55 protein-coding genes and 1 pseudogene (2 of these 56 running past the window's edge) are annotated in these 56060 nt (G+C 67.8%); 32 read left to right on the top strand and 24 right to left on the bottom strand.

Annotated elements, in window-relative coordinates:
• The 5 genes in view from I0K15_RS05895 to I0K15_RS05875 are tightly spaced (at most 57 nt apart) and all read right to left on the bottom strand, a layout consistent with a single transcriptional unit that may run on beyond the window.
• Positions 1-745 carry the 5' portion of a CaiB/BaiF CoA transferase family protein gene (locus tag I0K15_RS05895; protein ID WP_230374305.1) on the bottom strand. 308 nt of this gene lie to the left of the window's left edge, so only the first 745 of its 1053 coding nucleotides appear in the window; the start codon lies at positions 743-745; the stop codon falls past the left edge of the window.
• Positions 746-783: 38 nt separating this feature from the next.
• Complete coding sequence (locus I0K15_RS05890) at positions 784-1953, bottom strand: acyl-CoA dehydrogenase family protein (protein ID WP_196104470.1); 1170 nt, start codon at positions 1951-1953, stop codon at positions 784-786.
• A 47-nt stretch (positions 1954-2000) separates the two neighbouring features.
• Complete coding sequence (locus tag I0K15_RS05885; RefSeq protein ID WP_277882912.1) at positions 2001-2177, bottom strand: PLD nuclease N-terminal domain-containing protein; 177 nt, start codon at positions 2175-2177, stop codon at positions 2001-2003.
• Between the two features lie 57 nt (positions 2178-2234).
• On the bottom strand, positions 2235-3290 hold the full coding sequence (locus tag I0K15_RS05880) for an ABC transporter ATP-binding protein (RefSeq protein WP_196104469.1): 1056 nt from the start codon (positions 3288-3290) through the stop codon (positions 2235-2237).
• A gap of 12 nt (positions 3291-3302) precedes the next feature.
• On the bottom strand, positions 3303-4094 hold the full coding sequence (locus tag I0K15_RS05875) for an IclR family transcriptional regulator (RefSeq protein ID WP_196104468.1): 792 nt from the start codon (positions 4092-4094) through the stop codon (positions 3303-3305).
• Positions 4095-4276: 182 nt separating this feature from the next.
• Between I0K15_RS05875 and I0K15_RS05870 the strand changes: the two genes are divergently transcribed.
• From I0K15_RS05870 to I0K15_RS05825, 10 genes are all read left to right on the top strand, one after another.
• Positions 4277-5527 carry an ABC transporter substrate-binding protein gene (locus I0K15_RS05870; RefSeq protein WP_196104467.1) on the top strand — a complete coding sequence of 417 codons (1251 nt, stop codon included), beginning with the start codon at positions 4277-4279 and terminating at the stop codon, positions 5525-5527.
• A 137-nt stretch (positions 5528-5664) separates the two neighbouring features.
• On the top strand, positions 5665-6606 hold the full coding sequence (locus I0K15_RS05865) for a carbohydrate ABC transporter permease (RefSeq protein ID WP_196104466.1): 942 nt from the start codon (positions 5665-5667) through the stop codon (positions 6604-6606).
• A gap of 154 nt (positions 6607-6760) precedes the next feature.
• Complete coding sequence (locus tag I0K15_RS05860) at positions 6761-7609, top strand: carbohydrate ABC transporter permease (RefSeq protein ID WP_196104465.1); 849 nt, start codon at positions 6761-6763, stop codon at positions 7607-7609.
• The gene (locus I0K15_RS05855) at positions 7606-9618 is read left to right on the top strand and encodes an alpha-galactosidase (protein ID WP_196104464.1); all 2013 of its coding nucleotides are present in this window, start codon (positions 7606-7608) and stop codon (positions 9616-9618) included. Before I0K15_RS05860 ends, I0K15_RS05855 begins: the two co-directional genes overlap by 4 nt.
• Positions 9615-11327 carry an IlvD/Edd family dehydratase gene (locus I0K15_RS05850; protein ID WP_196104463.1) on the top strand — a complete coding sequence of 571 codons (1713 nt, stop codon included), beginning with the start codon at positions 9615-9617 and terminating at the stop codon, positions 11325-11327. Before I0K15_RS05855 ends, I0K15_RS05850 begins: the two co-directional genes overlap by 4 nt.
• Entirely contained in the window at positions 11327-12094 is a 768-nt protein-coding gene (locus I0K15_RS05845) for an SDR family NAD(P)-dependent oxidoreductase (RefSeq protein WP_196104462.1), read from the top strand. Before I0K15_RS05850 ends, I0K15_RS05845 begins: the two co-directional genes overlap by 1 nt.
• Entirely contained in the window at positions 12094-12981 is an 888-nt protein-coding gene (locus tag I0K15_RS05840) for a 2-dehydro-3-deoxygalactonokinase (protein ID WP_196104461.1), read from the top strand. The genes I0K15_RS05845 and I0K15_RS05840 overlap by 1 nt, the downstream gene beginning before the upstream one ends.
• Positions 12978-13583, top strand: coding sequence for a 2-dehydro-3-deoxy-6-phosphogalactonate aldolase (locus I0K15_RS05835; RefSeq protein ID WP_196104460.1), 606 nt, complete (start codon positions 12978-12980; stop codon positions 13581-13583). The genes I0K15_RS05840 and I0K15_RS05835 overlap by 4 nt, the downstream gene beginning before the upstream one ends.
• The gene (locus I0K15_RS05830) at positions 13576-14412 is read left to right on the top strand and encodes an SMP-30/gluconolactonase/LRE family protein (protein ID WP_338420761.1); all 837 of its coding nucleotides are present in this window, start codon (positions 13576-13578) and stop codon (positions 14410-14412) included. The genes I0K15_RS05835 and I0K15_RS05830 overlap by 8 nt, the downstream gene beginning before the upstream one ends.
• On the top strand, positions 14409-16307 hold the full coding sequence (locus tag I0K15_RS05825) for a beta-galactosidase (protein WP_196104458.1): 1899 nt from the start codon (positions 14409-14411) through the stop codon (positions 16305-16307). Before I0K15_RS05830 ends, I0K15_RS05825 begins: the two co-directional genes overlap by 4 nt.
• A 405-nt stretch (positions 16308-16712) precedes the next feature.
• Here the strand turns inward: I0K15_RS05825 and I0K15_RS05820 are convergent, their stop codons facing one another.
• The 10 genes from I0K15_RS05820 to ttcA form a co-directional block, all read right to left on the bottom strand.
• On the bottom strand, positions 16713-18467 hold the full coding sequence (locus I0K15_RS05820; protein ID WP_196104457.1) for a monovalent cation:proton antiporter-2 (CPA2) family protein: 1755 nt from the start codon (positions 18465-18467) through the stop codon (positions 16713-16715).
• Positions 18468-18543: 76 nt separating this feature from the next.
• Positions 18544-18771, bottom strand: a complete 228-nt coding sequence (locus tag I0K15_RS05815) for a hypothetical protein (RefSeq protein WP_196104456.1) — start codon at positions 18769-18771, stop codon at positions 18544-18546.
• A 77-nt stretch (positions 18772-18848) separates the two neighbouring features.
• Positions 18849-19358 (bottom strand): SixA phosphatase family protein, encoded by a 510-nt coding sequence (locus I0K15_RS05810; protein ID WP_196104455.1) that lies wholly within the window; start codon positions 19356-19358, stop codon positions 18849-18851.
• 31 nt (positions 19359-19389) lie between these two features.
• Positions 19390-20019: a ferredoxin gene (locus I0K15_RS05805; RefSeq protein WP_196104454.1), complete on the bottom strand. Its 630-nt coding sequence runs from the start codon at positions 20017-20019 to the stop codon at positions 19390-19392.
• Complete coding sequence (gene argB / locus I0K15_RS05800; RefSeq protein WP_230374304.1) at positions 20016-20918, bottom strand: acetylglutamate kinase; 903 nt, start codon at positions 20916-20918, stop codon at positions 20016-20018. The genes I0K15_RS05805 and argB overlap by 4 nt, the downstream gene beginning before the upstream one ends.
• 45 nt (positions 20919-20963) lie before the next feature.
• Positions 20964-21620: a ribosome biogenesis GTP-binding protein YihA/YsxC gene (gene yihA, locus I0K15_RS05795; RefSeq protein ID WP_196104453.1), complete on the bottom strand. Its 657-nt coding sequence runs from the start codon at positions 21618-21620 to the stop codon at positions 20964-20966.
• Positions 21621-21720: 100 nt separating this feature from the next.
• Positions 21721-22455: an MOSC domain-containing protein gene (locus I0K15_RS05790; protein ID WP_196104452.1), complete on the bottom strand. Its 735-nt coding sequence runs from the start codon at positions 22453-22455 to the stop codon at positions 21721-21723.
• A complete protein-coding gene (gene yidC, locus I0K15_RS05785; protein ID WP_196104451.1) occupies positions 22452-24263 on the bottom strand; it encodes a membrane protein insertase YidC in 1812 nt (603 codons plus the stop codon). Before yidC ends, I0K15_RS05790 begins: the two co-directional genes overlap by 4 nt.
• Before the next feature lie 160 nt (positions 24264-24423).
• Positions 24424-26421 (bottom strand): putative bifunctional diguanylate cyclase/phosphodiesterase, encoded by a 1998-nt coding sequence (locus I0K15_RS05780; protein WP_196104450.1) that lies wholly within the window; start codon positions 26419-26421, stop codon positions 24424-24426.
• Positions 26422-26479: 58 nt separating this feature from the next.
• Positions 26480-27307: a tRNA 2-thiocytidine(32) synthetase TtcA gene (gene ttcA / locus I0K15_RS05775; protein WP_196104449.1), complete on the bottom strand. Its 828-nt coding sequence runs from the start codon at positions 27305-27307 to the stop codon at positions 26480-26482.
• A gap of 46 nt (positions 27308-27353) precedes the next feature.
• Between ttcA and I0K15_RS05770 the strand changes: the two genes are divergently transcribed.
• Positions 27354-27914 carry a DUF1353 domain-containing protein gene (locus I0K15_RS05770; protein WP_196104448.1) on the top strand — a complete coding sequence of 187 codons (561 nt, stop codon included), beginning with the start codon at positions 27354-27356 and terminating at the stop codon, positions 27912-27914.
• A gap of 7 nt (positions 27915-27921) precedes the next feature.
• On the opposite strand, the gene I0K15_RS05765 is transcribed toward I0K15_RS05770, so the two are convergent.
• Positions 27922-28680 carry a DUF1013 domain-containing protein gene (locus I0K15_RS05765; protein WP_196104447.1) on the bottom strand — a complete coding sequence of 253 codons (759 nt, stop codon included), beginning with the start codon at positions 28678-28680 and terminating at the stop codon, positions 27922-27924.
• A gap of 125 nt (positions 28681-28805) precedes the next feature.
• Between I0K15_RS05765 and I0K15_RS05760 the strand changes: the two genes are divergently transcribed.
• Positions 28806-29414, top strand: coding sequence for a ribonuclease T2 family protein (locus I0K15_RS05760; protein WP_196104446.1), 609 nt, complete (start codon positions 28806-28808; stop codon positions 29412-29414).
• A gap of 94 nt (positions 29415-29508) precedes the next feature.
• Here the strand turns inward: I0K15_RS05760 and I0K15_RS05755 are convergent, their stop codons facing one another.
• Entirely contained in the window at positions 29509-30684 is a 1176-nt protein-coding gene (locus I0K15_RS05755) for a type III PLP-dependent enzyme (RefSeq protein ID WP_196104445.1), read from the bottom strand.
• A 246-nt stretch (positions 30685-30930) separates the two neighbouring features.
• On the opposite strand from I0K15_RS05755, the gene I0K15_RS05750 reads away from it, so the two are divergent.
• From I0K15_RS05750 to I0K15_RS05660, 20 genes and pseudogenes are all read left to right on the top strand, one after another.
• Positions 30931-31908, top strand: coding sequence for a glycosyltransferase family 2 protein (locus I0K15_RS05750; protein WP_196104444.1), 978 nt, complete (start codon positions 30931-30933; stop codon positions 31906-31908).
• A gap of 124 nt (positions 31909-32032) precedes the next feature.
• Entirely contained in the window at positions 32033-33184 is a 1152-nt protein-coding gene (metK, locus tag I0K15_RS05745) for a methionine adenosyltransferase (RefSeq protein WP_196104443.1), read from the top strand.
• A gap of 84 nt (positions 33185-33268) precedes the next feature.
• The gene (locus I0K15_RS05740) at positions 33269-33808 is read left to right on the top strand and encodes a hypothetical protein (RefSeq protein WP_196104442.1); all 540 of its coding nucleotides are present in this window, start codon (positions 33269-33271) and stop codon (positions 33806-33808) included.
• 63 nt (positions 33809-33871) lie between these two features.
• Complete coding sequence (locus I0K15_RS05735; RefSeq protein ID WP_196104441.1) at positions 33872-34375, top strand: GNAT family N-acetyltransferase; 504 nt, start codon at positions 33872-33874, stop codon at positions 34373-34375.
• 11 nt (positions 34376-34386) lie between these two features.
• Positions 34387-34758 (top strand): annotated as a pseudogene (locus I0K15_RS21020) (N-acetyltransferase family protein); the annotation flags it as partial.
• 93 nt (positions 34759-34851) lie between these two features.
• A complete protein-coding gene (gene trmB, locus I0K15_RS21015) occupies positions 34852-35580 on the top strand; it encodes a tRNA (guanine(46)-N(7))-methyltransferase TrmB (RefSeq protein WP_230374387.1) in 729 nt (242 codons plus the stop codon).
• 106 nt (positions 35581-35686) lie between these two features.
• Entirely contained in the window at positions 35687-36829 is a 1143-nt protein-coding gene (locus tag I0K15_RS05725) for an amidohydrolase family protein (RefSeq protein WP_196104439.1), read from the top strand.
• A 101-nt stretch (positions 36830-36930) separates the two neighbouring features.
• Positions 36931-38265 (top strand): 3-phosphoshikimate 1-carboxyvinyltransferase, encoded by a 1335-nt coding sequence (aroA, locus tag I0K15_RS05720; RefSeq protein ID WP_196104438.1) that lies wholly within the window; start codon positions 36931-36933, stop codon positions 38263-38265.
• A gap of 231 nt (positions 38266-38496) precedes the next feature.
• Positions 38497-38901, top strand: a complete 405-nt coding sequence (locus I0K15_RS05715; RefSeq protein ID WP_196104437.1) for a GFA family protein — start codon at positions 38497-38499, stop codon at positions 38899-38901.
• A gap of 86 nt (positions 38902-38987) precedes the next feature.
• Positions 38988-39626 (top strand): (d)CMP kinase, encoded by a 639-nt coding sequence (gene cmk / locus I0K15_RS05710; protein WP_196104436.1) that lies wholly within the window; start codon positions 38988-38990, stop codon positions 39624-39626.
• A 202-nt stretch (positions 39627-39828) separates the two neighbouring features.
• Entirely contained in the window at positions 39829-41511 is a 1683-nt protein-coding gene (gene rpsA / locus I0K15_RS05705) for a 30S ribosomal protein S1 (protein WP_196104435.1), read from the top strand.
• Positions 41512-41778: 267 nt separating this feature from the next.
• The gene (ihfB, locus tag I0K15_RS05700) at positions 41779-42060 is read left to right on the top strand and encodes an integration host factor subunit beta (RefSeq protein ID WP_196104434.1); all 282 of its coding nucleotides are present in this window, start codon (positions 41779-41781) and stop codon (positions 42058-42060) included.
• A gap of 26 nt (positions 42061-42086) precedes the next feature.
• Positions 42087-42422, top strand: a complete 336-nt coding sequence (locus I0K15_RS05695) for a lipopolysaccharide assembly protein LapA domain-containing protein (RefSeq protein WP_196104433.1) — start codon at positions 42087-42089, stop codon at positions 42420-42422.
• Between the two features lie 7 nt (positions 42423-42429).
• Positions 42430-43101: a phosphoribosylanthranilate isomerase gene (locus tag I0K15_RS05690; protein ID WP_196104432.1), complete on the top strand. Its 672-nt coding sequence runs from the start codon at positions 42430-42432 to the stop codon at positions 43099-43101.
• Between the two features lie 490 nt (positions 43102-43591).
• Positions 43592-44812, top strand: coding sequence for a tryptophan synthase subunit beta (trpB, locus tag I0K15_RS05685; protein ID WP_196104431.1), 1221 nt, complete (start codon positions 43592-43594; stop codon positions 44810-44812).
• Positions 44813-44854: 42 nt separating this feature from the next.
• Positions 44855-45217 (top strand): hypothetical protein, encoded by a 363-nt coding sequence (locus tag I0K15_RS05680; protein WP_196104430.1) that lies wholly within the window; start codon positions 44855-44857, stop codon positions 45215-45217.
• A gap of 181 nt (positions 45218-45398) precedes the next feature.
• Positions 45399-45689, top strand: a complete 291-nt coding sequence (locus I0K15_RS05675; protein ID WP_196104429.1) for an RcnB family protein — start codon at positions 45399-45401, stop codon at positions 45687-45689.
• 141 nt (positions 45690-45830) lie between these two features.
• Positions 45831-45992 (top strand): hypothetical protein, encoded by a 162-nt coding sequence (locus tag I0K15_RS05670; RefSeq protein ID WP_196104428.1) that lies wholly within the window; start codon positions 45831-45833, stop codon positions 45990-45992.
• Between the two features lie 99 nt (positions 45993-46091).
• Entirely contained in the window at positions 46092-46889 is a 798-nt protein-coding gene (gene trpA / locus I0K15_RS05665) for a tryptophan synthase subunit alpha (RefSeq protein ID WP_196104427.1), read from the top strand.
• A complete protein-coding gene (locus I0K15_RS05660) occupies positions 46873-47562 on the top strand; it encodes a TVP38/TMEM64 family protein (RefSeq protein WP_196104426.1) in 690 nt (229 codons plus the stop codon). Before trpA ends, I0K15_RS05660 begins: the two co-directional genes overlap by 17 nt.
• A gap of 145 nt (positions 47563-47707) precedes the next feature.
• Here I0K15_RS05660 and lpdA read toward each other — a convergent pair whose 3' ends face one another.
• The 7 genes from lpdA to I0K15_RS21255 all read right to left on the bottom strand — a co-directional run.
• Complete coding sequence (gene lpdA / locus I0K15_RS05655; RefSeq protein ID WP_196104425.1) at positions 47708-49093, bottom strand: dihydrolipoyl dehydrogenase; 1386 nt, start codon at positions 49091-49093, stop codon at positions 47708-47710.
• 117 nt (positions 49094-49210) lie between these two features.
• Positions 49211-49759, bottom strand: coding sequence for a L,D-transpeptidase family protein (locus I0K15_RS05650; protein WP_196104424.1), 549 nt, complete (start codon positions 49757-49759; stop codon positions 49211-49213).
• Positions 49756-50145 carry an MAPEG family protein gene (locus I0K15_RS05645; RefSeq protein ID WP_196104423.1) on the bottom strand — a complete coding sequence of 130 codons (390 nt, stop codon included), beginning with the start codon at positions 50143-50145 and terminating at the stop codon, positions 49756-49758. Before I0K15_RS05645 ends, I0K15_RS05650 begins: the two co-directional genes overlap by 4 nt.
• A 435-nt stretch (positions 50146-50580) precedes the next feature.
• Complete coding sequence (gene odhB / locus I0K15_RS05640) at positions 50581-52119, bottom strand: 2-oxoglutarate dehydrogenase complex dihydrolipoyllysine-residue succinyltransferase (RefSeq protein ID WP_196104422.1); 1539 nt, start codon at positions 52117-52119, stop codon at positions 50581-50583.
• 13 nt (positions 52120-52132) lie between these two features.
• Complete coding sequence (locus I0K15_RS05635) at positions 52133-52519, bottom strand: hypothetical protein (RefSeq protein WP_196104421.1); 387 nt, start codon at positions 52517-52519, stop codon at positions 52133-52135.
• A gap of 5 nt (positions 52520-52524) precedes the next feature.
• On the bottom strand, positions 52525-55476 hold the full coding sequence (locus tag I0K15_RS05630) for a 2-oxoglutarate dehydrogenase E1 component (protein ID WP_196104420.1): 2952 nt from the start codon (positions 55474-55476) through the stop codon (positions 52525-52527).
• A 37-nt stretch (positions 55477-55513) separates the two neighbouring features.
• Positions 55514-56060, bottom strand: partial view of a DUF805 domain-containing protein gene (locus tag I0K15_RS21255; protein WP_196104419.1) — the 3' portion only. It continues 11 nt past the right edge of the window; only the last 547 of its 558 coding nucleotides appear in the window; the start codon falls outside the window, past its right edge; it ends in the stop codon at positions 55514-55516.

Genomic DNA, 56060 nt, shown 5'->3' with positions numbered 1-56060 from the left:
GATCCGTCCCGCCCAGCAGCCGCGGCTCCAGCGCCTGCCATTCCCGCTCGCTCTGCACCGCGAGCACGAGGTCCACGCCGTCCTGCGTCCGGAACACGCCGTAAGGCGCGATCGAGGGATGGGCGACACCGACCCGCTGCGGCTCCGCCCCCGCGCGGGTCTGCAGATACGGTACCGCCATCCACTCGGCGAGCGCCGAAAACAGCGAGACCTCCACATGCCCGCCCTCGCCGGTGATCCCGCGCCGCAACAGGGCCTTCAGCACCCCCGCATAGGCCTGCATCCCGCAGGCGATGTCGGCGACGGAGAACCCGACCCGCCCCGGCGCCTCCGCCGAGCCCGTTACGGCGCAGAGCCCGCTTTCCGCCTGCACCAGCAGGTCATAGGCCTTGGCTTGCTCATAGGAATGCCCACGCCCGTAGCCCGAGATCGAGCACGACACCCGCCCCGCCTTCTCCGCCCGCCATGCCGCGAGATCAAAGCCCAGCCGTTCCAACGCACCGGGCGCGAGGTTCTCTACCACCACGTCCGCCGCCTCCATCATCGCGCGGGCCAGCGCCGCATCCTCCGGCGCGCGCAGGTCCAGCGCGCACGACTCCTTCCCCGCATTCAGCCACGCGAAGTACGACGACACCGACCCCGCCGCCCGGTCGTAGCCGCGGGCGAAATCTCCCTCCGGCCGCTCGATCTTGATGACCCGCGCCCCGTCCTGTGCGAGCCGCGAGGTGCAATAGGGCGCCGCCACCGCCTGCTCGAAGGCGAGGACCGTTATGCCCTCCAGCGTCAGAATGAGCGGGGCAGGCCGAGCACATGCTCGGCCACATGGCTGAGGATCAGGTTGGTGGAGATCGGCGCGACCTGGTAGAGCCGCGTCTCCCGGAACTTGCGCTCCACGTCGTACTCCTCCGCGAAGCCATAGCCGCCATGGGTCTGCAGGCAGGTATCGCCCGCTTGCCAGGAAGCTTCGGACGCCACCAGCTTCGCCATGTTTGCCTCCGCCCCACAGGGCTGCCCGGCATCGTAGAGCCGCATGGCGTGATCCACCGACAGCGCCGCCGTCTCCACCGCGATATGCGCCCGCGCGATGGGAAACTGCACGCCCTGGTTCTGCCCGATGGGGCGGCGGAAGACCTCGCGCTCCTGCGCGTAACGCGTCGCCGTCTCCACAAACCAGCGCCCGTCGCCGACGCATTCGGAGGCGATCAGGAGCCGCTCCGCATTGAGCCCGTCGAGCAGGTAGCGAAAGCCCTTGCCCTCCTCCCCGATCAGGTTGGCGGCGGGCGCTGGCATGTCGTTGAAGAAGACTTCGGTGGTCGCGTGATTGAGCATCGTGCGGATCGGCCGGATGGTGAGGGACTTCCCCCGCACCTCCCGCATGTCGACGAGGAATATGGACATGCCCGCCGTCCGCTTCTCCCCTTCGGCGGGGTCGGAGGTGCGGGCGAGCAGCAGCATCAGGTCGGAGTGTTCCGCGCGGGAAGTCCAGACCTTCTGCCCGTTCACCACATACCGATCACCGTCGCGCCGCGCCCGCGTGCGGATCGAACTGGTATCCGTCCCGGCGGTGGGCTCCGTCACGCCAAAGGCCTGCAACCGCAGCTCGCCCGACGCGATCCGGGGTAGCCATTCCGCTTTCTGCGCCTCGGAGCCGTGCCGCAGCACCGTGCCCATCGTGTACATCTGCGCGTGCGCTGCCCCGGCATTGCCGCCCAGCCGGTGCACCTCCATCAGGATGCGCCCGGCGACCGACAGGGGCTGGCCAGCCCCGCCATATTCCTCCGGAATGAGGACGGAAAGCAGCCCCGCCTCCGTCATCGCGGTCACGAAGTCCGTGGGATAGGCGCGCTCCCGATCGGTGCGCTGCCAGTATTCGCCGGGGAAGTCCCGCATCACGCGGGCGACGACGTCGGCGATCTCGTCGGGGGCCAGGATGTCCGGGGTCAGAATCGACATGGGCGCGACCTTAGCCGCGCCCACGTCATGCTCTCAATCGCCCTAGATCAGGCGGTGGCGGATTTCGGTCCCGCGAAGAACCAGATCAGGAAGCCCACGATCGGGAAGATGATCACGAGCAGGGCCCAAAGGACCTTTGCACCGGTACCGGCGGGGGACTGAAAGATGTTGATCAGCGCCCAGATGATGAGCGCCAGATGAATGATGCCGAGGATAAATTCCACGATAAAACTCCATACGTTACCTATGGTTTAAAAACGCAGGAGTGTGGAAACGGTTCCTTAACGAATCCTCTGCTCGGTCTTCGCGTCGAAGAGCATGACCCGGCCCGGATCGAAGCGGACGCCCACCTTTCCGGCGGCGCCTTCCCGCAGTTCGCGGGCCTCCACGACCAGCCGCTCGCCCGTTTCCGCGTCGAGATAGACGTAGGAGACGCCGCCCAGATGCTCGACGATATCGACCTCCAGCGGGCCCTGCGGTTCGGTCTCCATATCCTGCGGGCGCACGCCCAGCGTGACCTTCGTGCCGGGCGCGGGCAGGTTGGCGACCGTCACCGGCACCAGCGTGCCGAGGGCAGGGACCCGCACGCCGCCCTCCACGACCTCCCCGTCGAGGAAGTTCATCGCGGGCGAGCCGATGAAGCCCGCCACGAACTTGTTGTCCGGATCGTCGTAGAGATGCAGCGGAGAGCCTACCTGCTCGATATAGCCCTTCCGCAGCACCACGATCTTGTCGGCCAGCGTCATCGCCTCGACCTGGTCGTGGGTCACGTAGATCATCGTAGCACCCATCTCCTTGTGCAGATGCGCGATCTCCACCCGCATCTCCACCCGCAGTTCGGCGTCGAGGTTCGAGAGCGGCTCGTCGAACAGGAAGACATGCGGGTCGCGCACGATGGCCCGCCCGATCGCCACCCGCTGCCGCTGCCCGCCCGACAGCGCCTTGGGTTTGCGCTTGAGATATTCGTCGAGCTTCAGGATGCGGGAGGCGCCGGCAACCTTCTCCTTGATCTCGGCCTTCGGGTGGCCGTTCATCTTCAGCCCGAAGCCCATGTTCTCCTCGACCGACATGTGCGGGTAGAGCGCGTAGGTCTGGAACACCATCGCGACGCCCCGCTCGGCCGGATCCTCATGGGTTACCTCGCGCCCCGCGATCTCGATCCGGCCCGCCGTCGTCTCCTCCAGCCCCGCGATCATCCGCAACAGCGTGGACTTGCCGCAGCCCGAGGGCCCTACGAAGACGCAGAACTCCCCCTCGTCGATCTGCAGGTCCACCCCGTGGATCACCTGGGTTTCGCCGTACTTCTTGATGACGTCGTTCAGCACGACTCCGGTCATGACGTGTCTCCTTCAGGCGATGTCGGGGGCCGAGGGCAGGGAGAGGCCGGCAGCCTCCCGCGAGATCGCCGCGGCGGTGGTTTTGAGGGCGGGGGCGAGCTGCGCCAGATCGTCGAGCGAATGGCGCAGGGTGGAGGAGGTGACGGACATCGCGCCGATGGGCCGCTGCCGCTCGTCCAGGATCGGCACGGCGACGCAGATGATCGTGGGCTCATGCTCCTCCCGGTCGAAGGAGATGCCCGACGCGCGGATCTCGGCCAGCTCCGCCTCCAGGCTCTCGGCGTCGCGATGCGTGTGCTCGGTATGGGGAAAGTAGCTCTGCTGGGCGAGCGCGCGGGCCCGCTCCGCCTCCGGCAGGAAGGCGAGCATCGCCTTGCCCACGCCGGTGCAGTAGCCCGGCCCGATCTTCCCGGCGTCCGAGAACATCGGGATCGGCCGCCGCGCATTGCGCTTGTCCACGTAGAGCACCTGCCCGCCATCGAGCTGGGCAAGATGCACCGTCTCCCCCAGCTTGGCCGACAGCGCATCGAGATGCGGGCGCGCGACCGGGGCGAGCGTCGTCTGCCGCCAGGCCGAGTGGGCAAGCTGCACCAGTCGCAGCCCCGGCTGATAGGTGCCGCGGTCCGGCTCGTAGGACAGCATCCGTTGCGAGGTCAGCGTCTGCAGCAGCCGGTAGAGCGTCGCCTTCGGCAGGTCGCTCACCTCCTGCACCTCGGCGAACCGCACCGGGCGGCCGAAGCCGGCCACCGTGTCGAGCAGGGCCAGCGCCTTGCCCACCGTTCCATCCGAATGCGTGACGCCCAAAGGGGCTCTCCCGACAAGGCCGCCCGCGCGGCGGCGTGTTTCCTCCCCCGCGCGGCCCGATGCGTGTCGGACCGTCTGCGGCTGTTGACAAAGGCTACGCAGGTCTGGCACGGTTTTCAATAATCAAAACAAAGTTTCAATATGTGGAACTGCGGTCAACGCAGACATAGGGAGGAACCTGAATGTCCACACTCTCGAAATCCCTGATTGCCGTCGCGGCCTCCGCCGTGATGGCCGTCTCGGCGCAGGCCCAGTCGCTCTCGGGCGACCTGCGCATCTTCCTCGACACGTCGAACCCCGCCCCGCGCGCGACGATGGAGGAGATGATCGCCCGCTTCGGTGAGATGCATCCCGATCTCAACATCGAGACCAACGTCATCGATCGCGAGGCCTATAAGACCCAGATCCGCAACTTCCTGACGGCGAACGCGCCGGACGTAGCGACCTGGTATGCAGGCAACCGGATGCTGCCCTTCGTCGAGGCCGGCCTCTTCGAGGATGTCTCCGACCTCTGGGACGACGAGATGAGCACGAACCTCGCCTCGACCAAGCCGTCCATGACCATCGACGGCGCCCAGTGGGGCGTGCCCTACACCTACTACCAGTGGGGCGTGTACTACCGCGAGGACATCTTCAACGAGCTCGGCCTCGAAGAGCCGGAGACCTGGGACGAGTTCCTCGCCATCGTCGACACGCTCAACGAGAACGGCGTGACCCCGGTCACCATCGGCACCAAGTTCCTGTGGACCGCCGGCGGCTGGTTCGACTACCTCAACCTGCGCACCAACGGCTACGAGTTCCACATGGACCTCACCAACGGTGAGATCCCGTGGACCGACGAGCGCGTCGTCGCGACCTTCGAGAACTGGCGCACGCTGATCGACCGCGACACCTTCATCGACAACCATGCCGCCTACTCCTGGCAGGAGGCGCTGCCCTTCATGGTCAACGGCGAGGCCGCGATGTACCTGATGGGCAACTTTGCCGTGGCACCGCTGCGTGAGGCGGGGCTGAGCGACGATCAGCTCGGCTTCTTCCAGTTCCCCGCGATCGTGGACGGCATCCCGATGGCCGAGGACGCGCCGACGGACACCTTCCACATCCCGGCCCAGGCGCAGAACAAGGAAGCGGCGCGCGAATTCCTCCGCTTCGTGGCGACGCCCGAGAACCAGACGATCATCAATGGCGGCGACGCGCTGGGCCAGCTTCCGGTCCATGCCGAGGCCTCCGTCGACGACGACAAGTTCCTCAACGAGGGCTTCGAGATGCTGTCCAACGCCTACGCGCTGGCCCAGTTCTTCGACCGCGACGCCCCGGCCGAGGTTGCCGCCGCGGCCATGGAAGGCTTCCAGCAGTTCATGGTCCAGCCCGACCAGCTCGACAACATCCTCGAGCGGCTGGAGCGTGTGCGCCAGCGCGTGCACGGCGGCTGAGGCCACCCCCGACGACCGGATCGCGGGCCGGGCCAGGGCTCCGCGATCCATCGGGGGGCGGCGGCGTGCGCCGCCCCCTCCCTGACCCTTCCCCGCTGCTGGGGGAGGGCATGCGCAACGCTCCACGGGAGTGAGACATGAGCAGCCCCGCCCCAGCCGTTCCCGACACGCATCCGCCGGTCGCAAACCGGCGCGGCAGCTACTGGAAGCGCAACCAGATCGCGCTGACGCCGTGGCTGTTCCTCGCGCCCGCGGTCTTCATGTTCGCGCTCTACGTCATCTGGCCGATCGCGCAGAGTTTCAACCTCTCGCTCTATCGCTGGGACGGTCTGGGCGAGGCGCGGTTCATCGGCCTCCAGAACTACGAGGAGCTCTGGTACGACGACGCCTTCTACACCTCGCTGTGGAACAACGTGCTGTGGCTGGTGCTCTACCTGCTCGCGATCCCGGCGGGGCTCTTCATCGCGATCTTCCTTAACCAGAACGTCCGCGGCATCCGCATCTACAAGTCGCTGTTCTTCTTTCCCTTCGTGATCTCTCAGGTCGTGGTGGGGCTGGTCTTCACCTGGTTCTACGACCCGAGCTTCGGTCTGCTGAACATCGTGCTGGGCTGGTTCGGGCTGGGTCCCGTCGCGATCCTCGCCGACAGCAACCTCGCGACCTACGGCATAATCGCTGCCGGCCTCTGGCCGCAGACGGCCTACTGCATGATCCTTTATCTGACGGGTCTCAACGCCGTGGACCCCGAGCAGATCGAGGCCGCGCGCCTCGACGGGGCCAAGGGCTGGCGGATGCTGTGGTACGTGATCCTGCCGCAGCTCCGGCCCGCGACCTTCATCGCCTTCGTGGTGACGATCATCGGTGCGCTGCGGTCCTTCGACCTCGTGTCGATCATGACGGACGGAGGTCCCTTCGGCTCCACCCGCGTGCTCGCCTTTTACATGTTCGAGGTGGCACTCAGCGAGTACGGCTTCCGCATGGGCTACGGCGCCGCGATCGCGGTGGTGCTGTTCCTGATCATGCTGGTCTACATCACGTTCTTCCTCGTGAAGATGTATCGCGACGAGAGGGCCGGGTGATGGAACAGACCCTTCTTCGCACCCACCGGCCGGGACGGATGTCCCGGCCAGCGCCCGACACGCCCCCCCGGGGCGGGCGCTTCTCGCCCACCCCGCGTGCCGGGCGCCGGCCTCGGGTCTGCGCGCTGGTCTGCATGTTTCGGGAGACGGCCTGATGTTCCCCACCCCCGTCGAGAAGCTCTCGCCCGCCGCGCGCACCGGCTACCAGGTCGCCCTGCCCATCGCGATGATCATGTGGCTCCTGCCGCTCATCGCCGTGATGCTGATCTCCGTCCGCTCCGCCAACGACTTTACCGTCGGCAACTACTGGGGCTGGCCGACCGAGTGGAACCTCCTGGAGAACTACGGCCTCGTCTTCACCGGCTCGGCCATGCCGCAATACCTGCTCAACTCGGTGCTCATCACGGTGCCCACGGTGATCGGCGTGCTGATCCTCAGCACGATGACCGGCTTTGCGCTGGGCATCTACCGCTTCCGCTTCAACATGCTGATCTTCTTCATGTTCATCGCGGGGAACTTCGTGCCCTTCCAGATTCTCATGGTCCCCGTGCGCGACCTGACGCTCGACATGGGGCTCTATGACACCAAGGCGGGGCTGGTCCTCTTCCACATCGCGTTCCAGACCGGCTTCTGCACCCTCTTCATGCGCAACTTCATCCGTGCGCTGCCGCGGGAGCTGATCGAGGCTGCGCGGGTCGAGGGCGTCTCGGAGATCCGGATCTTCTGGTACGTGGTCCTGCCGCTCATGCGCCCGGCGATCGCGGCCCTCGCCGTGCTGATCTTCACCTTCATCTGGAACGACTATTTCTGGGCCATCGTGCTGACCCAGGGTGAGAGCGCGCAGCCTGTCACCGCCGGTATCACCAGCTTCAACGCCCAGTACCGCGCCGCTTACCACCTGATGAGCGCGGGCTCGGTCGTCGCGGCCCTGCCGCCGGTCCTGATGTTCTTCCTGATGCAGCGCCACTTCATCGCCGGTCTGACCCTGGGTGCCGTGAAATGATCCAATGCTGGCGGCTGGACACGGCCGACACGACCCTGGTGCTGGCGAGCCACAACGGCCGCCTGCCCGAAGTGCTGCATTTCGGCGCGCGCCTGCCGGACGGTGAGAGCCTCGTGGCTCTCTGGCGCGCGGGCATGGCGGATGTAACGGGCGGGATGCTCGACGAACGCCCGCCGATGACGATTTGCCCGATGCAGGAGGATGTCTTTCCCGGCGCACAAGGCTGCGACGCGAACCTCCAGTTCCGCCTGAAGGACGCCGCGGAGGGCGAGGGTACCCTCACCCTGACCTACGCGGACGGCGATGCCGAGTACCGGCTGGAGGCCCAAGCCGACGCCGACACCGGCGTCCTCACCCTGACCGCGCATTACAGGGGCCTGGAGATCGGCTGGCTCACCGCCCCCGCCTTCCCGGTGCCGCCGTCCTCGGACCACTTCATCACCTATGGCGGCAAGTGGATCGGCGAGTTTCAGGAGAAGCGGGTGCCCTGGACCACCGGCACCCACACACGCGAGGTCCGCGACGGCCGCACCTCGCACGAGGCCTTTCCGGGCGTCCTGATCCCCTGCGGCGACGGGGTGATCGCCGCCCATCTCGGCATGAGCTGCGGCCATCGTTTCGTCGCCGAACAGCTCCCCGACGGTCGGCGGCAGGTGCAGTTCGGCCCGATGCTCGGGCGGCGGGAGACGGAGGTGACGGCCGGTCCCCTCTACCTCACCCGCGCGCCCGACCGCGACGGCATCACCGCCAACCTGCACCGGCATTTCACCAAGCATATCCGGACCTTCGCGGATCCCGACCGCCCGCGCCCCGTGCACTACAACTGCTGGGAAGCGGTCTATTTCGACCATTCCCTGCGCGAGCTGTCCGACATCGCCACCCGCGCCGCGGCGCTGGGCGCCGAACGCTTCGTGCTCGACGACGGCTGGTTCGGGCGGCGCGATGACGACACGTCCTCCCTCGGCGACTGGACCGTGGACCGGCGCAAATGGCCCGACGGACTCGGCCCGCTGATCGAGCATGTCAAGAGCCTCGGCATGACCTTCGGCCTCTGGTTCGAGCCGGAGATGGTGAACCCAGACAGCGACCTTTTCCGCGACAACCCGCACTGGACCCTCGGCCCGCCGGAGCAGCCGCTGGGCCGCAACCAACTCGTCCTCGACCTCTCCAGGCCGGAGGTGGTGGACTACCTCTTCGAGTGGATCGACGCGATCCTGACCGAGTACGACATCGACTACATCAAGTGGGATCACAACCGCCCGTTGCCCTTCCCCGATCACCGGCAGGCGGCGGCGACCTACGCGCTGATCGACCGGCTACGCGCCGCGCATCCCGGCGTCGAGATCGAGACCTGCGCGTCGGGCGGCGGTCGCATCGACTGGGGTATCCTCAAGCGCACCTCGCGGGTCTGGCTGAGCGACTCGAACGACGCGCTGGAGCGGATGCGGATCCAGGCCGGCGCACTGCCGTGGCTGCCGCCATGTGTTACAGGATCCCATGTCGGGCCCCGAACCTGTCACACGTCCGGGCGCATCTTGCCCATGGAGCTCCGCGCTTGGGTCGCTGCCCAGCGGAGCTTCGGGTTCGAGATGAACCTCCTCGAACTCACGCCGGAGGAAAGCGAGACGCTCGCCCGCGTTACCACCTGGTGGAAGGCGAACCGCGACTGGCTGCACCGCGGCACGGTTCACCAGCTTCCCGCCCGCGATCCGGAGCAGGTGGCCGAGATGACGGTGAGTGCCGACAAGTCCCGCTTCGCCGTCTGGCTCGGCCAGCGTGGCGCGCCCGCCGACATCCTGCCCGACCGGCTGCGGCTGAGCGGGCTCGACGACCGGCAGTACAAAGTCCGTATGATCTCGCACTACGACGCCGGGTGGCTGTCGCGAGGCGATAACGCATTGAAATCCGATGGAGTCCAGCTCTCGGGCACCGCGCTCATGGCCTTCGGCGTGCAGCCGCCGGTGCTGACGCCCGCCTCCATCATCGTGCTCGAAGGAGAAGCGGCATGAGTGACAAGAAACGCCGCAGCCAGCATTGGTACGGCAAGCTCGACAAGGACGGCTTCATTCATCGGAGCTGGATGAAGAACCAGGGCTTCCCCGACCACGCCTTCGACGGGCGGCCGATCATCGGTATCTGCAACACCTGGTCGGAGCTGACACCCTGCAATTCCGGCCTGCGCGTGCTCGCCGAAGCGGTGAAGCGGGGCGTGTGGGAGGCCGGAGGCTTCCCCGTGGAGTTCCCGGTGATGAGCCTGGGCGAGACACAGATGAAGCCGACGGCGATGCTGTTCCGCAACCTCCTCGCCATGGATGTCGAGGAGTCGATCCGCGCCTATGGCATTGACGGCGTTGTGCTTTTGGGTGGCTGCGACAAGACCACGCCGGGGCAGCTCATGGGGGCGGCCTCCGTCGACCTGCCGACTATCGTGGTCTCGTCGGGGCCGATGCTGAACGGCAAGTGGCAGGGCAAGGATATCGGCTCGGGCACCGATGTCTGGAAGTTTTCCGAGGACGTCCGGGCGGGTGATATGACGCTGGCGGACTTCATGGCGGCCGAAAGCGGCATGTCCCGTTCGGCCGGTGTGTGCATGACAATGGGCACCGCCTCGACCATGGCGTCGCTCTGCGAGGCGATGGGCGTCTGCCTGCCCACCAACGCGGCGCTTCCCGCCGTCGATGCCCGCCGCACCGCGCTCGCGCATCTCACCGGCAAGCGGATCGTGGAGATGGTGGAGGAGGACCTCGTTCTCTCCAAGGTGCTGACCAAGGCCAATTTCGAGAACGCCATTCTCGCCAACGCTGCCGTCGGCGGATCGACGAATGCCGTCATCCATCTGCTCGCCATCGCCGGACGGATGGAGATCGACCTGCGCCTTGAGGATTTCGAGATCGGGGGGGAGATCCCGCTCCTCGTCAACTGCATGCCCTCGGGCAAGTACCTGATGGAGGATTTCTGCTATGCGGGCGGAATGCCGGTGGTGCTCAAGGAGCTGGGTGACCGGCTGCGCTCCGCCAACACCGTGCTGAACAAGGACATTTCGACCTATGCGGACGGGGCCGAATGCTTCAACCGCGACGTCATCCGCCCCTTCGACGATCCGCTGAAACCGGCGGCGGGGCTGCGGGTGCTCAAGGGCAACCTCGCGCCGGAGGGGGCGATCGTGAAGCCCTCCGCCGCGTCCGACCACCTGCTGAGCCACGAAGGCAAGGCGCATGTCTTCGAGACGATCGAGGATCTGAAGGCCACCATTGACGACCCCGACCTGCCGGTGGACGAGACCACGATCCTGGTGCTCAAGGGCGTTGGGCCGAAGGGCTATCCGGGCATGCCAGAGGTGGGGAACATGCCGATCCCCGGCAAGCTGGTGAAACAGGGCGTGCGCGACATGGTGCGGGTCAGCGACGGGCGGATGTCCGGCACGGCCTTCGGCACGGTGGTGCTGCATGTGAGCCCCGAGTCCACCGCAGGCGGTCCGCTCGCGCTGGTCGAGACCGGCGACACCATCCGGCTCGACGCGCAGGCGGGCGTTCTGGAGCTGCTGGTGGATGACGCCGAGCTCGAACGCCGCCGTGCCGCGCGCACCGAGCCCGATCCGCATTACACGCGGGGCTATGCGCGGCTCTATATCGACCATGTCCTTCAGGCGCATCAGGGCGCCGATCTGGACTTCCTGGTGGGCCGCGACACCCGCCTCGTCACGCGGGAGAGCCATTGATGAAATACGCGACCTTCCACGACCTGCATGGCGCCCATGTGTTCATCACCGGCGGCGGGTCCGGCATCGGCGCCTCGATCACCGAGGGGTTTCTGGCGGCGGGCGCGCGGGTGAGCTTCGTGCAGCGCTCCGACGCCTCCGCCTTCTGCGACGAGATGCAGGAGAAGCACGGGAACAAGCCGCACTACATGCCGTGCGACATCACCGATATCGAGCGGCTGAAGGCGTGCATGGACGAGGGCTCACGGCATTTCGGGGCGATCACCGTGCTGGTGAACAACGCGGCGAACGACACGCGGCACAAGACGCTGGACTACTCGGTCGAGGATTGGGACTGGAACCACGCCGTGAATCTGCGCCCGCATTTCTTCACCACACAGCACGTGGTGCCGGGGATGCGGGAGGCCGGGGGCGGCGCGATCGTCAACTTCTCCTCGGCGAGCTACGGGATGGGGAACGCGGGCTACCCGGCCTATGTGGCGGCGAAGGCGGCGATCCTGGGGCTGACGCGCACCCACGCGCGGGAGTTCGGACCCGACGGCATCCGGATCAACGCGCTCGTCCCCGGCTGGGTGCTCACCGACCGGCAGAAGGAGCTCTGGGCGACGGAGGAGGGGCTGCGCGAGCATCTCGACAAGCAGTGCCTCAAGGAACACCTCGTGCCGCAGGACATCGTGGACGCGACGCTGTTCCTCGCCTCCAAGGCCAGCCGGATGATGACCGCGCAGGCCCTCGTCGTGGACGGGGGCGTGGTGTTCACGGGATGATGGACGCGGCTGTCACGGCGGAGTGGATCGCGGCCGATTGGGGCACTTCCAACCTGCGGGTCTGGGCGATGCGCGGGCGCGAGGCGGTGGCCGAGGCCACGTCGGATGCGGGGATGAATACGCTCGACCGCGATGGGTTCGAGGGGGCGCTGCTCGCACTGATCGAGCCGTGGCTCGGTGGCCCGGTCGAGGTGATCGCCTGCGGCATGGTCGGCTCGCGGCAGGGCTGGGTCGAGGCGCCGTATCAGCCGGTGCCCTGCGCGCCAGCTGGGCGGCTGGTGAAAGCGCCGACCTCCGATCCGAGGCTCACGGTGCGCGTGCTCTCCGGCGTACTGCAGGCAGATCCACCCGACGTGATGCGGGGGGAGGAGACGCAGATCGCGGGGCTCTTGGCGCGGGAGCCGGGCTTCGATGGCGTGCTCTGCCTGCCGGGGACGCACTCGAAATGGGCGCGGATCAGCGCGGGCGAGCTCTGCCATTTCCGCACGGCGATGACGGGGGAGCTGTATCAGTTGCTGGCAAAGCAGTCGGTGCTGCGCCATTCGGTGGGCGACGGCTGGGACGACGATGCCTTCGCCGACGCGCTGGAGGAGACGATGGCGCGGCCCGAGCGGATCGCCACCGCGCTCTTCACCCTGCGGGCCGATGGGCTGCTGAACGGGGACGCGCCGGACAAGGCCCGCGCCCGCCTCTCCGGCCTGCTGCTGGGGGCGGAGCTTGCGGCGATGAAGCCCTACTGGCTGGGTGAGCGGGTGGCGCTGATCGGGGCGTCCGGCCTCACGCAGGTCTACGCGCAGGCCTTGAAATCTGTGGGCCTCGACGCAGACATCCACGATGGAACCGAGATGGCGCTGGCAGGCCTCGCCGCCGCGCGGGAGGGGGCATGAGACATCTGATCGCGATCCTGCGGGGGGTGGAGCCGCACGAGGCCGCCGCCATGGCCGAGGCGCTGGTCGACGCCGGGATCACCCGGATCGAGGTGCCGCTGAACTCGCCTGATCCGCTCACCTCGATCCGCAACATGATCGCGGCCGTCGGCGACCGGGCGGAGCTGGGCGCGGGGACGGTGCTGACCACCAAGGAAGTGGCAGCCGTGAAGGAGACGGGTGCCACTTTCATCGTCTCCCCCAACTGCGACGCGCAGGTGATCCGCTGCACGAAGACGCTCGGCATGGGCTCCTATCCCGGCGTGTTCACGCCCTCCGAAGCGTTCGCGGCGCTGCAGGGCGGGGCGACCGCGCTGAAGCTGTTCCCGGCCGGCATGGCGGGCACCGGCGGGCTGAAGGCGATGCGTGCGGTGCTTCCCGAGGGCACGCTGGTCTATGCGGTGGGCGGGGCGGAGCCGTCGAACTTCGCGGATTGGGCCGCGGCGAGTGCTGACGGCTTCGGCCTCGGCTCCTCGCTCTACAAGGCGGGGATGGGCGTGGACGAGGTCGCCGAGCGCGCCCGCGCCTCCGTCGCCGCCTATGACGAGGTCTACGGTGGCTGAGCTCTTCGACGACCGGCTGTGCGAGCTGGGGGAGGGGCCGCTCTGGCATCCGGAGCGCGGCGAGCTGTTCTGGTTCGACATCCTCGGGCGCAAGCTCTATGCGCCCGGGCGGGAGTGGAGCTTCGACACCGCCCATTCCGCCGCCGGGTGGATCGATCGGGAGACGCTGCTGATCGCCTCCGAAACCGCGCTCTGGCGCTTCGATATCGAGAGCGGAGCGCGCGAGCAGGTCCACGAGCTGGAGGCCGACCACCCCGTCACCCGCTCCAATGACGGGCGGGCCGATCCGCATGGCGGCTTCTGGATCGGCACCATGGGCTGGAAGGCGGAGCTGGGGGCGGGCGCGATCTACCGCTTCTACGAGGGGCGGCTGGTGAAGCTCTATGGCGGGATCACGATCTCCAACTCGATCTGTTTTTCGCCGGACGGGGCCACGGCCTATTTCGCCGACACGCCCACGCGGCGGATCATGCGCCAACCGCTCGACGAGGCCGGCTGGCCTCATGGCGCGCCCGAGGTCCTTGTCGAGGTTGAGGGGCCGGGCAACCCGGATGGCGCGATTTGCGACGGCGACGGCTATGTCTGGTCGGCCCGCTGGGGCTCCGGCGAGATCGTCCGCCACGCTCCCGATGGTCGGGTGGACCATGTGGAGCGCCTGCCGGTGCCGCAGGTGAGCTGCCCGGCGCTGACGCCAGACGGTGTGCTCTACGCCACCACGGCGCGGGAGGGGATGGACAAGGCAGCCCTCGACGACGCGCCGCTCTCGGGCGCCACGTTCAAGGTCTGCGACGGCGTGCCCGGACGGGCGGAACGAGCGGTGAACCCATGAAACTCGGCGTCTGCTACTACCCCGAACACTGGCCCGAGGAGCAATGGGCCGAGGATGCCGCCCGCATGGTCGAGACCGGGCTCATTTGGGTGCGCATCGGCGAATTCGCCTGGTCACGGCTGGAGCCCGAGGAGGGCGATTTCCGGTGGGAGTGGCTGGATCGCGCGGTGAAGGTGCTGGGCGAGGCGGGCCTGCAGGTCGTCATGGGCACGCCGACCGCCACCCCGCCGCGCTGGGTCTGCGAGAAGCATCCGGGTCTCTTCGCCCTCGACAAACACGGCCATGTCCGCGGCTTCGGCTCGCGGCGGCACTACTGCTTCTCCCATGACGGCTACCGAGGCGAGGCGGTGCGGATCGCCCGGCTGATGGGGGAGCGCTACGGGCGCAATTCCCATGTGCAGGCGTGGCAGATCGACAACGAGTATGGCTGCCACGACACGATCTACAGCTACTCCGATGCGGCGGCGGTGGCGTTCCGGCAGTGGCTGGAGGCGCGCTACGGTTCCATCGAGGCGCTGAACGACGCGTGGGGCAACGTCTTCTGGTCGATGGAGTACAGGCATTTCGGCGAGGTCTTCCTGCCGAACCTGACGGTGACCGAGCCGAACCCGAGCCACGTGCTCGATTTCAAGCGCTTCTCCTCCGATCAGGTGGCGCGGCTCAACCGGGCGCAGGTGCTGGCGCTGCGTCCGCTGACCGACGCGCCGCTGATCCACAACTACATGGGCCGGATCGTGGAGTTCGATCACTTCGCGGTCGGCGCGGACCTCGATATCGCGAGCTGGGACAGCTACCCGATGGGCTTCCTGGAGGATCGCTCGGACCAGCCCGAGGAGGTGAAGCGCCGCTTCGCGCGGTCGGGCGATCCGGATTTTCAGGCGTTCCACCACGACCTCTACCGGGCCGTCGGCAAGGGCCGCTGGTGGGTGATGGAGCAGCAGCCGGGGCCGGTGAACTGGGCGCCGCACAACCCCGATCCGGCGCCCGGCATGGCGCGCCTCTGGGCGTGGGAGGCGTTCGCGCACGGCGCCGAGGCGGTCTGTTACTTCCGCTGGCGGCAGGCGCCGTTCGCGCAGGAGCAGATGCATGCGGGACTGCTGCGCCCCGATAGCGTCGCCGCTCCGGCGCTGGGCGAGGCGGCGCAGGTGGCCAGCGAACTGCCGGGGGTGGAGGTGGAGACCGGGACGGCGCCGGTCGGCCTCGTCTTCGACTACGAGAGCGCCTGGGCCTGGGCCGCGCAGCCGCAGGGGGCGGAGTTCGACTACTTCCGCCTCGTCTTCGACTTCTACCGTGGGCTGCGGCGGCTGGGGCTGAGCGTCGACATCGTGCCGCGCGACTGCGCCGACCTCTCGCCGTGGAAGATGGTGGTGGTGCCGGGGCTGATGCACTGGGGCGACCTCGGGGTGGATGCTTACGAGGGCGTTCTGGTGGCGGGGCCGCGCTCGGGCTCCAAGACCGCCGATTTCCAGATGCCCGTGCCGCTGCCGCCCGGCCTGCCGGGCGTGGCGGCGACGGTCGCGCGGGTCGAGAGCCTGCGGGCCGACAGCCCGGTGCCGCTGGAGGATGGTGGCGCGTTCCGCTTCTGGCGCGAGGTGCTGGAGGGTGAAGCGCTGGAGGCGGCGGAGGACGGTGTTCCGGCGCGCATCGGCACGGCCCGCCGCCAGTATCTCGGCGGCTGGCCCGATGACGAGGCGATGATGCGGATCCTGCGCGAGGCGGCGGAGGAGGCGGGGCTTGAGACGCTCGACCTGCCCGAGGGGCTGCGGGTGCGCGACGCCGGCAAATGGCGCTTCGCGATCAACTACGCGGACCGGAGCTGGAAGCTCGGCAAGCACATTCCCGGCGCGCCCTCGGGCCGGATCGGCGCGCACGATGTGAGCTGGTGGCTGCGGTAGGGGCGTTTCGTAGGACCATCCCGGCCGCAGCGCCGGGATCGTTTGGAATGGTGGTGCTCTACGGCTGAAAGGCCCCGGATCAGGTCCGGGGCGGTCGCAAGAAGAAACCACCGTCCCGGTCGCAGAGCCGGGACCTTCTGCCCTCGAAGCGCTCCGTGGCGAAAGACCCCGGATCAAGTCCGGGGCGGTACCAAATCGAAGCACGCTCGCGCCCGGCGGCCACGCCGGGCCGCGCCCGACCTCCCCCCGGAGGGCGCGTTGGCGAAGTCATTCGCAGAACATGCTACGTCGATGCTTGAGGGCGCGGACATCTCAATTCCGTCCTGCTTGCGCCCCCCAGGTCGGGCGCGGCCCTCAGCACTCAGGTTATCTGCCGGATGTGATAGCAGTGCCTAGGGGCACCGCCTACTCGTCATCCAGCGCATACTTCTCCCGCAGGATCTCCACCGCCTTCAGGGATCCGTAGCGAGTTTCCAGTTCCAGACGTTCCTCGTCGCGGGTGCGGAACTCCTCGATCAGGTCGTCGGCCGCATCGCCGTCACCGATCGCCTCTAGCCCCTTACGCGCCAGCAACAGCGCACTCTCGAAGGTCTGGCGCACCACCAGGTCGGCGCCCGCGGCCTGCATGCGCATCTGGCTGAACCGGTCGTAGGTGTCGGCGAAGATCGTCAGGTCGGGATAGCGCTCGCGCAGCTTCTCGACCGTGTGCACCGCGCCCTGGCGGTCGTTGATGCACAGGAAGAGGATGTCGGCCTCGCCCACGCCCGCCGTCTCCAGCACGTCGAGGCGGGAGGCGTCGCCGAAATAGACCTGCGTGCCGAAGGTCCGCGCGATGCGGATGCGCCGGGGCGAGCTGTCGATCAGCGTCACGTCGTGGCCGCGCATCCGCAGGAGCCGGGAGACGACCTGGCCCACGCGGCCGAAGCCCGCGACGATGATGCGCTTGTTGTCCGCATCCTCGAGCCCGTCCATGTCGTCGAGGGCGTCCGGCCCGCGTTGCAGCGCGCGGTCCGCACCGGCCACCGCGGCGGGGGTCAGGATCATCGAGAGGGTGACGATGGCCGAGAGGATCGAGGCGACCTCGACCCCCAGCAGCCCCGAACCCGAGGCGAGGCCGAGCGTGACGAAGGCGAACTCGCCGCCCTGGCCCAGCGTCGCCGCGATCCGCAGCGCATCCGCGTGGTCCGAGCCGAAGCGGCGGGTGAGCGCATAGAGCACCACCATCTTGCCGAGGAAGAGCACGATCGATCCGCCGATCACCAGCCACCAGAACGAGGCAATCAGCGACCAGTCGAGCGTCATGCCGAAGCCCATGAAGAAGAGGCCGAGGAGCAGGCCGCGGAACGGCTCGATATCGGTCTCGAGCTGGTGGCGGAACTCGCTCTCCGCCAGCAACACGCCTGCGATGAAAGCGCCCATGGCCATCGAAAGGCCGACGAGGTCCATCAGGAGCGCCGAGGCGCAGACCACGAAGAGGGCCGCGGCGACGAAGATTTCGTTCGAGCCCGCCGTCGCGATCAGCCGGAAGAAGGGCCGCATCAGGTAGCGCGCCACGAGGTAGAGCGCGATGACCGCCCCTATGGCGATCCCGCTCTGCCACCACACGCTGCCGCCCTCGCTCGCCATGGTCGCGGGAGCCAGCAGCGCCACGAGCGTGAAGAGCGGCACGACGGCGAGGTCCTGTGCCAGCAGGATGGAGAACGCGCGCTCGCCATAGGGCGCGTTGAGCACGCGACGCTCGCGCAGGATCTGCACGCCGAAGGCGGTGGAGCTGAGCGCCAGGGCCCCCCCGGCAATCACCGCCGCCTCCCACGGCAGCCCGGCGAGGCGGGCGACGCCGTAGATGATCGCGCCGCTGATCAGGATCTGCAGGCTGCCGAGGCCGAAGATGTCCGCGCGCAGGCGGTAGAGCCGCGAGGGTGTGAGCTCCAGCCCGATGATGAACAGGAGCAGCACCACGCCGAATTCCGCGAGGTGCAGCACGCCCTCGACATCCTGGAACAGCGCAAGGCCGTAGGGACCGATCAGCGCGCCCGCCGCGAGGTAGCCGAGAACGGAGCCGAGGCCGAGTCGGCGGAAAACGGGGACGGCAACGACCGCCGCGCCGAGGAACACCGTCGCGGAGATCAGAAAAGGGTCGGCCCCCGCAGGTGATGCCATGCCACAGCCTCGCTCGATCGCCCTTCGATCAGCTAGCCGTGCGGCGCTTCACCCGCAAGTTGGAAAAAAGGATGGTTTACCGGTCGCCTGCGCGAACGAGACCGAGCGCATCGGCCACGTGGGGCGGAATATCGGCGTAGGGAATGCCCGCGGCGCGGATCATTTCGAGGATTTCCATGGTGGTCGAGCGTGCCAGAACCGACGCCGGAACACCCGTCGCACGGGAGATTTCCACGAGGACAGGCGAGTGGCCGAACCCGAAAGCGTTCGCGATGGCATTGAGAACGGATGCGACCAGCGACATGCGATTCCCCTCTTTTCCTACCGCCAAACAACGTGGGACAGTCACAAAGGTTTCGCAAGGGGTGCGAGTGACGCGGCTCAGACGAGATCCTTGGGTGCGGCGAAATGCTTGAAGCTGCAGCCGCCGAACTTCACGCCGGACCATTTGCCGACCTCCGCCTCCAGCACGGCGACGGCGGCGGAAGGGTAATGATTGAAGGCCCTTGCGCAGGTCGTAGAGATCTTCCCGTTCGAGAGTTTCCGCGCCATCGCGCCCATTCCGGGCTGGTGGCCGACCAGCGCGACCGTGTCCCCGTCGCCCGATGATCGCAAAATGTTGAGCATCGTGTCGGGGTCGGCCATGTAGAGCGCCTTGTGCACCTGACCCTCGGGTCCGCCCGCAGTCTCCCGCATCCGGCGCCAGGTTTCCCGCGTCCGGGTCGAGGGGGAGAGCCAGACGATGTCGGGCGTGATGCCGAGCTCCACCAGCCAGGCGCCCATGAGCGGGCTCGCCAGGCGCCCGCGCTTGTTGAGCGGGCGCTCCACATCGTCGAGGGCCGGATCGGACCAAGACGATTTTGCGTGGCGGATCAGGACGATTCTCTTCATGTGGCGATTGCGCTGCAATTATGTGTCACAATCAAGGACGCTGACCGAGGAAGCTCGCCATGTGGTGCCGGGCCTGATCGTGCGGCGGGCGGAACTGCGGCCCGACCGGGCAGGCCGCTCGGGCGAGGCAGCCGGTGCGGCACGCGGTTCCGGCGTCCGAGCTCACATGCGCCCGGCAGGCAGGCACGTCGTACTGGCCGCCCTCGAAGGCGCCGACCGGGCAGGCGGTGGTGCAGGGGGCCGGGCAGGTGTCGCACGGACGCGCGGCCTGCGGCGGGACCTCGTGGTGCCCCGGCAGGCGCAGCGCGCCGCGGAAGCTGATCCAGAGCCCCATCTCGGCATGGACCAGCGGCCCGATGGGGGAGGACCAGATGCGCCCCGTCTCGACCGCCCAGCGGAGGAACGGCTGGTAAGGCGGGCCGCCGAAGGGGAACAGCGCCTCCGTGCCCAGATCGTGTGCGATCGCCGACAGCACCCGGGTCGACCACCGGTCAACGCGGTCGGGCGCGCCGTCGCGACCCTCGGGGCTCGCCATCAGGTGGTCCCAGAACCGGCGCGTGTCCGGGGCGACCAGCCAGATCGTCGCCCCGTCCTCGTGCAGACCCCCGGCGCAGAGCAGCGCCTCGGCCGTCAGCGCCGCCTCGATCGCTGCGAGTTTCACGGCTTGATGAGCGTGCCCGCCCCGTGCTCGGTGAAGAGCTCCAGCAGGCAGGCATGAGGCGCGCGGCCGTCGAGGATCACCACCGCGCCGACGCCCTCGCGGATCGCGTCCAGCGCGGTCTCCGTCTTCGGGATCATCCCGCCGGAGATCGTGCCGTCGCCGAGCAGGTCGCGCACATGGGTGGGCGTTAGGTCGGTGATGAGGTCGCCGTCCTTGTCCTTCACCCCGGCCACGTCGGTGAGCAGCAGCAGGCGATCGGCCTGCATCGCGCCGGCGATGGCGCCCGCCGCCGTGTCGCCGTTGATGTTGTAGGTCTCGCCATGCCGACCCATGCCGATGGGGGCGACCACGGGGATGAAATCGCTGTCGATGAAGGTCTTCAGCACCGCGGGGTTCACCTCCACCGGCTGACCGACGAAGCCGAGGTCGAGCACCTGCTCAATATTGCTGTCGGGATCCTTCTTGGTCTTCGTCGCCTTCTCGCAGACGATCAGCTTTGCGTCCTTGCCGCTGAGGCCCACGGCGCGCCCGCCCTGGTCGTTGATGGCCTGCACGATCTGCTTGTTGATGCGGCCCGCCAATACCATCTCCACCACCTCGACGGTGGCCTGGTCGGTGACGCGCTTGCCGTCGATGAACTCCGACTTGATGGCGAGCCGCTCCAGCATCTGATTGATCTGCGGGCCGCCGCCATGGACCACGACGGGGTGCACGTTGCACTGCTTCATCAGCACGATGTCGCGGGCGAACCGCTCCATCGCCGCGTCATCGCTCATGGCATGGCCGCCGAACTTCACGACAACCGTGGCGCCGTCATAGCGCTGCAGGTAGGGCAGCGCCTCGCTGAGGGTCCGGGCAGTGGCGAGCCAGTCGCGTTTCATGGCGGCGGATTTCTCCATGGTCGGTCTCCGGTTGGGGCCGGGGAGGGGATTAGCGCAGGTGGGTCACTCAAGGCCAGCGATGATCGCGCGCAGGGTCTCGATCCCTTCGCCCTTTTCGGAGGAGGTGAGCACGATCTCCGGATAGGCGGTGGGATGCCTGGCGAGCACCGCGCGCGTGCGCTCCAGCGCCTTGTCGAGTTCGCCCTTCTTCGGCTTGTCGATCTTGGTGAGCACGGTCTGGAAGGGGACGGCGGCGCGGTCGAGCACCGACATGATCTCCTCGTCCACTTCCTTCGCCCCATGCCGGCCGTCGATCAGCAGGAAGACGCGGCGCAGGTTGGCGCGGCCGGCGAGGTAGTCCTTCAGGAGCGCCTGCCACTTGGCGACGACCTTCACCGGCGCTTCCGCGAAACCATAGCCCGGCAGGTCGACCATGTAGTGGCTCTCGCCGAGGGTGAAGAAGTTCACCTCCTGCGTCCGGCCCGGCGTGTTGGAGGTCCGGGCCAGCGCCTTGCGGCCGGTCAGCGCATTGATCAACGAGGACTTGCCCACGTTCGACCGGCCCGCGAGGCAGAACTCCACCCGGTCCGCGGGCGGCAGGCCGTCCATCGCGACCACGCCCTTCAGGAAGTCCACGTGGCCGAGGAACAGCGACCGCCCGGCGGCGCGCGCCGCGTCCTCGGGCGTCTCGGCCAGCGGGAATTGCGGGACCAGTTCCATCACTCTCTCCAAATACGCACAGGACGGGGCAGGCGGGCGCCGTCGGATGCCTCCGGCGGGGATACTTGAACGAAGAGAGAGAGGCGAGGGGCTTTTGCGCTCAGGTGAGCGTCGCGCCATCGCCGAGGGCCACGCGGCCCGGCTCGATGCAGACGGCGTAGACGCCAAAGTCGCGGTGACCCCAGCCGTCCTCCAGAAGGCGCAGCACGTCGGTGTCCTCGCGGCCGGTCTTCGGGTCGGAGTGGGTGGCCTTGCAGCGGGTGTTGCGCTCGCGGACCTCGAGAAGGGCGGAGCCTACGCGCAGGCGGCGGCCGATCCACTCGAACTCCTCCCACGGGGCGAGGCCCTCGAGCCAGATGTTCCCGCGGAACCGGCGGCGGTCGAGCTCGCGCCCTGCGTGTTGCGACAGGATGGTCCGGGAGGTGTCCGACAGGATCGAGATCGAGGGGAAGGGCGCGTCCGTCATCCCCTGCTCGGTCGCGGTGACGAGACGCTCGGGCGCCGGGCGGTTCTCCGGATATAGGGGGCGGATCCAGTCGATCAGGCGGTTGCCCTCGTCGGGCAGGGCGACTGTCAGATCGGGCAGATCGGGATGGGCGAAGGTGGTCTGCGCCCCATCGCTTTTCGCAGTCACGGCCATCAGCGTGCCGGCCTTGGCACCGCGGATAAAGTTGCGGCAGTGGGCCCATTCGCCGTATGTCTCTGCCCCCTCCTGCGCGATGGCGAAGGCGCGGTCGCCGGGCAGGCACTGGCCCGCGGCGAGCTCCACCGCCTCCAGCGGCTCGGCACCGACGCCCTTGACCGGGTGGCGCCAGAGGGCGGAGACGGTGCTCATTCCGCGGGTTTGTCCTTCTTGCGTTTGAAGCTCGACTTCACGTTGCCGAAGAAGTCGACCTCCACCCCCTGGGAGCGCATGATCAGGTATTGCTGGATGAAGGTGATGGTGTTGTTCGCCACCCAGTAAATCACCAGCCCGGCCGCGAAGCCGCCCAGCATGAACATGAAGACCCAGGGCATCCAGGCGAAGATCATCGCCTGCGTCTGGTCGGTGGGCGCGGGGTTCAGCTTCTGCTGCATCCACATCGTCACGCCCATCAGGATCGGCCAGATGCCGATGGAGATGATCAGCGGCGCCCAGCTCACGTCATAGGGCAGGAGGCCGAAGAGGTTGAGCCAGGAGGTCGGATCGGGGGCGGAGAGATCCTGCACCCAGCCGAAGAACGGCGCCTGGCGCATCTCGATCGCGACGAAGAGCACCTTGTAGAGCGAGAAGAAGATCGGGATCTGCAACAGGATCGGCAGACAGCCCGCCGCGGGGTTCACCTTCTCCTTCTTGTAGAGCTCCATCATCTCGGTCTGGAGCTTCATGCGGTCGTCGCCGGCGCGCTCCTTGATCTTCTCCATCTCCGGCTGGAGCTTCTTCATCTTCGACATCGAGACGTAGGACTTGTAGGCGAGCGGGAAGAGCAGCGCCTTGATGAAGAGCGTGAGCAGGATGATCGCGACGCCGAAATTGCCGATGAAGGCGTTGAAGACGGCGAGCAGGTAGTGGATCGGCTTGGTGAGGAACCAGAACCAGCCCCAGTCGATGGAATCGACGAAGCGCTCGATGCCGAGGTCGCGCTCGTATTCGGTCAGCAGGTCCCGTTCCTTCGCGCCGGAGAAGAGGCGCGTGGTGCTTTGCGTTGTCGCGCCGGCCTCGACCGTGACGGGAGGCAGACGGATCTCCGTCTGGTAGGCGTCGGAGCGCTCTGAATACTTCGCGACCGTGGTGAAGGGGCCGTTTTCCGGGATCAGCGTCGTCATCCAGTACTTGTCGGTGAAGCCGATCCAGCCCGCATTCTCCACTTCGACCGCCTCGACATTGCCGCCCTCGCGGGTGGAGAAGTCGAGGTCGGGCATGTCGTCGTAGTCGAGCTCCGCGATCTCGCCGTCGGATTCGCGGATGACGCCCTCATGCAGGATGTAGAAGTTGATGGTCTCGGGCTCGCCGATGCGCGCGACGATGCCGTAGGGGAAGAGGCTGACGGCGGCTCCGGTCGTGTTCTCAACCGACTGGGTGACGGTGAACATGTAGTCCTCGTCCACCGCGATCTCCTTTCGGAAGATCAGGCCGGCGCCGTTGTCCCAGGCGAGCGTCACGGGGCTGTCGGGCGTCAGGGTGTCGCCGCTCTCGACCTCCCACGGGGTCTGGCCGGTTGGGACCTGGTCGAAAGTAATGCCGCCGCCTGCGGGGCCCCAGCCGTGCTGCGCGTAGTAGGCGCCGCGGCTGCCCTCGGGGTTGAGGAGGGTGACGAGCGGGCTGTCGGGGGCCAGCGTCTCGCGGTACTGCGTGAGGTCGAGGTCGTCGATGCGCCCGCCGGTGAGCGAGAGCGAGCCGGTGAGGCTCGGCGTCTCGATCCGGATCCGCTCGGCTCGCTCCAGCGCCTCGGTCCGGCTGGCGGCCGGGGTGACGGCGGCCGGGACATCGCCGGTGACCTGCGACGTGCCGTCCGTCACGTCGCCGAGCTGCTCCTGCTGGACCTGTTGCTGTTCCAGCGTCGTGGGGGCCTGTGCCTCGGGTGGGAAGAGCACGAACCAGACGAGGATCACCAGAAAGCTGAGCGCTGTGGCGAGAATGAGGTTGCGATTGTCGTCTTGCATGAACGGGCCTTCGAACGCAGGGGAAGCGGGCGTTTTGCAGGGGTTCAACAGGGCAGGGGACCAAAGGTCAAGCCGAATCCCCCAAGGGCCGCGGCGTGCTCGCGCGACCGTTAGGGGTGGGGGCCGCCGTGCGTGGGCGTGGCTGCGCGGGCCGCGTCGTTCAGCCCGCGCGCTCGAAGGCGGCCTGGCGGGCGCGGCGGCTGCGGGCGAGCATGTCCTGTTCCGCCAGCCAGCTCAGCGTCTCATCCAGCGGCATGGGCCGGGCGATGTTGTAGCCCTGAAGGGCGCCGCAGCCGAGGGCCGCAAGTGCCGCGCGTTCTTCCGGCGTCTCCACCCCCTCGGCCAGCGTCTCCACCCCCAGCGCGTCGGCCATGCGCAGCATCGCCTCAGCCAGGGCGGCTTGCTCGGGGCGGGTGTCGAGGCCGCGTACGAAGGAGCGGTCGATCTTGATGCGGCTGACCTGGAAGCGGCGGATGTTGGCGATCGCCGCGTGCCCGGTGCCGAAATCGTCGAGCTCGATCGAAAAGCCCGCATCGGCGAGGTGGCGGATGGTGCGCACGGGCAGGTCGTCGTCGCTTTCGACCATCACGTCCTCGACCACTTCGAGGGCGAGGCAGCCCGCCTCCAGCCCGCGCTGATCCACCGCCCACTTGATCCGGTCGGCGAGCAGCGGGTCGGCGAGCTGGCCGGAGGAGAAGTTCACCGCGACGCGCTGGTCGGCGAAGCCCGCGGCGCGCCATTCCAGCACCGCGTCGAGGGCGGCGTCGAGCATGACGGTACCGATCTCCTCGGCGTAGCCGGCCTCCTCGGCCATGGCGAGGAACTCGCCGGGCGCGAGCAGCCCGCGCGTCGGATGGCGCCAGCGCACCAGCGCCTCGAACCCCAGCGGGCGGCCGTCGGCGGCGGCGACCTGTGGTTGGAAGAAGGCGACGATGTCGCCCCGCGACAGGCCGCCGCGCAGATCCTCGATCAGGCGGTCCTGCCGGGCGGCGAGGCGCTGCATCTCGGGCGTGAAGAGGCAGACCTGCGCGCCCTCGCCGCTGCGGGCGGAGGCGAGCGCGATATCGGCGGCCTGCGTGAGGCGCTGGAGGTCGACGCGACGCTCCCCGCTCCAGGCGAGGCCGATGGCGCAATCGATGTTGCGCGCCCCGCCCGGCAGGTCGATGGGGTCGGAGAGCATGCGGCGCAGGTCGTGGCCGCGGTCGAGCAGCGCCTCCACGTCGGCGATATCGGCGATGAGCATGGCGAACTGGTCGCCGCCGATGCGGATGACGACGTCGCCCTCCCGCGCCTCGGCGCGCAGGCGTTCGGCCAGTGTCACCAGCACGCGATCGCCCGCATCATGGCCCAGCATCTGGTTGATCCGGCGGAAGCGGCGCAGGTCGAGATGGATGAGCCCGGTGCCCTCCCCCTGCGCGCGCCAGTTCTGCCCGAAGAAGGCCGAGGCGCCGCTGCGGTTGAAAAGCCCCGTCAGCCCGTCGCGGCGGCCGGAGCGGCGCAATGCGCGCTCCAGCTCTGTCGTCCGGATGCCGAGCTGGCGCAGGCGGCCGAGCAACGGGCCGATGACGGTGAGGCTGGCGAGGGCGAGCAGCGCCAGCGTGCCTGCGACGAGGGCGGCGAGCATCATGACCGCGCCGCGCCGCGCCTCCGCCGCGCGGGCCTCATGCCACGCGATGGCGGTGGCGAGGCGGGCGGGCAGCACCTCGCGCCCTTGCACCAGCAGCTCCGCCGCGAGGCCGGGATTGCTGGCATTCGCCTCCCGCCGCGCGAGGCTGGCGAGGCTCAGCAACCGCTCGGTCGCGTAGTCGATCCCCTCGGGGCCCTGGTGGAGTTGGCGGATTGCAGGGTCCTGACGGGCGGCAGCCGACAGCCGGTCGGAGCGTTCCGCCACGGTCAGCGCCAGGTCGAGCGCCCCGTCCACGTTCGCTGCCGTGACCTCCGCCAGGCGCTGGACGTCACCTATCTGCGCGGTGAGGTCGGCTGCCTGGGCGACATGATCCCGTTCCATCGCGAGTTGCCCGCGGGTGACCAGCGGTCCGGCGAGGGCGACGACGGCAAGCGCCGCGGCGATCAGGTACCAGCGGACCGACAGCAGCCGTCCGGCGCGCTGCGCACCGGGCGGCGCCGGGGTGATGTCCTTGAGGGGGAAACTCGACATGGGGGCTCACAGCTAACGAAGTGTAAGCCCTGCCTAGCAGCTCTTGCTTTCCGAGAGCTTAACCGCCGCCCCGCATCAGTGCCGCAAAGTCGAAGAGCTGCGGGTCGGCCAGATGCGAGGGCCGCGCGTTCATCAGCGCACGGAACATGACCTGCCTCCGGCCGGGGTTGTTCTGCTCCCACCCGTCGAGGATCTGCTTGACCTGCTGGCGCTGCAGCCCGTCCTGGCTACCGCAGAGGTCGCAGGGGATGATCGGGTAGTCCATCGCGGTCGCGAACTTCCCGCAATCGGCCTCGGCGACGAAGGCAAGGGGGCGGATGACGTGCAGGTCGCCCTCCTCGTTCAGCAGCTTCGGCGGCATGGTCGCGAGCCGCCCGCCATGGAAGAGGTTCATGAAGAACGTCTCCAGGATGTCGTCGCGGTGGTGGCCGAGGACGACGGCCGTGCACCCTTCCTCCCGCGCGATGCGGTAGAGGTTGCCGCGGCGCAGGCGGGAGCAGAGCGAGCACATGGTGCCGCCCGATGCGATCTTGTCGACGACGACGGAATAGGTGTCCGCGTACTCGATCCGGTGGGGGACGCCGCGCGCCTCCAGGAACTCCGGCAGGACCGTCGCCGGAAAGCCCGGCTGGCCCTGGTCGAGATTGCAGGCGAGCAGCTCGACCGGCAACAGGCCGCGCCATTGCAGCTCGTGCAGCACTGCGAGCAGGGTGTAGCTGTCCTTGCCGCCGGACAGGCACACCAGCCACTTCGCGCCCGGCTCGACCATCGAATAGGTCTCGATCGCCTCGCGGACCTGGCGCACCAGCCGCTTGCGGAGCTTCTTGAACTCCGTCGTGGCAGGCGCGCCCGCGAAGAGGGGATGGATGTCGGTCTCGTCCAGCATGGGCTTTCGGTTACTCTGGAACGGGCGGCCGGGAAAGGGGAATCAGATGCAGCGCTTCGACCGGCCCGCCGAACCCGCCAATCCCTATCCCGACGGCATGGTCGAGATCGCGGAGGTCCGCTACGACACCGCGCTGAAGCTCCTGCGCCTCAGGGACGCGCCGAAGATGCGCGACGGCGAGGACGCCGATTTTATTGTCGCGGTGCCGTATGGCGTGAGCTGGCGGCCGGACGGGGGCGGGTGGCGGCAGATCGTGGTGCCGGGCGGGCTGATCACCGATCTGGTCAGCGTGCCGCGCCTTGCCCGCATCATCGTGAGCCGCGTCGGCCCCTATCTGGAGGCCGCGATCGTGCACGACTACCTCTACATCGCGTGGCAGGACGTGCCGGGGCGCCGCGCGCGCGACGCCGACCGGCGTTTTGCCGACGATCTGTTTCGGGAGCTGATGCGGGAGGCGCGGGTGAACCGCGCGCTGGTGGCACTCATCTTCACCACCGTCCGGCTCTTCGGCGCGGGGCCGTTTCGGCGGCGGGATGCGGAGCGCTACGCCGACCTCTCCGACCCGGAGGTGACGGCGCAGCTTCCGTTCAGGACGAAGGCGCGCTGAGCGGGGCTCAGGACTTCTCGTCCTCCTCGTCCTTTTCCGCGTCGCCGCCGGGCAGGTTGAAGAAGCTGTCGGCGTCGATCTCGGCCTCTTCGGTCTTCTCCTCGGCCGGTGCGTTGCCGTCGCCGAAGGTGAAGTTTTCCAGCCCTTCCATGGCGGCGGGGATCTTCGCCTCGGCGGCGAGGCTCTCGTCCGTGCTCATCAGGCGCAGCTTCTCGTCCTCGCTGAGGACTTCGCCGTCCTTCGCCTTCTTCGCCACGGCCTTGGCGACGGCGGCGTCGAGCTCGGTCTGCTTGCACATGCCGAGCGCCACCGGATCGACCGGCTGGATGTTGGCGATGTTCCAGTGCGTCCGGTCGCGGATCGACTGGATCGTGGGCTTGGTGGTCCCGACGAGCTTGGAGATCTGACCGTCGGAGAGCTCGGGGTGGAACTTCACCAGCCACGCGATGGCGGCCGGGCGGTCCTGGCGCTTGGAAAGCGGCGTGTAGCGCGGGCCTTTCCGCTTCTGCTCTCCCTCGGCGGCGGGGTTGTACTTGAGCTGGAGCTTCGCCTTGGGGTTCTCCTCGGCGCGGCGGATCTCCTCGGCGGTGAGCTGGTTGTTGACGATGGGATCGAAGCCCTTGATGCCGACCGCCACCTCGCCGTCCGCGATGCCGTGCACCTCCAGCTCGTGCAGGCCGGTGAACTCGGCGATCTGCTTGAAGCTGAGGGTGGTGTTGTCCACCAGCCAGACGGCGGTGGCTTTCTGCATGATGGGAAGCGCCATGGTCCTCTCCGAAATCCAAACCTTTCCCGTGCCGAGAAATCGGTGGGCCGGGGCCGGGTGCCGTTTCCGTTGGGGAATTGCACGGTATATAAGCCGGACCGTCGCGGGGATAAAGGGGATTTGTGATGCGGTGGCTTCTGGTGCTTCTGACGCTGGCGGGGCCGCTGCGCGCCGACGAGCCCGGCGAGTTCGACTACTACGTGATGAGCCTGAGCTGGCAGCCCTCCTGGTGCGCGGGCGAGGGGCAGGGGCCGGAGGCGTGCGCGCGCGACCTCGGCTTCGTGCTCCACGGTCTGTGGCCGCAGTATGAGGAGGGGTGGCCGGAGTGGTGCGCGCGCACGGGCCGCGACCCCTCGCGGGCGGAGACCGGGGCGATGGCCGACATCATGGGCTCCGGCGGGCTCGCCTGGCATCAGTGGCGCAAACACGGGCGCTGCACGGGGCTGAGCTACGAGGACTATTTCGCGCTGTCGCGGGAGGCTTATGGCAGCGTCGTGCGCCCCGAGGTGCTGCGCCGGGTGGAGGAGGCGCTGCGCCTCGATCCGCTGGTGATCGAGGAGGCGTTCCTGGAGGCGAACCCGGAGCTGGAGGCCGACGGCATCACCATCACCTGCCGAGACGGGCGGATCCAGGAGGCGCGGATCTGCCTCACCCGCTCGCTGGAGCCGCGGACCTGTGGGGCCGACGTAATCCGCGACTGCCGGGCGACGGCGACGCTGCCGCCGATCGAGTAGAGGGGCGTACCGCCAACGCGATATGCGGACGCAGGCGCGGGCCGGAGGCGTTGGTGTCGCCTCCGGCGGGGATATTTGGGCGAATCCGAAGGGCTCAGAGCACCACGACGTCGAGCGGCGGGAAGCCGTTGAAGCCGACGGAGGCGTAGCTCGACGTGTAGGCACCCGCGTTGCGGATCACGATCCGGTCGCCCGAAGCGAGGCTCAGCGGCAACTGCACCGGCCGCTTTTCGTAGAGCACGTCGGCGCTGTCGCAGGAGGGGCCGGCAAGGATGCAGGGGCCCGTCTGCTCGCCGTCGCGCGGGGTCAGGAACTGGTAGCGGATCGCCTCATCGATGGTCTCCGCCAGCCCCGAGAACTTGCCGATGTCGAGATAGACCCAGCGGTGCAGGTCATCCTCCGACTTGCGGGAGGTGAGCAGGACCTCGGCGGCGATGGCACCGGCCTCGGCCACCAGACCGCGCCCGGGCTCGGCCATCACGCGGGGCACGGCGCCGAAGCGGGCGCGCACCATCTGCATCACTTCGGTGGCATAGGCGGTCGGGGCCTCCACCGCCTCACCGTAGAAGGCCGGGAAGCCGCCGCCGATGTTGAGGAGGGTGAGCCGGTGGCCCGCCGCCTGCGCCCGGTGCCAGACCTGCGCCATCTCGTCGAGCGTCGCACCCCACATGGCGGCACGCCGCGTCTGGGAGCCGACATGGAACGAGAGGCCGACCGGGACGAGGCCCAGCAGCCGGGCCTGGTCCATCAGGTCGAGCGCCATGTCCGGCGTGCAACCGAACTTGCGGCTGAGCGGCCAGTCGGCCTCGGACGCCGTCACGATCAGGCGGATATAGACCTGCGCGCCCGGCGCGTGGCGGGCGATCTTCTCCAGCTCCTCGGCCGCGTCGGCGGCGAAGAGGCGGACGCCCGCCTGATGCGCGAACGCGATGTCGACGGCGCGCTTGACCGTGTTGCCGAAGGAGATGTCCTCGGCCCGCGCGCCTTGCGAGAGGCAAAGCTCGATCTCACCACGGGAGGCGGCGTCGAAGGCCGCACCCTCGGCCACCAGCCGGGCGAGTATCTCGGGCGCCGGGTTCGCCTTCACCGCGTAGTGGATGCGGGCGGCGCCGAGGCCCGCGGCCAGCGCACGGTAATTCGCCGCGACCACGTCCGTATCCAGCACCAGCGTCGGCCGGTCGAAACTGTTCGCGGCAATGAAAGCCTCCACGCGGGAGGGGCGGACAGGTTCAGCGACGCGACCGGCGAGGTCGCCTGCAAAAGCGTTCATGGTCATCTCCAATAGACCCGGCCATATATGACCGCTCACTTCCAAGGGAGACGTTACCGTCGCTGCATAACCGTGCGGAAAGGCCACCGTGCCGGAGGCGCGTGCGTTGGCGTCTGCGCGGGCAGATAGTGAAAGCTTGCCCGCCACGCAAGAGATATGTTTCGTGCCGCAGCGATTGAGCCCGGTGCCGTGCATCTGTAGCGTCGGGCGCCTGACGAACCGCCTGCGAGACAAGCCCGGAGCCCCATGTCCCTCATCCTGTTCAGCGCCCTGAAGAACGAGGGTCCGTTCCTGCTGGAATGGGTGGCGCATCACCTCGTGGTGGGGTTCGAGCGGATCGTGCTCTACCACAACGACACCGATGACGGCTCGGCGGAGCTGATCGCGGCGCTGGGCGAGGTCGCACCGGTCAGCGGCCATGCGCATGTGGTGCCCGAGGGCGTGGCACCCCAGCGCAACGCGGCGCGGCTGTTCATGGAGAGCGGGGCGGCGCGGCGTGGCGACTGGGTGATGTGGCTCGACCTCGACGAGTACCTCTCGCTCGGCCGCGGTGCGACGCTGCCGGGCTGGCTGCGCCGGACGGACCGGCAGGCGCGGCGGCGGTATCGCCGGGACCTCGGCGGCATCTGCCTGCACTGGAGGCTGATGGGCTCCGGCGGTCTGACGGAGTGGCCGGGTCGCCAGATCGGCTCGCACTTCACCGCCTGTGCTCCGCGCCAGCGCCCGATGCACGAGACGATCAAGACGCTCTTCGTCATGAGCGACGACGTGGTGGAGATGGACCCCCACCGCCCGATCCTGCGGCCTGATGCGGAGGGCGGCTACCCGCTCTTCATCGGGGGCGGCGGGCAGCAGGTGGACGAGGTGTTCTGGACCTACCGCTATGCCGGCGAGGGCGGCCCGGTCAGCCGGGTGCCGCGGGTCAACGGCATGTACGGGCTGGGGCAGGTGAACCACTATTCGGTGCGCACGCGCGACGTCTACGCCCTGCGCCGGACGCGGGGGCGCGGTGCGGTCACGCCTGCCGCCGGGGTCCGCCACGATGACGAGCATTTCGAGCGGATGGACGCGAACCAGGCGCAGGACGGCGCGATCCTCGCCTATCTCGACCCGCTGGAGGCGGAGATCGCCCGGCTCATGGCGCACCCGCCCGTGGCCGTCGCGCACGAGCGATGCCGCGCGATTCTCGCCGACAGGATCGCAACGGCCGCGGCCGGAGATTGACGAACGCCCTTGCAATTTCGCCCCGCGTGGGTATCCACCGGTCCTCGGTCGGATGTCCGGCCCCTCCCGGCTGCGGCGGCTTCCTGCTTCTCCGGGTTGTACCCTTTAATGCGGAGCGACCCCCATGACACGGCAGAACTATCTCTTCACCTCCGAGTCCGTCTCGGAAGGCCATCCCGACAAGGTGTGTGACCGCATCTCCGATGCGGTGCTCGACGCCTTTCTCGCCGAGGAGCCGCTGGCGCGCGTCGCCTGCGAGACCTTTGCAACCACCAACCGTGTCGTGATCGGCGGCGAGGTCCGCGGGCCCGAGGCCGTGACGCGCAAGGTCGCGGACATCGCGCGCGAGTGCGTCAAGGACATCGGCTACGAGCAGGACGGTTTCCACTGGGAAAGCATGGAGGTCGACAACTACCTCCACGAGCAGTCCACCCACATCGCGCAGGGCGTCGATGCGGAAGGTGCCGGCGACCAGGGCATCATGTTCGGCTATGCCTGCACGGAGACGCCGGAGCTGATGCCCGCCCCGATCCTCTATTCCCACGCGATCCTCAAGCGGCTCGCCGAGGTGCGCAAGTCGGGCGCGGAGCCGGCGCTCGGCCCCGATGCGAAATCCCAGCTCTCCGTCCGCTACGAGCATGGCAAACCCACCGGCGTGACCTCGGTCGTGCTCTCCACCCAGCACCTCGACGAGAGCCTGTCGAGCGATCAGGTCCGCGAGATCGTGGAGCCCTACATCCGCGAGACGCTGCCCGAGGGCTGGCTGACGCCCGCCACCGTCTGGCACGTGAACCCGACCGGCAAGTTCGTGATCGGCGGGCCGGACGGCGATGCGGGCCTGACGGGCCGCAAGATCATCGTGGACACCTATGGCGGTGCAGCACCCCACGGCGGCGGTGCGTTCTCCGGTAAGGATCCGACCAAGGTGGATCGCTCGGCGGCCTATGCTGCGCGCTACCTCGCGAAGAACGTTGTGGCCGCGGGCCTCGCCAGCCGCTGCACGATCCAGCTCAGCTACGCGATCGGCGTGGCCGCACCGCTGTCGATCTACTGCGACACCTACGGCACCGGCGAGGTGGACGAGAGCCGGATCGAGGGCGCGATCCCCTCGCTGATGGACCTCACCCCCCGCGGCATTCGGGAGACGCTGGGGCTGGCGAAGCCCATCTACCAGCGCACCGCAGCCTATGGTCATTTCGGCCGCACGCCCGAGGCCGATGGCGGCTTCTCGTGGGAGAAGACGGATCTGGTGGACGAGCTTAAGCGGCTCGTCTGAAACATCTCTCACCGAGACGTGCCTTGGCCCCCGCGGGGGCCAGGGCGTAGCCTCTCCTCGAAACCGCACCTCGAGGAGACCCGTATGCTGCGTGCCGTCCTGCTGTCCGTCGCCGTCCTGTCCGCCCCCGCCACGCTGGCGCAGGATGCCTCCGAGCCGCCCACGGTCGAGGAGGCGATGACCGTCCCGCGCCTTGCCGAGATCCTGATCGCCCTCGATCCCGAGGCCCGCGGCAACGGCAGCGCCTTCGAGCTCACCATCGCGGAGCTGCCCGTCACGATCTTCACCGATGCGGGCGCGGACCGGATGCGCGCGATGATCCCGATCCGCTCGGCCGAGGGCATGAGCCGGGAGGAGCTAGAGCGGGCCATGCAGGCCAATTTCGATACGGCGCTCGACGCGCGCTACGCGGTGGCGAACGGGCGGCTCTGGGCGGTCTACATCCACCCGCTCTCGCCGCTGGAGAAGGACCAGCTTATCTCCGGCCTCGGCCAGCTCGCCAACATCGCGCTGACCTATGGCAACGAGTATTCGGGCGGCGCGCTCGCCTTCGGCGGCGGGGACAGCGCCCGGATGCAGCGCGAGCGGATCGAGGAGCTTTTGCGCCGCGGCCGGGACATCTGAGCGCGGGTTGCCCTCGTCTCGGTCTGGGCATTCCCGCTGCTTCGGCGGGGTAGGTCTGCGTTCATGCCCCTGATCCGCCCGTTCCGGCTCGCCGATGCCGATGACCTGCTCGCGATCCGCAACCGTTGGATCTTCGCGGTGGACGCCGCGCTCTATTCCGCGGAGCAGCGGACGAGCTGGGTCACCGACCGCAGGCCTGACGCCTTTGCGAAGTCCGTTGCCAACGGTGTGACCCTGCTGGTGGCGGAGCAGGACGGCCGCCCCGCCGGCTATTGCGGCCACCGGGTCGAAGGCAGCGACGGCCGGATTACGGCCCTGCATGTCGATCCGGAGGCACAGGGCGCGGGCCTCGGCCGCGCGCTGCTGCAACACGCCGAACGCGCGCTCTTTGCCCGGGGCGTTCCCCGCATCCTCGTCCAGGCGAGCCTTCCGGCCCAGCCGTTCTACGCCGCGCAGGGCTACCGTGTCGCCCGACGGCACACCGTCCCCACCGGCGGCGGGTTGGAGATCGCGGTGGCCGCCATGGAGAAGCCGCGCCCGGTGGACGCCGCGCGAGCGGTCGTGTAACGCCCCGGCCCATGACACCGACCTTGCGCCCCTTCGCGCCCGCCGATGGCGAGGCGCTGCTGCTGATCCACCGCGCCGCGATCCAGGCGATTCCCGACACGCTCTACTCGGGTAAGGAGCGGGAGAGCTGGCTGGCGGGCCGCGCGGCGGAGGACTACGCCCGGGCGGCAGAGGGTGGCGAATATCTCACCGTGGCCGAGTTCGACGGCACGCCCCGCGGCTTCAGCGGCCGCCAGATGCACGAGGGGGCCGTGGGCGAAATCGTGGGCCTGTATGTCGATCCGGCCGCGCAGGGGCAGGGGATCGCCCGGGCGCTGCTGGCCGCCGCCGAACTCGCGCTGTTCGAGGACGGTGCGTTGCGCATCACCGTGACCGCCAGCCTCGCCGCCCGCGGCTTCTACGCGGCCCAGGGCTATACCGAGACCGGGCCCGACCGGCACGAGACCCGCGGGGGCCTCGCCCTGCCGGTGGTGCGCATGGAGAAGACCCGCTCCGCCCTGCGGCCCGATGGCACGCCCTGGCGCAACTTCTACGGCCGGCGCAAGGGCAAGAAGCTGCGCCCCGCCCAGCAGCGCGACATGGACCAGCTTCATGCCACGATCGCGCCCAAGGGCGTGACGCGGGCGGAGAACCCGGAGCGCACGCCGCTCGGCCTGCCCGCGCTCTTCGGCCGCGACGCGCCGGTCTGGCTGGAGATCGGCTTCGGCGGCGGGGAGCACCTTTTCCACCAGGCGCGGACCTATCCGGAGGTCGGCCTCATCGGCTGTGAGCCCTTCATCAACGGCGTCGCGCAGCTTTTGTCGAAGATGCGGGAGGATCGGCTGGAGAACGTGCGCATCCATCCCGGCGATGCGCGCGACCTGCTCGAAGTGCTGCCCGAGGCGAGCCTCGACCGCGCCTTCCTGCTCTACCCCGATCCGTGGCCGAAGACCCGGCACCATCGCCGCCGCTTCGCCAATCCGGAGAACTTCGCGATGCTCGCCCGCGCGCTGAAGCCCGGTGCGCATCTGCGGGTCGCGACGGATATCGAGGACTACGTGCGCCACACGCTCGAAGTCGTTCACGCCATGCCCGAATTCGAGTGGACCGCCGAGGGGCCGGCCGACTGGCGCGCGCCCTGGCAGGACTGGACCCGCACCCGCTACGAGGCGAAGGCGATCCGGGAGGGGCGCACGCCGCACTACCTCACCTTCCGCCGGCTCTGAACACGCTTCTTATTCACGAAGAAATAACGCCCTGCGCGGCGAGAAGTAACAAAGACATCGCGGTCGATTGCGAGACTTGAGGCGCCCCCAGCCAAGAGGTCCGCCCATGTCGCGCCGTATCACGAACTGTCACATCCATCTCTTCACGCTCGAACACACGCCTGACCGCTATCCGGTGAGCTGGCTGCCGAAGGGCGTGCGCAATTGGCTGGCCCGGACGCGCACCGGGCACCGGATCACGAAGAGCAGCCTGCGCGGCGTCGGGCGGCTGATCGGGGATGACAGCCTTGTGCGCCTCAGCCGCTTCATCGCGACCGGCGGGCTCGAGACCCAGAAGGACATGCTCCGCCACGTCCAGCGCTACTACCCCTCCGGCACCCGCTTCGTCGTGCTGCCGATGGACATGAGCCAGATGGGCGCGGGTGATGTGTGCAAGGATCTGGGCGCGCAGCATGACGAACTGGCCGCGCTTGCCCGCGATCCGGAGGGCGGCGGCGCCGTGATCCCCTTCGCCGCCGTCGATCCCCGCAATCCGGAGCACTTCTCCGAACTGCGCCGCTGTGTGGAGGAGTACGGCTTTCGCGGCGTGAAGCTCTACCCGCCGCTGGGCTTCGATCCCTCCGACCGCAGGCTGATGGAGAAGGTCTATCCCTACTGCATCGAACATGACCTGCCGGTGCTCAGCCATTGCTCCCGGGGCGGCGTGCGCGGGGCACGGCTCGACAAGTGGTCGGCGAACCTGCTGGCGCGGCCGCAGGCCTTCAAACCGGTGCTGGAGAGCTTCCCCGACCTGCGCGTCTGCCTCGCCCATTTCGGTGGTGGCGCGGCGTGGGAGGAATACGTGAAGGTCGGCCTCGATCCCGCGGACCCCGAGGCGCGGAAGGAGAACTTCCTCGCCTCCCTTCTCGACATGCTGCGGGCGGAGGATGCGCCGGGTGTGCGGACCTATCCGGGGCTCTATACCGACATCTCCTACACCTCGTTCAATTACGAGGACTACATCCCGGTGCTCTCCGTCTTCCTGCAGGACCGGCGGATCCGCGACCGCGTGCTCTTCGGCTCCGACTTCTACATGACCGAGCAGGAGGAGCTGCCGGAGCGGAGCCTCTCGATGCGCCTCCGTTTCGCGCTGGGGGAGGAGGCGTTTTGGCAGATCGCCCATGAGAACCCCAAGCGGTGGTTGGGTGAGATGCCGGCCGAGGATGCGCCGGAGGCGGCTGTGCGGGTCCCGGAGCCGCAGGGTGCCTGAGCCGCGTTGAGGCGCGCATCGGCAGGGCCGCGCCGCTTCGCCATGGACGTCCCCCCGGCGCGCCCGCTATAGCGGCGGGCGACGACCCGAGAGGAGGCCCCATGTCCCACAGCACCGATCCCCGCCCGATGAGCGCCGTGCCCGGCGCGAAGCTCACCGGAACGGCCGAGGTGCCGGGGGACAAATCCGTCTCCCACCGCTCGCTGATCTTCGGCGCGATGGCGGTGGGTGAGACGCAGGTGACGGGGCTTCTCGAAGGGCAGGACGTGCTCGACACCGCAAAGGCGATGGAGGCGCTGGGCGCCGAGGTGATCCGCCACGGGCCGGGCGAGTGGTCGGTTCATGGCGTTGGTGTCGGCGGCTTCTCGGAGCCCGAGGATGTCATCGACTGCGGCAATTCGGGGACCGGCGTGCGGCTGCTGATGGGCACCGTCGCGACGCACGGGTTTTCCACGACCTTCACCGGGGATGCGTCCCTGCGCTCCCGCCCCATGGGCCGCGTGACCGATCCGCTGGCGCTGTTCGGGGCCGAGGCGCATGGCCGCGCCGGGGGCCGTCTGCCCCTGACGCTGGTCGGGGCCGCGAACCCGGTGCCGGTCCGCTACGCCACGCCCGTGCCGTCGGCTCAGGTGAAATCCGCCGTGCTCCTCGCCGGTCTCAACGCGCCGGGCGAGACGGTGGTGGAGGAGATCGAGGCGACCCGCGACCATACGGAGCGGATGCTCCGCGGCTTCGGCGCCGAGGTCGAGGTGGACGGCCGCACCATCGTGCTGAAGGGACAGCCGGAGCTCACGCCCCAGCATATCGTGGTGCCGCGCGATCCGTCCTCCGCCGCCTTCCCGGTCTGCGCCGCGCTGCTCTGCGAGGGGTCGGACGTGCTGGTGCCGGGCATCGGCCTCAACCCGACGCGGGCCGGGCTCTACACCACGCTGCGCGAGATGGGCGCGGACCTCACCTACGAGAACGAGCGGCTGGAGGGCGGCGAGCCCGTCGCCGACCTGCGCGCCCGCTTCGGTCCGATGAAGGGGATCGAGGTGCCGCCGGAGCGCGCTGCCTCGATGATCGACGAGTACCCGATCCTCTCGGTCGTGGCGGCGATGGCGGAGGGGACGACCGTCATGCGCGGCGTCAAGGAACTGCGTGTGAAGGAGAGCGACCGCATCGACGCCATGGCCCGGGGCTTGGAGGCCTGCGGCGTGCGGGTCGAGGAGACGGAGGACACCTTCACCGTTCACGGCACCGGGGGCGAGGTGCCGGGTGGGGCGACGGTCGGCACGCGGCTCGACCACCGGATCGCGATGAGCTTCTTCTGCCTGGGGCTCGGCGCGCGGCGGGCGGTGAAGATCGACGACGCGACGGTGGTTGAGACGAGCTTCCCCAACTTCCTGCCGCTGATGGAGAGCCTCGGCGCCTCCTTCCGGCGGGAGAACGGGTGAAGCGTTCCGCCCGGCGGCCACGCCGGGCCGCGCCCGACCCCCCCCCGGAGGGCGCGATGGCGATGTCGTTTGCAGAAGACGCGCCATCGATGCTTGAGGGCGCGGACCCATCAAAACCCGCCGGAAAGCGCCCTCCAGGTCGGGCGCTGCCCTTGTCTCTTCGCCCCGGCGGCGTGACTAGGCATCCCGCCCCATCGCACTAGGCTTCCCGCCACCACGAAGGAGACGACCATGTCCGAGCGCCATCACGGAAGCTGCCTCTGCGGCGCGGTGAAGTACCGGGTCGAGGGTCCGCTGCGGCCCGTCATCTCCTGTCACTGCACCCAGTGCCGCAAGACCTCCGGCCATTATGGTGCGGCGACCTCCGCCCCGAAGGACAAGGTGCGGATCGCGGGCGACGTGAAGTGGTATGTGAGCTCGGATGCGGCCCGCCGGGGCTTCTGCCCCGATTGCGGCTCCTCGCTGTTCTGGGATGGCGGCGGGGAGAACATCTCGATCTGGGCGGGCTCTCTCGACGGGTCCACCGGGCTCACGCTCAAGGGGCACATTTTCACCGCCTCGAAAGGCGACTACTACCCGATCAGCGACGACCTGCCGATGGCTGAGGGCGAGGATCCGGAGCTGACCACGAAATAGACCGCGCCGCGGGGAGGCGACATGCGCCTCCGGCGGGGATACTTGAACAGAGAAGAAGGGCGCACGGCCCTCGGGGAGGAGACGGCATGAGCTTCACGGTGGCGATCGACGGACCGGCGGCGGCGGGCAAGGGCACCATTGCGCGCGCGGTTGCTGCACACTTCGGCTTTGCCCATCTCGACACCGGGCTGCTCTACCGCGCCACGGGGGCGAAGGCACTGGATACGGGCGCTGTGGACGCGACGAGTGCCGAGCAGGCGGCGCGGGCGCTGAGCGAGGAGGATCTGGCGCGGGACGATCTGCGCACCGGCGATGCGGGGCAGGCGGCCTCCGTCGTCGCGGCGATCCCGGCGGTGCGCGCGGCGCTCCTCGACTGGCAGCGCGCCTTTGCCCGGCGCGCAGGCGGCGCCGTGCTCGACGGGCGCGACATCGGCACGGTGGTCTGTCCGGAGGCGGAGGTGAAGCTCTACGTCACCGCCTCCGACGACGAGCGGGCCAAGCGGCGGCATGCAGAGCTGGTGAAGGCGCGTGCCGAACTGACTGTCGCGGAGGTTCTGAGCGACCTGCAGGCCCGCGACCGGCGCGATGCCTCCCGCGATACCGCACCGATGAAGCCCGCGGCGGATGCGCATCTCTTCGACACCACGACGCTCAGCATTGAGGCTGCGGTGGCCCGCGCCATCGCCCTGATCGAGCAGGCGCGCGCGGCCCATCCCCTGCCCTGACCTTGCCCTTGCAGGCCGAAAGGCGTATAGCGACGCCGTCGCGCAGGCGGCCGGAACAACGATTCCCGGCCGGAACGGGGTCTGAACGCCCTGTCCGGGCGGGATTGTGCATTCCGGCCAGCGGCAAAACCCAAGTGCAAAGACCGGCGGACCCAACCGCCTGGCCCGTGAAATCAGACTGCTTTTAGGAGAACTCCGCCTTATGGCAACCAACGCAAGCATGGAAGATTTCGAAGCCCTCCTGAACGAGAGCTTCGAGCTGGCGACCCCCGAAGAGGGCACCGTCGTCAAGGGCACTGTCATCGCGATCGAAGCGGGTCAGGCCATCATCGACATCGGCTACAAGATGGAAGGCCGTGTCGAACTCAAGGAATTCGCGAAGCCCGGCGAGGATGCGAGCCTCGCCCCCGGTGACGAAGTCGAGGTCTACCTCGAGCGTGTCGAGAACGCGCGCGGCGAAGCCGTCATCTCCCGCGACAAGGCCCGCCGTGAAGAGGCATGGGACCGTCTGGAGAAGGCCTACGCCAAGGAAGAGCGCGTCGAGGGCGCGATCTTCGGCCGCGTCAAGGGTGGCTTCACCGTCGATCTCGGCGGCGCCGTGGCCTTCCTGCCCGGCTCCCAGGTCGATGTGCGCCCCGTGCGCGATGCCGGCCCGCTGATGGGCCTGCCCCAGCCGTTCCAGATCCTCAAGATGGACCGCCGCCGCGGCAACATCGTCGTGTCCCGCCGTGCGGTGCTGGAAGAGTCCCGCGCCGAGCAGCGCGCCGAGATCGTCGGCAAGCTGTCCGAGGGCGACGTCATCGACGGTGTGGTCAAGAACATCACCGAATACGGTGCGTTCGTGGACCTCGGCGGTGTCGACGGCCTGCTGCACGTGACCGACATGGCATGGCGCCGGGTCAACCACCCGTCCGAGATCCTGTCGATCGGCGAGACCGTGAAGGTCCAGGTCGTCAAGATCAACAAGGAGACGCAGCGCATCTCGCTCGGCATGAAGCAGCTGCAGGCCGATCCGTGGGACGAGGTCGAGGGCAAGTTCCCCATCGGCTCGAAGCACACCGGCCGCGTCACCAACATCACCGACTACGGCGCCTTCGTGGAGCTGGAGCCGGGGGTCGAGGGCCTCGTGCACGTCTCCGAGATGTCCTGGACGAAGAAGAACGTCCATCCGGGCAAGATCGTCTCCACCTCCCAGGAGGTCGAGGTCATGGTGCTGGAGATCGACACCGCGAAGCGTCGCGTGTCGCTCGGCCTGAAGCAGACCCAGGGCAACCCGTGGGAGAACTTCGAAGCCGCATTCCCGCCGGGCACCGAGGTCGAGGGCGAGGTGAAGAATATCACCGAGTTCGGCCTGTTCATCGGTCTGGAAGGCGACATCGACGGCATGGTGCACCTCAGCGACATCGACTGGGACCGCCGTGGCGAAGAGGCGATCGAGGACTACAAGAAGGGCGATATCGTCCGTGCGAAGGTCACCGAGGTGGACCCGGAGCGCGAGCGCATCTCCCTCTCGATCAAGGCGCTCGATGACAGCTTCGACGGTGCCGTGGACGGCATCAAGCGCGGCCAGGTCGTGACGGTGAACGTCACCGCGATCGAGGATGGCGGCATCGAGGTCGAGTACGACGGCATGAAGGCCTTCATCCGCCGCTCCGACCTCAGCCGGGATCGCTCCGAGCAGCGGCCCGAGCGCTTCTCCGTCGGTGACAAGGTCGATGCGCGCATCACCAACATCGACAAGAACGCCCGCCGCCTCGGCCTGTCGATCAAGGCGCGCGAGATCGCGGAAGAGAAGGAAGCGGTCGAGCAGTACGGCTCCTCCGATTCCGGCGCGTCGCTCGGCGACATCCTGGGCGCGGCGCTCAAGGATCGCGAAGACAGCTGAGCGCATTTTGCGCACCGAAACAGACGGCGCCCCCCGACCGGGGGCGCCGTTTTTCTTGGGCCGTGCGATTCGCGAATTGTGCATCTGAACCTGTCGCGTGGTCGCGGGACGCCCGATTTCAACTGCTTTAAAGAAGTCAATCCGCCGTTGAACTGGCGATTCAGCGCTCAATGTGCTTTCTTCAAGGGGTTCAAACCCTTGCTGCGTTGACCGGAGCGGTTTGGTCGTGCGACTCTGAGACGACACAAGGCGAGGAGCCAGATCATCGTGATCAAGTCAGAGCTGATTCAGAAGATCGCCGAAGAAAACCCGCATCTCTATCAGCGCGACGTCGAACGGATTGTCGGTACCATCTTCGACGAGATCGTGGAGGCGATGGCCCAGGGCAACCGTGTCGAGCTGCGCGGCTTCGGAGCATTCTCGGTCAAGAAGCGCGAAAGCCGGGTCGGTCGCAACCCGCGGACCGGCGAAGCGGTTGACGTTGACGAAAAACACGTACCTTTCTTCAAGACAGGCAAGTTGCTGCGGGACCGTCTGAACGGCAAGTGATCCCGCCAAGGAAGGGAGACCCCGTGATGCGCGTCCTGAAGATGATCCTGCTCCTGGCGCTCGCCGTCATCATCATCATGCTCGCCGTCGCGAACCGCGAGCCGGTCGTGGTCGAGCTTCTGCCCACCCAGTTCCAGTTCATTACGGGGTGGAGCACGCAGGTCCCGCTCTTCGTCGTCATGATCGTGATGGCCGCCGGTGGCTTCACCCTCGGCTGGTCGTGGGAATGGCTGCGTGAGCAGCGCACCCGCACCATCGCCGCGCGCCGCCGCCGCCAGATCGCCGAGCTGGAGGCGGAGGTGCAGACCCTGCGCAAGGATACCGGACGGGAAGAGGACGAGGTTCTCGCCCTCCTGAAGTGAGCCACTGATGAAAGTGAAGATCTGCGGGCTGTCGACGCCCGACACCATCGCGGCCGCGGTCGAGGGCGGAGCGGCCTATGTCGGCTTCGTCTTCTTCGAGAAGTCGTCGCGCCTCGTGTCGGTGGACACCGCGCGCGCTCTGGCGGCCGACGTGCCGCCGGGCGTGGTGAAGGTCGGCCTCTTCGTGAACCCCGACGATGCGGCGCTGGAGGCGGTGCTCGACACCGTTCCGCTCGACATGATCCAGCTCCACGGCGCCGAGCCGCCGGAGCGGGTGGTGGAGGTGCGCGGAACCCACGGGCTGCCGGTGATGAAGGCCCTCGGTCTGCGGGACGAGAGCGACCTTACGGCCCTCGATACCTATGCGGAGGTCGCCGACCAGATCCTGGTGGATGCGAAGCCCCCCGCGGGCGGCGAGGTGCCCGGCGGCAACGGCCTCGCCTTCGACTGGCGCCTGCTCTCCGGCCGGCGCTGGCCGCTGCCCTGGATGCTCGCCGGCGGGCTGGAGGCGGACAACGTGCAGCGCGCCGCCAATCTCACGGGGGCCACGCAGGTCGACCTCTCCTCCGGTGTCGAGAGTGCGCCGGGCGTGAAGGATCCCGCGCTGATCCGCGCCTTCCTGAAGGCCGCGGGGGCGGAGAGACCGGGCCCTCCCCACGATGGTCCCGGCCTCCCCTGAACACGGTTTCACCGCTGCGGGCCTGCGGACCGGCCACCCATCGCTCGGCCGCATCGTCCCGCCCGGCGCCCCTTGCGCATCCGGCGGTCCACCCCTGGCCCGCCCGCTGCAATCGGTCACCGATATGAGACCAATTCCGCGGGTGCCTCGAGGTTTCCATCCGTTAACGTTGATTTGCCAGAAACCCTGATCCGGATAAAAAAGCGCCGCCACATCTCTGGGTGAGATGGGCGGCGCAAGGGACATGTAGAGTGTTCCACACGCGACGGGACGCACCACCGACCCGTCTATCGAGAGGTGAGGCTGTATCAGGGACAGAGTGATACAGGCTGCATATCCTTCCGATGTTCTAGCAACGCTCCGATTTCGCAAATGGTTGCATCTGCAAGGGACATTTTTTTGCGGAACCGGCTGACAGAACGTCGCGCCCCATCGACGGCCCCCAAACCCCGCGATAGAAAGCTGCAATCCGCACATCCGGGAGGTTGAGATGACCCGCCACGCGCCCAACTCCTTCAGCGCCGGCCCCGACGCGCAGGGCCGCTTCGGCCAGTTCGGCGGCCGCTTCGTGTCCGAGACACTGATGCCGTTGATCCTCGACCTCGAGGCCGAGTACGAGAAGGCGAAGACCGATCCGGACTTCTGGGCCGAGATGGACGACCTGTGGAAGCACTATGTCGGCCGCCCCTCGCCGCTCTACTACGCCGAGCGGCTGACGGAGCGGTTCGGCGGGGCGAAGGTCTACCTCAAGCGCGACGAGCTCAACCACACCGGTGCGCACAAGATCAACAACGTGCTGGGCCAGATCCTGCTCGCCCGCCGCATGGGCAAGAAGCGCATCATCGCGGAGACGGGGGCGGGCCAGCACGGCGTGGCGACCGCGACGGTCTGCGCGCGCTTCGGGCTGGAGTGCATCGTCTTCATGGGCGCGACGGACGTGGAGCGGCAGAAGCCCAACGTCTTCCGCATGAACCTGTTGGGCGCCAAGGTGATCCCCGTGACCTCGGGCCGCGGCACGCTGAAGGACGCGATGAACGAGGCGCTGCGCGACTGGGTCACCAACGTGGAGAGCACCTTCTACTGCATCGGCACCGTGGCGGGACCGCACCCCTATCCGGCCATGGTCCGCGACTTCCAGTCGATCATCGGCAAGGAGACGAAGGCGCAGATGATGGAGCGGGAGGGCCGCCTGCCCGACAGCCTCGTCGCCTGCATCGGCGGCGGCTCCAACGCCATGGGTCTCTTCCACCCGTTCCTCGATGACGAGGGCGTGCGCATCATCGGGGTCGAGGCCGGGGGCCACGGTGTCGATGAGAAGATGGAGCACGCCGCCTCGCTGACCGGCGGACGGCCCGGCGTGCTGCACGGCAACCGGACCTACCTCTTGCAGGACGCGGATGGTCAGATCATCGAAGGGCACTCGATCAGCGCGGGCCTCGACTATCCCGGCATCGGGCCCGAGCACTCCTGGCTCCACGATATCGGGCGGGTGGAGTACGTCTCCGTCACCGATCGGGAGGCGCTCGACGCCTTCCAGCTCTGCTGCACCACCGAAGGCATCATTCCGGCCCTTGAACCCAGCCACGCTTTGGCGCATGTAGCCAAGCTTGCACCGGACCTGCCGAGCGATCACCTGCTGGTGATGAACATGTGCGGCCGGGGCGACAAGGATATCTTCACCGTGGCAGAAGCGCTCGGCGTCGAGATCTGAACCAAAGGGGTTACAGGCCCCGCATTAGGATTGATTGTGAAAATGGCTGACTATCAGATCGGCGACATCGTCGTGCTGACCGCAGGTTCGATGCGCATGGCGGTCGAGGGCGTGGACGGGGACATGGTCTCCACCGTCTGGTGCAACGAGGGCGTGATCGGGCGCGACACGTTCAACAGCGTGCTCCTGAAGAAGTGGGAGCATCGCGAGGAGAACAACCGCGGCGATCGCGGCAAGCCCGGCGGCTTCAACAAGGGCGGCGACCGGGGCGGCTTCAACAAGGGTGGCGATCGCGGCGGCTGGAAAGGCCGCGACGATCGCGGCGGCGACCGCGACGACCGCCCCCGCGGCAAGACCGGCTGGGACGGCAAGCCGCGCGAGAACAAGTTCTTCCGCAAGGACTGAACCGCGACACCCCGCGGCGCGCCGCGGGATTTGCGTATTTGGACAAAGAAGAAGGGCGGGCCGCAGGGCGCGCCCTTTTCGCGTCATGGGTGCAACGGTCTCGGGGCGCGAGGCGGTGCCGGGGAACCCGGGCTTCGGATGCCATGTTGAGGTGATACACGCTAAGCTTGGGGGCAAGACCATGAAACGCATCCTTCTGACGGCCGTCGCCGCTGCCGTGATCGCACCGCATGTGGCCTGGGCGCAGCCGTCGCACTGTCCGCCCGGCCACGCGCGCAAGGGCTGGTGCGAGCCGGGGGTGCGTTACGACCGCGACGACTACCGCGTCATCCGCGACTACGGGCGCTACAACCTGCCGCCCCTGCGTGATGGCGAGCGCTACGTCATCATCGACAATCAGGTGGTGCGCGTTTCGGACCGGACCGGCGACATCATCGCCGTCATCGGCCTCGCCTCGATCCTGCTCGACTGACGCAGGACGGTGCGTCGCGCTGCATGATGATGGCGGCCGCGGTGGCGTTGCCCGTGATCTGCGGCATGCCGCCGCGCAGGGCGGAACCGATGGTGATGTCTGGGGTTTCTGGAGTCTTAGGTTCACCCCGGAGTTAGTCTCATGAAAATACTTGCTTTTATCCTTGCCCTCGTCGCTTTCGCCGCGCCTCAGGCGGTCCTCGCGCAGGTGCCGACGCAGAGCGGCTGCATTCCCACCAATGACGATTGCGATCCCAACGATACGGACGATGCCGATCGGCCCGGCGTACCGTCGGACGACTGAGGCAATACGCTGCTTTCGCAGCTGAATAGGCCCGGTCCGCTGGTCAAGCGGATCGGGCTTCTTTATCAGGGTCACGATACGACTTCCGCCAGAGGCCCCATGACCCGCATCGACGCCAAGTTCGCCCAGCTCGCGAAACAGAACCGCACGGCCTTCGTCGCCTTCGTGATGGCGGGCGATCCCTCGCCCGAGACGAGTGCCGAGGTGCTGGCGGGCCTGCCGGGCGCGGGTGTCGACGTGATCGAGATCGGGATGCCGTTCACCGACCCGATGGCCGATGGCCCGGCGATCCAGCTTGCGGGCCAGCGGGCGCTGGAGGCGGGGATGACCCTCGACCGGACGCTCACGATGGTGCGCGACTTCCGCGTGCGCGATGACACCACGCCGATCGTGCTGATGGGCTATTACAACCCGATCTTCTCGAAGGGTGTCGACGTCTTCCTGAAGGAGGCCGCCGAGGCCGGCATCGACGGACTGATCGTCGTCGACCTGCCGCCGGAGGAGGATGCGGAGCTGTGCCTCCCCGCGCAGGAGGCGGGGCTCAACTTCATTCGCCTCGCCACGCCCACCACCGACGACCGGCGGCTGCCCGCGGTGCTGCAGAACACCTCGGGCTTTGTGTACTACGTCTCGATCACTGGCATCACCGGCTCGGCGGAGGCCAACGCCGCAAAGGTCGGACCGGAGATCGCGCGGATCAAGGCCGCGACCGATCTGCCGGTCTGCGTCGGCTTCGGGATCAAGACGCCGCAGGCCGCGGCCGAGATGGCGAAGGTCGCGGACGGCGTGGTCGTGGGTTCCGCCATCGTGGACCGGCTCGGCCGGGGCGAGAGTGCGGCCGACGTGCTGTCCTTCGTGGCCGAGCTGGCGCGCGGCGCCCATGACGATCGAACCTGACGAGAGCCAGCGCGGGCTGCCTCTGAGCCCGCGGCGCAGCACCTCGCGGGTGCTCATTTATGGTTTCGCCGCCTTTACCGTACTGATGGGCGTGGCCGAGTACTTCGGCCTGCCGGCCTTTCGCGCCTTCGTGCGCAGCATCAATATCCTGCGCGAATACTTCCCGTTCCTGATCGTGATCTATGCGCTGATGGTCGCGATTCCCTTCGTGCCGGGCGTCACGCTGGGCATCGCGATCATGGTGCTGTTCGGGGCAAAGGTGGCGTTCTGGGTCTGGGGGGCGAGCGTGGTCGGCATGCTGCTCGCCTTCACCGTGGGGCGGAGCGTGCCGCCCGCGCGGATTGCGCCACTCCTGAGGCGGTTGCGGATGGAGGACCGGATCCCGTTCCTCGACCCCGGCACGCCGATGACCGACCGGCAGCGGCTGGCGGGGCTGCTGGGCTCCCGCCTCTGGGTCCGCCGGCTGATCCGCTGGCGCTATCTCGCGGTATCGCTGGTGGCGGTGGCGCCGGGCAATGTGCTGCTCGGCGGGGCCGGGGGGATCGCGCTGCTCGCGGGGCTCTCGAAGTCGTTCCGGCTGGTGCCCTTCGTGCTGGCCGCAGCACTCCCGATGCTGCCGTTCTACTACGCGGTCTGGAGCTCGGGGCTCGACATCCTGCCTGGCGGGCGGTGAGGGCGTAGTCCGCGTTGGCGCCGGATGGCGCCACAGTCTCGTTCCTGAAGCGACAAGCCAGTTTACCGGCAGACCAGACGTGCGCTTGTCTGATCGGGCGATGCACCGGGCCGCGTCGGCCCGGCGTCGTGTCGTCCCCTAGGGCTCAGGCGTGGATCGCGCCGTCGCCGCAGGCGAGGGCCGCCTCGCGCATCGCTTCGGAGAAGGTCGGGTGCGCGTGGCAGGTGCGGGCGAGATCCTCGGCCGCGGCGCCGAACTCCATCGCGACGCAGACCTCGTGGATCAGGTCGCCCGCCATCGGGCCGATGACATGGGCGCCGAGGATCCGGTCCGTCTCCGCATCGGCCAGCAGCTTCACGAAGCCCTCGCCTGCGAAATGCGACTTCGCCCGTGCGTTGCCCATGAAGGGGAACTTGCCGACCTTGTACTTGCGGCCCTCCTCCTTGAGCTGCTCCTCCGTCGCGCCGACATTGGCGACTTCGGGGTGGGTGTATATCACGCTAGGGATGACCCCGTAGTTAACATGGCCGCGCTGGCCCGCGATGGTCTCGGCCACCGCCATGCCCTCGTCTTCGGCCTTGTGGGCGAGCATCGGGCCCGCGATCACGTCGCCGATGGCGTAGATGCCGTCGACGTTGGTCTTCCAGTGGCCGTTGGTCTTGACCATGCCGCGCTCCATCTCGATGCCCAGATCTTCGAGACCCAGCGCGTCGGTATAGGGGCGGCGACCGGTGGCGAGCAGCACGATGTCCGCGTCGATCACGTGCTCGCTGTCGTCCTTGCGGCTCTTGTAGGTGACCTTCGCCTTGTTGTTCTTCACCTCGGTGCCCTGCACGGCGCAGTTCAGCTCGAAGTTAAGCCCCTGTTTCTTCAGCATCTTCAGGAACTGCTTGGAGATTTCGGCGTCCGAGCCTGGGATGATGTGGTCCATGAACTCGATCACGGTGACTTCGGAGCCGAGGCGGGAGTAGACCGAGCCGAGCTCCAGCCCGATCACACCACCGCCGATGACGACCATCTTGCCGGGCACCTTCTTGAGCTCCAGCGCGCCGGTGGAGGTGACGACGACCTTCTCGTCGACCTCGACGCCGGGCAGGCTTGCCGCCTCGGAACCCGTTGCGATCACGATGTTTTTCGCCTTGTGCGTCTCGTTGCCGACCAGCACTTCGCCCGGAGCCGTGATCTTGCCGTAGCCCTTGATCCAGTCGATCTTGTTCTTCTTGAACAGGAACTCGATACCGTCCGTGTTCGACTTCACGGTGGACTGTTTGTATTCCAGCATCTTCGGAAGATCGACCGATGGCGCCTTGCCCATCAGGCCCATTTTCGCAAAATTGTCAGTGGCTTCGTGGTAGAGCTCGGAGGCATGGAGCATCGCCTTCGACGGGATGCAGCCAACGTTGAGGCAGGTGCCGCCGAGCGTTTCGCGCCCCTCGACGCAGGCGGTTTTGAGGCCGAGCTGGGCGCAGCGGATGGCGCAGACATAGCCGCCGGGACCGGCTCCGATCACGATGACATCATACTCGGCCATGGGTCTCTCCTTGATACGTTAACGCCGATCCGCGGCGTATGATTTGCGTATGACATGCGTGCAGCGGGCGCCTCACAAGGTGGCGCCGGGTCGCAAAAGGTAAACGGGTGCGGGGCGTCATCCGCGCAGCTCGATGGGTGTGCCGTTGGGCACGCGGGACCAGATCTCCCGCATCTCCGCATCCGTCACGGCGATGCAGCCATCCGTCCAGTCGACCAGCAGGTGAAGGCGACCGAGGATGCCGAAGCCGTTGGGCAGCCCGTGGATCATGATATTCCCGCCCGGCGAGACACCGGCCGCGGCCGCCTGCGCCACGTCGTCGGCATTCGGGTAGGAGATATGCAGGCTGAGATGCGCGATCGAGTTCGGATTGCGCCAGTCGATGACATAACGGCCCTCCGGCGTGCGCTCGTCCCCCTCCTGCCGCTTGTGGCCGTCCGGCGCGGCGCCGAGGGAGATGTCGTAGGCCGCGATGACGGCGCCGTCGCGCAGAAGCTCTAGGCGCCTGTCCGACTTGTCGACCCGCACGAGATCGGCCTGATCGGCGACGGGTGCCATCGGCGGTGGCGTGCCGGAGGCGGTGCGCGCGGCGACCTGGCCATAGAGCAGTCCGCCGGCGGTCAGGGCAACAAGCAGAGCCCCACTTATGACGATCCGGCGGATCACAGCAGGGCCGCGACCAGCATCAGCATCGTGGCGAGATACCCCGCGCCCCAGACGACGCTGCGGATCAGGGGAACGCCGAATGCGTAGACCGGGATGTAGGCAATGCGGGACGCGAGATACACCCAGGCGCAGGTCGTGGTGAGTGGCGAGGTGGCCTCGCCCAGCGTCACGACGATCACGGCAACGGCAAAGAGGGTAAGCCCGTCGATATGGTTCTGCTCCGCCCGCTGCGCGCGTCCGGCGATGCCGGTGAGGCCGAGCCCGCCGTCGCGCGGACCCATCGTCTGCTTCATTCCGACCTGCGCATTGGCGGTGACGGAGAACAGCGCGAGGTGCGCGATATGCAGAAGGCCGGCAAGGGCGAGGACGGTGAGTTCGGGGGGCATGTTCTCAGCTTAAAGTTGAGGTCATTTTTAAACAATTAGAAAGCGACACTGCAGAAGTTCCCTGTAAATTAACTTTTATTAACTAATAATAAAAGTTTCGAAAGGGAGAGTTTCATGAGGCTAGTTCTGGTCATTTCCGCGATCGCTTCGATGTCTGTCGGAGCCGCCGGCCATGCGTATTCATTCGATACTCCAATTGCCGTATCCGAAGCGGAGGTCCGGCATGGCGGTGGCCTCAACAGTCAAGGCTGTCACAACGACCATCGACGTGGCACCTACCACTGCCATTGACCGATCAGCCCGGTCCCTCCGGGCAGCGCCCGACCCGCCCCACCGGGCGTGCGCATCCCCCCTGCCTTCGGCACTGGCGCTGCCCTCCCCACAGGGCAGCGCCTTTTTGCTGGCCGGATGTGCAGGTGGCAAGCCATCGTAGGCTCAGAGGTCCATCAGCAGGCGCTGCGGATCCTCCAGTGCCTCTTTGACGCGCACGAGGAAGGTCACGGCCCCCTTGCCGTCCACGATGCGGTGATCGTAGCTGAGCGCGAGGTACATCATCGGGCGGATGACAATCTGGCCGTTCACGACCACCGGGCGCTCCTGGATCTTGTGCATGCCCAGGATGCCCGATTGCGGCGGGTTGAGGATGGGCGAGGACATCAGCGAGCCGTAGACGCCGCCGTTCGAGATCGTGAAGGTGCCGCCCTGCATGTCGGCCATGGAGAGCTTGCCGTCGCGCGCGCGCTTGCCGAGCTCGCCGATCTTCTTCTCGATGCCCGCGAAGCTGAGGCTGTCCGCGTCGCGCACGACCGGCACGACGAGGCCCGTGGGCGTGCCGGTGGCGATGCCCATATGCACGAACTTCTTGTAGACGATGTCGGTGCCGTCGATCTCCGCATTCACCTCGGGCACTTCGACGAGGGCGTGGCAGCACGCCTTGGTGAAGAAGGACATGAAGCCGAGGCGGACGCCGTGCTTCTTCTCGAACTCGTCCTTGTACTTCTTGCGCAGGTCCATGACCGCGGACATGTCCACCTCGTTATAGGTGGTCAGCATCGCCGCGGTGTTCTGCGCGTCCTTGAGGCGCCGCGCGATGGTCTGGCGCAGGCGGGTCATCTTCACCCGCTCTTCGCGGGCCGCATCGTCGGCCGGGACCGGGGCGCGGGGCGCCTGGGCGGGGGCCGGTGCCTCGGCGGGGGCGGAGGGCGCACGCAGCACGTCCTCCTTCATGATGCGGCCGTCGCGGCCGGTGCCGTTGACCTGATCGGGGGTGAGGCCACGCTCGGCCATCAGCTTCTTGGCCGACGGCGCGTCCTCCACATCCTTGCCGCCGGAGGCAGGTGCTGCCGCCGGAGCCTCGGCCGCCGGTTTCGTGGTGGGGGCGGAGGTCGCACCGGCCGTGATGATGGCGAGCTTCGCGTCGGCGCCGACCGTGGCGCCTTCCTCGGCGATCAGCTCCGCGATGACGCCGCCCACGGGGGCCGGCACCTCGACGGAGACCTTGTCGGTCTCCAGCTCGGCGATCATCTCATCGGCTTCGACCACGTCTCCGACCTTCTTGAACCAGCTCGCGACGGTCGCTTCCGTCACGGATTCGCCGAGGGCGGGGACCATGACGTCGACCTTCTCCCCGCCGGAGCGGGCGGCATCGGCGTCCGCTTCCGCCTTGGCGGCACTGCGCGCAACCCCTTCGGAGGCCTTCTCGCTGCGCGGCTTCACGTCCTCGGCCCCGGCGGAGGCGCCTTCGGCGATGGTGGCGAGCAGGGCGTCGGGGCCGACCGTCTCACCCTCCTGCACCACGATCTCGGACAGGGTGCCGGCGGCCGGCGCGGGCACCTCGACCGTGACCTTGTCGGTCTCGAGCTCGGCGATCATCTCGTCGGTCTCGACCGCCTCCCCGGGTTTCTTGAACCAGGTGGCGACGGTGGCCTCGGTGACGCTTTCACCCAGGGCGGGGACGCGGACTTCGGTGCTCATGTTGTTTGCCTTCTTACCAAGGGGTGTACCTCGCGCCGCCACCAGCCGGACCGAAACTCAAGGTTTCGGGCGAGACGCTCGGAAAGCAAGTGATCTCCGAACTGGTCAGCTCTATGCGCAGAAAGGTTTCGCTAAGTTCAAAGCGGGTAACTGTCTCACCTTCGCAGCGGAAGATGCGGGCTGGAATGGCGGCCTCCAGATCATCGAGGGGCGCCTGAAAGCGGTCTTCCTTGTCGTCCTTCAGGAACCGGATCGGACCACCGGACTCGATCGACGCGCGCTCGCCATCGATGGTCTCGATCTGAAGTTCCAGCCACTGGGACCATAGCCGAACAGGCCCCACGACCGGAGACGATGCCTCCAGCCGTGCCAAGTATTCCCGTTCTTGCTGCAGGCTCATTGCTCTCAGCCTTCTCCGGTCAGGGCGTCGTTCACGAGCGCTTCCTGTTCGTTCTTGTGCTGGGAGGCGAGGCCGGTCGCGGGTGAGGCCGAGGCGTGGCGGCCGGCATAGCGGGCGCGGCCGTGCTTGGCGTTCACGCGGCTCAGCACCCATTCGATGTTGGGTTCGACGAAGCTCCAGGCGCCCTGGTTCTTCGGCTCTTCCTGGCACCACACGATCTCGGCCTGGGTGAAGCGGCCGAGCTCCTGGCTCATCGACTGGGCGGGGAACGGATAGAACTGCTCCAGCCGCATGAGGTAGACGTCGTCGAGGCCCTGCTCGTCGCGCGCGGCCAAGAGGTCGTAGTAGACCTTGCCCGAGCAGATGACGACGCGCTTGATCTTGTCGTCGGGCTTCAGCGTCAGCTCGGAGCGGCCGAGCTGCGCGTCGTCCCAGAGCACGCGGTGGAAGGACGAGCCCTCCGCCATCTCCTCCAGCGTGCTGACGGCCGACTTGTGGCGCAGCAGCGACTTGGGCGTCATCAGCACCAGCGGCTTGCGGAACGAGCGGTGGAGCTGGCGGCGCAGGATGTGGAAGTAGTTGGCAGGCGTCGTGCAGTTCGCCACGATCCAGTTGTCCTGGCCGCAGAGCTGCAGGAACCGCTCCAGCCGCGCCGATGAGTGCTCCGGCCCCTGGCCCTCGTAGCCGTGGGGCAGCAGCATGACGAGGCCGGACATGCGCAGCCACTTGCTCTCCCCCGACGAGATGAACTGGTCGATCATGATCTGCGCGCCGTTGGCGAAATCGCCGAACTGCGCTTCCCACAGGACCAGCGCGTTGGGCTCGGCGAGGCTGTAGCCGTACTCGAAGCCAAGCACCGCGTATTCCGAGAGCATGGAGTCCACCACCTCGTACTGCGCCTGGTCGGACGCGATGTGGTTGAGGGGCAGATACCGCTCCTCCGTCGCCTGGTCGATGATGCCCGAATGGCGTTGGGAGAAGGTGCCGCGGGTCGAATCCTGACCTGCGAGGCGCACCGGATAGCCCTCGGTCAGCAGCGTACCGAAGGCGAGCGCTTCGGCCGTCGCCCAGTCGAGCCCCTCGCCGGTGTCGATCATCTGCTTCTTGGTGTCGAGCAGGCGGGAGACGGTGCGGTGCGGCGTGTAGCCCTCCGGCAGGCGGGTGAGGGCGGCGCCGACCTCCTTGAGCTTGTCGATCGGCACGGCGGTGGTGCCGCGCTGGTATTCCTGCCCGCGCCGCTCCAGATGCGACCAGCGGCCGTCGAGCCAGTCGGCCTTGTTGGGGCGGAACTCCTTGCCGGCCTCGAACTGCTCGTTCAGATGCGCCTGGAAGGCGGCCTTCGCATCCTCGATCTCGCCTTCGGGGATCAGGCCGTCCTGTACCAGCCGCTCGGTGTAGAGCTGCAGCGTCGTCTTCTGCTTCTTGATCGCCTTGTACATGAGGGGCTGGGTGAACATCGGTTCATCCCCCTCGTTGTGACCGAAGCGGCGGTAGCAGAACATGTCGATGACCACGTCCTTGCCGAACTTCTGCCGGTACTCGGTCGCGACCTTGGCGGCATGGACCACCGCCTCCGGATCGTCTCCGTTCACGTGGAAGATCGGCGCCTCCACCATCAGCGCGATGTCGGTGGGGTAGGGGGAGGAGCGGGAGTTGTGCGGGCTCGTGGTGAAGCCGATCTGGTTGTTCACGACGATATGGATCGTGCCGCCGGTGCGGTGGCCCTTCAGCCCCGAGAGGCCGAAGCACTCCGCCACCACGCCCTGGCCCGCGAAGGCCGCGTCGCCGTGCAGCAGGATCGGCAGGACCGTGGTCCGCTCCATGTCGCCGAGCTGGGCCTGCTTCGCGCGGGCCTTGCCGATGACGACCGGGTTCACCGCCTCCAGATGCGAGGGGTTGGCGGTCAGGCTCAGGTGCACCTCGTTGCCGTCGAACTCCCGGTCAGAGGAGGCGCCGAGGTGGTACTTCACGTCGCCCGAGCCCTCGACCTCGTCCGGCTTGAAGCTGCCGCCCTGGAACTCGTTGAAGATCGCCTTGTAGGGCTTGCCCATGACGTTGGCGAGCACGCTGAGGCGCCCGCGGTGGGGCATGCCGACCACGATCTCCTTCACGCCGAGGGCGCCGCCGCGCTTGATGATCTGCTCCATGGCGGGGATCAGGCTCTCGCCGCCGTCGAGGCCGAAGCGCTTGGTGCCCGTGTACTTCACGTGCAGGAACTTCTCGAAGCCCTCGGCCTCCACCAGCTTGTTGAGGATCGCCTTGCGGCCCTCGCGGGTGAAGGCGATCTCCTTGCCGTAGCCCTCGATCCGCTCCTTCAGCCAGGCGGCCTGTTCGGGATCGGAGATGTGCATGTACTGGAGCGCGAAGGTGCCGCAGTAGGTCCGCTTCACGATCTCCAGGATCTGGCGGAGGTTCGCGACCTCCAGCCCCAGCACGTGGTCGAGGAAGATCGGGCGGTCGTAGTCTTCCTTGGTGAAGCCGTAGGTGGTGGGTTTGAGCTCCGGATGCTCCTCGGGCTCGGCCAGCCGCAGCGGGTCGAGATCAGCGGCGAGGTGGCCGCGGATCCGGTAGGCGCGGATCAGCATCAGCGCGCGGATGGAATCGGTGACCGCCTGGCGCACCTGCGCTTCGGAAAGCTCGACGCCCTTTTCCTTGGCCTTCGCCGTGACCTTCTTCGCGATGTCGGCGGGCTGCGCCTCGTCCCACTCGCCGGTCAGGGCGGCGACCATCTCGCCGTTGGGGACGGGCGGCCAGTCGGCGCGCGCCCAGCTCGGCCCGTCGGCATTGCGCTGCGCGTCCCGATCCTCGTCAAGGGAGCGGAAGAAGGCCTGCCAGCTCTCGTCGACACTCGCCGGATCGGAGGCATAGCGGGCGTGGAGCTGCTCCACATATTCCGCGTTCGCCCCCTGTAGGAAGGAGGAGGAGTGAAACTGGTCGTTGGAACTCTGATCGGTCATCTGTCGAACTCCGGGCGTCGTTGGCGGCGTCCGTCCTCTACTCGGGTTGCGGCCCCGTCGGGCCATTTCGGGATAAGATATGGGGCGGCGGCGGGCCGTAGCGATTGGTCCCGGGATCCGATGGCAGGATCATCCGGCTGAAAAGCATCGTCCCGAAGATCAAACCGTGTATCAGCGCTGCCAGAATGGCGACCACCAAGGTCGGAACGCTGATAGCGGCAATAAGCATAAGGCCGAAACCTGCGGGCCCGTCGATCGTCTGGAAAGCGCTTCCCAGCCAAGCTGTGTAGGTTTCGTACACACAGACCATCGCGATCAGAGCGACCAGACATGCCGTTGGATATGCTACGCGATCCATTGCGGTCCCAGTATCCTTCGCCCTCCGGATCGTCACGGCAAAAAGCGGCAGTCCAGCTATGGCGAAGAGCGCGAGCCTGAGCGCTGCCTCAAGGTGGAGCGATGCACCCAATAGCAGTGCTGCGGCGGGAAGCGTGAGCCCGACTGGTAGAAACCACCAATACTCGGAGCGCTCCGCCCGACCAGAAAAGCGAAGCGGGCTCGAAAGGCACGTCACTATGGCTTCT

The organism is Pontivivens ytuae (genome assembly GCF_015679265.1).
Taxonomy (GTDB): Bacteria; Pseudomonadota; Alphaproteobacteria; order Rhodobacterales; family Rhodobacteraceae; genus Pontivivens; species Pontivivens ytuae.
Note: the sequence above shows the minus strand (reverse complement) of the source record. Positions and strands in the feature narration are given on the sequence as shown.

Coding starts and splice junctions, on each gene's coding strand:
- I0K15_RS05835 (WP_196104460.1), top strand. CDS start 12,978: ATGAGACATCTGATCGCGATCCTGCGGGGGGTGGAGCCGCACGAGGCC.
- ttcA (WP_196104449.1), bottom strand. CDS start 27,307: ATGCTGGACGAGACCGACATCCATCCCCTCTTCGCGGGCGCGCCTGCC.
- trmB (WP_230374387.1), top strand. CDS start 34,852: ATGGAGAAGACCCGCTCCGCCCTGCGGCCCGATGGCACGCCCTGGCGC.
- I0K15_RS05645 (WP_196104423.1), bottom strand. CDS start 50,145: ATGCCCCCCGAACTCACCGTCCTCGCCCTTGCCGGCCTTCTGCATATC.
- argB (WP_230374304.1), bottom strand. CDS start 20,918: ATGGAGAAATCCGCCGCCATGAAACGCGACTGGCTCGCCACTGCCCGG.
- I0K15_RS05870 (WP_196104467.1), top strand. CDS start 4,277: ATGTCCACACTCTCGAAATCCCTGATTGCCGTCGCGGCCTCCGCCGTG.
- I0K15_RS05765 (WP_196104447.1), bottom strand. CDS start 28,680: ATGGCGCTTCCCATCATGCAGAAAGCCACCGCCGTCTGGCTGGTGGAC.
- I0K15_RS05880 (WP_196104469.1), bottom strand. CDS start 3,290: ATGACCGGAGTCGTGCTGAACGACGTCATCAAGAAGTACGGCGAAACC.
- I0K15_RS05635 (WP_196104421.1), bottom strand. CDS start 52,519: ATGAGCCTGCAGCAAGAACGGGAATACTTGGCACGGCTGGAGGCATCG.
- I0K15_RS05860 (WP_196104465.1), top strand. CDS start 6,761: ATGTTCCCCACCCCCGTCGAGAAGCTCTCGCCCGCCGCGCGCACCGGC.
- I0K15_RS05670 (WP_196104428.1), top strand. CDS start 45,831: ATGAAAATACTTGCTTTTATCCTTGCCCTCGTCGCTTTCGCCGCGCCT.
- trpA (WP_196104427.1), top strand. CDS start 46,092: ATGACCCGCATCGACGCCAAGTTCGCCCAGCTCGCGAAACAGAACCGC.
- yihA (WP_196104453.1), bottom strand. CDS start 21,620: ATGGAACTGGTCCCGCAATTCCCGCTGGCCGAGACGCCCGAGGACGCG.
- I0K15_RS05855 (WP_196104464.1), top strand. CDS start 7,606: ATGATCCAATGCTGGCGGCTGGACACGGCCGACACGACCCTGGTGCTG.
- I0K15_RS05790 (WP_196104452.1), bottom strand. CDS start 22,455: ATGAGCACCGTCTCCGCCCTCTGGCGCCACCCGGTCAAGGGCGTCGGT.
- I0K15_RS05760 (WP_196104446.1), top strand. CDS start 28,806: ATGCGGTGGCTTCTGGTGCTTCTGACGCTGGCGGGGCCGCTGCGCGCC.
- I0K15_RS05695 (WP_196104433.1), top strand. CDS start 42,087: ATGCGCGTCCTGAAGATGATCCTGCTCCTGGCGCTCGCCGTCATCATC.
- metK (WP_196104443.1), top strand. CDS start 32,033: ATGACACGGCAGAACTATCTCTTCACCTCCGAGTCCGTCTCGGAAGGC.
- aroA (WP_196104438.1), top strand. CDS start 36,931: ATGTCCCACAGCACCGATCCCCGCCCGATGAGCGCCGTGCCCGGCGCG.
- I0K15_RS05690 (WP_196104432.1), top strand. CDS start 42,430: ATGAAAGTGAAGATCTGCGGGCTGTCGACGCCCGACACCATCGCGGCC.
- I0K15_RS05680 (WP_196104430.1), top strand. CDS start 44,855: ATGGCTGACTATCAGATCGGCGACATCGTCGTGCTGACCGCAGGTTCG.
- I0K15_RS05850 (WP_196104463.1), top strand. CDS start 9,615: ATGAGTGACAAGAAACGCCGCAGCCAGCATTGGTACGGCAAGCTCGAC.
- rpsA (WP_196104435.1), top strand. CDS start 39,829: ATGGCAACCAACGCAAGCATGGAAGATTTCGAAGCCCTCCTGAACGAG.
- I0K15_RS05740 (WP_196104442.1), top strand. CDS start 33,269: ATGCTGCGTGCCGTCCTGCTGTCCGTCGCCGTCCTGTCCGCCCCCGCC.
- I0K15_RS05675 (WP_196104429.1), top strand. CDS start 45,399: ATGAAACGCATCCTTCTGACGGCCGTCGCCGCTGCCGTGATCGCACCG.
- I0K15_RS05770 (WP_196104448.1), top strand. CDS start 27,354: ATGCAGCGCTTCGACCGGCCCGCCGAACCCGCCAATCCCTATCCCGAC.
- I0K15_RS05750 (WP_196104444.1), top strand. CDS start 30,931: ATGTCCCTCATCCTGTTCAGCGCCCTGAAGAACGAGGGTCCGTTCCTG.
- I0K15_RS05735 (WP_196104441.1), top strand. CDS start 33,872: ATGCCCCTGATCCGCCCGTTCCGGCTCGCCGATGCCGATGACCTGCTC.
- I0K15_RS05865 (WP_196104466.1), top strand. CDS start 5,665: ATGAGCAGCCCCGCCCCAGCCGTTCCCGACACGCATCCGCCGGTCGCA.
- I0K15_RS05820 (WP_196104457.1), bottom strand. CDS start 18,467: ATGGCATCACCTGCGGGGGCCGACCCTTTTCTGATCTCCGCGACGGTG.
- I0K15_RS05725 (WP_196104439.1), top strand. CDS start 35,687: ATGTCGCGCCGTATCACGAACTGTCACATCCATCTCTTCACGCTCGAA.
- yidC (WP_196104451.1), bottom strand. CDS start 24,263: ATGCAAGACGACAATCGCAACCTCATTCTCGCCACAGCGCTCAGCTTT.
- I0K15_RS05825 (WP_196104458.1), top strand. CDS start 14,409: ATGAAACTCGGCGTCTGCTACTACCCCGAACACTGGCCCGAGGAGCAA.
- I0K15_RS05715 (WP_196104437.1), top strand. CDS start 38,497: ATGTCCGAGCGCCATCACGGAAGCTGCCTCTGCGGCGCGGTGAAGTAC.
- I0K15_RS05845 (WP_196104462.1), top strand. CDS start 11,327: ATGAAATACGCGACCTTCCACGACCTGCATGGCGCCCATGTGTTCATC.
- I0K15_RS05890 (WP_196104470.1), bottom strand. CDS start 1,953: ATGTCGATTCTGACCCCGGACATCCTGGCCCCCGACGAGATCGCCGAC.
- I0K15_RS05755 (WP_196104445.1), bottom strand. CDS start 30,684: ATGAACGCTTTTGCAGGCGACCTCGCCGGTCGCGTCGCTGAACCTGTC.
- lpdA (WP_196104425.1), bottom strand. CDS start 49,093: ATGGCCGAGTATGATGTCATCGTGATCGGAGCCGGTCCCGGCGGCTAT.
- I0K15_RS05815 (WP_196104456.1), bottom strand. CDS start 18,771: ATGTCGCTGGTCGCATCCGTTCTCAATGCCATCGCGAACGCTTTCGGG.
- I0K15_RS05810 (WP_196104455.1), bottom strand. CDS start 19,358: ATGAAGAGAATCGTCCTGATCCGCCACGCAAAATCGTCTTGGTCCGAT.
- I0K15_RS05840 (WP_196104461.1), top strand. CDS start 12,094: ATGGACGCGGCTGTCACGGCGGAGTGGATCGCGGCCGATTGGGGCACT.
- odhB (WP_196104422.1), bottom strand. CDS start 52,119: ATGAGCACCGAAGTCCGCGTCCCCGCCCTGGGTGAAAGCGTCACCGAG.
- trpB (WP_196104431.1), top strand. CDS start 43,592: ATGACCCGCCACGCGCCCAACTCCTTCAGCGCCGGCCCCGACGCGCAG.
- cmk (WP_196104436.1), top strand. CDS start 38,988: ATGAGCTTCACGGTGGCGATCGACGGACCGGCGGCGGCGGGCAAGGGC.
- I0K15_RS05630 (WP_196104420.1), bottom strand. CDS start 55,476: ATGACCGATCAGAGTTCCAACGACCAGTTTCACTCCTCCTCCTTCCTA.
- I0K15_RS05660 (WP_196104426.1), top strand. CDS start 46,873: ATGACGATCGAACCTGACGAGAGCCAGCGCGGGCTGCCTCTGAGCCCG.
- I0K15_RS05780 (WP_196104450.1), bottom strand. CDS start 26,421: ATGTCGAGTTTCCCCCTCAAGGACATCACCCCGGCGCCGCCCGGTGCG.